This is a genomic window from Siminovitchia terrae (assembly GCF_003605405.2).
Classification (GTDB): Bacteria; Bacillota; Bacilli; order Bacillales; family Bacillaceae_C; genus Siminovitchia; species Siminovitchia terrae.
Window position 1 is genome coordinate 115,343 of sequence record NZ_QYTW02000007.1, and the last position, 43,663, is coordinate 159,005.

49 protein-coding genes and 8 pseudogenes are annotated in these 43,663 nt (G+C 36.5%); 48 read left to right on the top strand and 9 right to left on the bottom strand.

All coding sequences use genetic code 11. The features are described from left to right. Positions 1-475: 475 nt before the first annotated feature. Both D5F11_RS09750 and serA read left to right on the top strand, forming a co-directional pair. A complete protein-coding gene (locus D5F11_RS09750; protein ID WP_120118449.1) occupies positions 476-784 on the top strand; it encodes a MazG nucleotide pyrophosphohydrolase domain-containing protein in 309 nt (102 codons plus the stop codon). A 480-nt stretch (positions 785-1,264) separates the two neighbouring features. After that, entirely contained in the window at positions 1,265-2,857 is a 1,593-nt protein-coding gene (gene serA / locus D5F11_RS09755) for a phosphoglycerate dehydrogenase (protein WP_120118431.1), read from the top strand. A 745-nt stretch (positions 2,858-3,602) separates the two neighbouring features. Here serA and D5F11_RS27180 read toward each other — a convergent pair. Next, the gene (locus D5F11_RS27180) at positions 3,603-3,740 is read right to left on the bottom strand and encodes a histidine phosphatase family protein (protein ID WP_221768448.1); all 138 of its coding nucleotides are present in this window, start codon (positions 3,738-3,740) and stop codon (positions 3,603-3,605) included. Next, on the bottom strand, positions 3,737-4,843 hold the full coding sequence (gene hisC, locus D5F11_RS09760; RefSeq protein WP_120118430.1) for a histidinol-phosphate transaminase: 1,107 nt from the start codon (positions 4,841-4,843) through the stop codon (positions 3,737-3,739). The genes D5F11_RS27180 and hisC overlap by 4 nt, the downstream gene beginning before the upstream one ends. A gap of 226 nt (positions 4,844-5,069) precedes the next feature. On the opposite strand from hisC, the gene D5F11_RS27745 reads away from it, so the two are divergent. The 13 genes from D5F11_RS27745 (at position 5,070) to D5F11_RS09815 (ending at position 11,361) form a co-directional block, all read left to right on the top strand. Next, positions 5,070-5,204: a hypothetical protein gene (locus D5F11_RS27745; protein WP_281277083.1), complete on the top strand. Its 135-nt coding sequence runs from the start codon at positions 5,070-5,072 to the stop codon at positions 5,202-5,204. Positions 5,205-5,417: 213 nt separating this feature from the next. Further along, the gene (locus D5F11_RS09765) at positions 5,418-5,711 is read left to right on the top strand and encodes a CPCC family cysteine-rich protein (protein WP_120118429.1); all 294 of its coding nucleotides are present in this window, start codon (positions 5,418-5,420) and stop codon (positions 5,709-5,711) included. 5 nt (positions 5,712-5,716) lie between these two features. After that, on the top strand, positions 5,717-6,157 hold the full coding sequence (locus tag D5F11_RS09770; RefSeq protein ID WP_120118428.1) for a hypothetical protein: 441 nt from the start codon (positions 5,717-5,719) through the stop codon (positions 6,155-6,157). A gap of 38 nt (positions 6,158-6,195) precedes the next feature. After that, positions 6,196-6,486 (top strand): hypothetical protein, encoded by a 291-nt coding sequence (locus D5F11_RS26255; RefSeq protein ID WP_120118427.1) that lies wholly within the window; start codon positions 6,196-6,198, stop codon positions 6,484-6,486. Then, the gene (locus tag D5F11_RS28070; protein WP_120118426.1) at positions 6,452-6,637 is read left to right on the top strand and encodes a GNAT family N-acetyltransferase; all 186 of its coding nucleotides are present in this window, start codon (positions 6,452-6,454) and stop codon (positions 6,635-6,637) included. Before D5F11_RS26255 ends, D5F11_RS28070 begins: the two co-directional genes overlap by 35 nt. Before the next feature lie 48 nt (positions 6,638-6,685). Next, positions 6,686-6,943: a hypothetical protein gene (locus D5F11_RS09780; protein ID WP_244862039.1), complete on the top strand. Its 258-nt coding sequence runs from the start codon at positions 6,686-6,688 to the stop codon at positions 6,941-6,943. A 127-nt stretch (positions 6,944-7,070) separates the two neighbouring features. After that, positions 7,071-7,667, top strand: a complete 597-nt coding sequence (locus tag D5F11_RS09785; RefSeq protein ID WP_120118425.1) for a class I SAM-dependent methyltransferase — start codon at positions 7,071-7,073, stop codon at positions 7,665-7,667. 171 nt (positions 7,668-7,838) lie between these two features. Further along, a complete protein-coding gene (locus D5F11_RS09790) occupies positions 7,839-8,327 on the top strand; it encodes a sugar O-acetyltransferase (protein ID WP_120118424.1) in 489 nt (162 codons plus the stop codon). A gap of 562 nt (positions 8,328-8,889) precedes the next feature. Then, positions 8,890-9,042, top strand: a complete 153-nt coding sequence (locus D5F11_RS28075; RefSeq protein ID WP_425470779.1) for a GNAT family N-acetyltransferase — start codon at positions 8,890-8,892, stop codon at positions 9,040-9,042. 152 nt (positions 9,043-9,194) lie between these two features. Then, positions 9,195-9,731, top strand: a complete 537-nt coding sequence (locus D5F11_RS09800; protein WP_120118423.1) for a DUF1572 domain-containing protein — start codon at positions 9,195-9,197, stop codon at positions 9,729-9,731. A gap of 312 nt (positions 9,732-10,043) precedes the next feature. Next, a complete protein-coding gene (locus D5F11_RS09805; protein WP_306428803.1) occupies positions 10,044-10,508 on the top strand; it encodes a DUF4825 domain-containing protein in 465 nt (154 codons plus the stop codon). Positions 10,509-10,549: 41 nt separating this feature from the next. Beyond that, positions 10,550-10,735: a hypothetical protein gene (locus tag D5F11_RS09810; protein WP_120118421.1), complete on the top strand. Its 186-nt coding sequence runs from the start codon at positions 10,550-10,552 to the stop codon at positions 10,733-10,735. Positions 10,736-10,800: 65 nt separating this feature from the next. Further along, positions 10,801-11,361, top strand: coding sequence for a cysteine hydrolase family protein (locus D5F11_RS09815; RefSeq protein WP_120118420.1), 561 nt, complete (start codon positions 10,801-10,803; stop codon positions 11,359-11,361). A 488-nt stretch (positions 11,362-11,849) separates the two neighbouring features. Here D5F11_RS09815 and D5F11_RS28080 read toward each other — a convergent pair. From D5F11_RS28080 to D5F11_RS28090, 3 genes and pseudogenes are all read right to left on the bottom strand, one after another. Continuing rightward, positions 11,850-12,377, bottom strand: a pseudogene (locus tag D5F11_RS28080) (Tn3 family transposase). Positions 12,378-12,381: 4 nt separating this feature from the next. Beyond that, positions 12,382-12,797: pseudogene (locus D5F11_RS28085) on the bottom strand (Tn3 family transposase). Between the two features lie 137 nt (positions 12,798-12,934). Next, positions 12,935-13,219, bottom strand: a complete 285-nt coding sequence (locus tag D5F11_RS28090) for a hypothetical protein (protein WP_245998170.1) — start codon at positions 13,217-13,219, stop codon at positions 12,935-12,937. A gap of 34 nt (positions 13,220-13,253) precedes the next feature. On the opposite strand from D5F11_RS28090, the gene D5F11_RS09825 reads away from it, so the two are divergent. Further along, positions 13,254-13,451, top strand: a complete 198-nt coding sequence (locus D5F11_RS09825) for a hypothetical protein (protein ID WP_126646547.1) — start codon at positions 13,254-13,256, stop codon at positions 13,449-13,451. Here D5F11_RS09825 and D5F11_RS09830 read toward each other — a convergent pair. From D5F11_RS09830 to D5F11_RS09840, 3 genes and pseudogenes are all read right to left on the bottom strand, one after another. Next, a pseudogene (locus D5F11_RS09830) lies at positions 13,404-13,639 on the bottom strand (hypothetical protein); the annotation flags it as partial. The gene D5F11_RS09825 and the pseudogene D5F11_RS09830 overlap by 48 nt on opposite strands. 110 nt (positions 13,640-13,749) lie before the next feature. After that, positions 13,750-14,664, bottom strand: a complete 915-nt coding sequence (locus D5F11_RS09835; RefSeq protein WP_120118418.1) for an NADP-dependent oxidoreductase — start codon at positions 14,662-14,664, stop codon at positions 13,750-13,752. Between the two features lie 253 nt (positions 14,665-14,917). Further along, positions 14,918-15,256 (bottom strand): VOC family protein, encoded by a 339-nt coding sequence (locus tag D5F11_RS09840; protein ID WP_120118417.1) that lies wholly within the window; start codon positions 15,254-15,256, stop codon positions 14,918-14,920. Between the two features lie 205 nt (positions 15,257-15,461). Between D5F11_RS09840 and D5F11_RS09845 the strand changes: the two genes are divergently transcribed. Together D5F11_RS09845 and D5F11_RS26260 are read left to right on the top strand one after the other, a co-directional pair. Continuing rightward, complete coding sequence (locus tag D5F11_RS09845) at positions 15,462-16,346, top strand: LysR family transcriptional regulator (RefSeq protein WP_120118416.1); 885 nt, start codon at positions 15,462-15,464, stop codon at positions 16,344-16,346. A gap of 673 nt (positions 16,347-17,019) precedes the next feature. Further along, entirely contained in the window at positions 17,020-17,178 is a 159-nt protein-coding gene (locus D5F11_RS26260) for a hypothetical protein (protein WP_185830609.1), read from the top strand. Positions 17,179-17,543: 365 nt separating this feature from the next. Here the strand turns inward: D5F11_RS26260 and D5F11_RS09850 are convergent, their stop codons facing one another. Further along, positions 17,544-18,962, bottom strand: a complete 1,419-nt coding sequence (locus D5F11_RS09850; RefSeq protein ID WP_120118414.1) for an aminotransferase-like domain-containing protein — start codon at positions 18,960-18,962, stop codon at positions 17,544-17,546. Between the two features lie 113 nt (positions 18,963-19,075). On the opposite strand from D5F11_RS09850, the gene D5F11_RS09855 reads away from it, so the two are divergent. The 30 genes and pseudogenes from D5F11_RS09855 to D5F11_RS09970 all read left to right on the top strand — a co-directional run. Further along, the gene (locus tag D5F11_RS09855) at positions 19,076-19,999 is read left to right on the top strand and encodes a DMT family transporter (RefSeq protein WP_120118413.1); all 924 of its coding nucleotides are present in this window, start codon (positions 19,076-19,078) and stop codon (positions 19,997-19,999) included. A 78-nt stretch (positions 20,000-20,077) separates the two neighbouring features. Further along, positions 20,078-20,200 carry a hypothetical protein gene (locus D5F11_RS27755; protein WP_281277084.1) on the top strand — a complete coding sequence of 41 codons (123 nt, stop codon included), beginning with the start codon at positions 20,078-20,080 and terminating at the stop codon, positions 20,198-20,200. 368 nt (positions 20,201-20,568) lie between these two features. After that, on the top strand, positions 20,569-21,231 hold the full coding sequence (locus D5F11_RS09860; RefSeq protein WP_120118412.1) for an MBL fold metallo-hydrolase: 663 nt from the start codon (positions 20,569-20,571) through the stop codon (positions 21,229-21,231). A 104-nt stretch (positions 21,232-21,335) separates the two neighbouring features. Then, complete coding sequence (locus D5F11_RS09865) at positions 21,336-21,929, top strand: AAA family ATPase (protein ID WP_120118411.1); 594 nt, start codon at positions 21,336-21,338, stop codon at positions 21,927-21,929. 28 nt (positions 21,930-21,957) lie between these two features. Then, positions 21,958-22,041, top strand: coding sequence for an SOS response-associated peptidase family protein (locus D5F11_RS27760; protein WP_281277085.1), 84 nt, complete (start codon positions 21,958-21,960; stop codon positions 22,039-22,041). Between the two features lie 26 nt (positions 22,042-22,067). After that, a pseudogene (locus D5F11_RS09870) lies at positions 22,068-22,444 on the top strand (SOS response-associated peptidase). A gap of 334 nt (positions 22,445-22,778) precedes the next feature. Next, positions 22,779-23,260: pseudogene (locus tag D5F11_RS09875) on the top strand (IS110 family transposase); the annotation flags it as partial. A gap of 221 nt (positions 23,261-23,481) precedes the next feature. Continuing rightward, positions 23,482-23,979 (top strand): MarR family winged helix-turn-helix transcriptional regulator, encoded by a 498-nt coding sequence (locus D5F11_RS09880; RefSeq protein ID WP_120118409.1) that lies wholly within the window; start codon positions 23,482-23,484, stop codon positions 23,977-23,979. Further along, positions 23,960-25,315: a serine hydrolase domain-containing protein gene (locus D5F11_RS09885; protein ID WP_120118408.1), complete on the top strand. Its 1,356-nt coding sequence runs from the start codon at positions 23,960-23,962 to the stop codon at positions 25,313-25,315. The genes D5F11_RS09880 and D5F11_RS09885 overlap by 20 nt, the downstream gene beginning before the upstream one ends. A 28-nt stretch (positions 25,316-25,343) precedes the next feature. Beyond that, complete coding sequence (locus D5F11_RS09890) at positions 25,344-25,898, top strand: GNAT family N-acetyltransferase (protein WP_120118407.1); 555 nt, start codon at positions 25,344-25,346, stop codon at positions 25,896-25,898. A gap of 30 nt (positions 25,899-25,928) precedes the next feature. Further along, entirely contained in the window at positions 25,929-27,005 is a 1,077-nt protein-coding gene (locus D5F11_RS09895) for a hypothetical protein (RefSeq protein ID WP_120118406.1), read from the top strand. Between the two features lie 252 nt (positions 27,006-27,257). Further along, a pseudogene (locus tag D5F11_RS27390) lies at positions 27,258-27,664 on the top strand (transposase); the annotation flags it as partial. Positions 27,665-27,953: 289 nt separating this feature from the next. Beyond that, complete coding sequence (locus D5F11_RS26265) at positions 27,954-28,100, top strand: hypothetical protein (RefSeq protein WP_185830610.1); 147 nt, start codon at positions 27,954-27,956, stop codon at positions 28,098-28,100. Positions 28,101-28,178: 78 nt separating this feature from the next. Then, positions 28,179-30,521, top strand: a complete 2,343-nt coding sequence (gene helD, locus D5F11_RS09905) for an RNA polymerase recycling motor HelD (protein ID WP_120118447.1) — start codon at positions 28,179-28,181, stop codon at positions 30,519-30,521. Between the two features lie 615 nt (positions 30,522-31,136). Further along, positions 31,137-31,298, top strand: coding sequence for a hypothetical protein (locus D5F11_RS26270; RefSeq protein ID WP_185830612.1), 162 nt, complete (start codon positions 31,137-31,139; stop codon positions 31,296-31,298). A gap of 151 nt (positions 31,299-31,449) precedes the next feature. Further along, positions 31,450-32,505, top strand: a complete 1,056-nt coding sequence (locus D5F11_RS09910; protein WP_120118403.1) for a Cfr family 23S rRNA (adenine(2503)-C(8))-methyltransferase — start codon at positions 31,450-31,452, stop codon at positions 32,503-32,505. 86 nt (positions 32,506-32,591) lie between these two features. Further along, positions 32,592-33,209 carry a 50S ribosomal protein L3 gene (rplC, locus tag D5F11_RS09915; protein WP_120118402.1) on the top strand — a complete coding sequence of 206 codons (618 nt, stop codon included), beginning with the start codon at positions 32,592-32,594 and terminating at the stop codon, positions 33,207-33,209. Positions 33,210-33,424: 215 nt separating this feature from the next. Then, positions 33,425-33,586 (top strand): hypothetical protein, encoded by a 162-nt coding sequence (locus D5F11_RS26275; RefSeq protein WP_185830613.1) that lies wholly within the window; start codon positions 33,425-33,427, stop codon positions 33,584-33,586. A gap of 90 nt (positions 33,587-33,676) precedes the next feature. Continuing rightward, on the top strand, positions 33,677-34,030 hold the full coding sequence (locus tag D5F11_RS09920; protein ID WP_126646548.1) for a hypothetical protein: 354 nt from the start codon (positions 33,677-33,679) through the stop codon (positions 34,028-34,030). A gap of 444 nt (positions 34,031-34,474) precedes the next feature. Next, the gene (locus D5F11_RS09925) at positions 34,475-35,953 is read left to right on the top strand and encodes an Lsa family ABC-F type ribosomal protection protein (RefSeq protein ID WP_120118400.1); all 1,479 of its coding nucleotides are present in this window, start codon (positions 34,475-34,477) and stop codon (positions 35,951-35,953) included. Positions 35,954-36,480: 527 nt separating this feature from the next. Further along, the gene (locus tag D5F11_RS26280) at positions 36,481-36,633 is read left to right on the top strand and encodes a hypothetical protein (protein ID WP_185830614.1); all 153 of its coding nucleotides are present in this window, start codon (positions 36,481-36,483) and stop codon (positions 36,631-36,633) included. Between the two features lie 132 nt (positions 36,634-36,765). Next, positions 36,766-36,921: pseudogene (locus tag D5F11_RS09930) on the top strand (AraC family ligand binding domain-containing protein); the annotation flags it as partial. A 33-nt stretch (positions 36,922-36,954) separates the two neighbouring features. Beyond that, positions 36,955-37,458: pseudogene (locus D5F11_RS09935) on the top strand (Ldh family oxidoreductase); the annotation flags it as partial. 52 nt (positions 37,459-37,510) lie between these two features. Then, a complete protein-coding gene (locus D5F11_RS09940) occupies positions 37,511-38,146 on the top strand; it encodes a cysteine hydrolase family protein (RefSeq protein WP_120118399.1) in 636 nt (211 codons plus the stop codon). Between the two features lie 396 nt (positions 38,147-38,542). Further along, positions 38,543-39,286, top strand: a complete 744-nt coding sequence (locus D5F11_RS09945) for an amidohydrolase family protein (protein WP_120118398.1) — start codon at positions 38,543-38,545, stop codon at positions 39,284-39,286. A 487-nt stretch (positions 39,287-39,773) separates the two neighbouring features. Beyond that, a complete protein-coding gene (locus tag D5F11_RS09950; protein WP_244862041.1) occupies positions 39,774-40,346 on the top strand; it encodes a glycerol-3-phosphate acyltransferase in 573 nt (190 codons plus the stop codon). 47 nt (positions 40,347-40,393) lie between these two features. Then, positions 40,394-41,995 carry an aminotransferase class V-fold PLP-dependent enzyme gene (locus D5F11_RS09955; RefSeq protein ID WP_120118397.1) on the top strand — a complete coding sequence of 534 codons (1,602 nt, stop codon included), beginning with the start codon at positions 40,394-40,396 and terminating at the stop codon, positions 41,993-41,995. Positions 41,996-42,486: 491 nt separating this feature from the next. Then, the gene (locus tag D5F11_RS28095; RefSeq protein WP_120118395.1) at positions 42,487-42,636 is read left to right on the top strand and encodes a GNAT family N-acetyltransferase; all 150 of its coding nucleotides are present in this window, start codon (positions 42,487-42,489) and stop codon (positions 42,634-42,636) included. A 19-nt stretch (positions 42,637-42,655) separates the two neighbouring features. Further along, entirely contained in the window at positions 42,656-43,009 is a 354-nt protein-coding gene (locus D5F11_RS09965; RefSeq protein WP_126646549.1) for a hypothetical protein, read from the top strand. A 58-nt stretch (positions 43,010-43,067) separates the two neighbouring features. Continuing rightward, positions 43,068-43,663 (top strand): RNA-guided endonuclease TnpB family protein (locus D5F11_RS09970; RefSeq protein WP_143253758.1); only part of this gene is annotated, 596 nt, incomplete at its 3' end.

Genomic DNA, 43,663 nt, shown 5'->3' on the forward strand with positions numbered 1-43,663 from the left:
GCAGTCGAAAGAAGATATGATATTCAACCTTTTCATAGGGACAATAAAAATGTGGATGTTGAAGATGTAATCTGAGTGTTTAGAAATAGCGGGATTATACGACCAATTGATCAACCCGAACGGATCCAATTGATGTTGAACAATTCGGATATTCTGCTGACCGCCTGGCTTGGGGATAAAATGATTGGTGTGGCCCGAGCTCTAACAGATTGGAACTATTGTTGTTATCTGCCCGATCTATCTGTTGACGGAAAATTTCAAAAACGGAGTAGGGCGTGAACAAAAGAAATTGGGGAAGAAGTCGTACTGATTCTATTAGCCGCACCAAATGAGATGGCATACTACCCAAAAGTCGGATTTAAAAGATGGTTTCATGATCAAGCGTAGGAGTTAAGGAATTTGGTTTACGCACCGCGTTCATCTGAAGTCTAGTATGAAAGGTAGAGTTACTAAAAAAAAGATCGGGGACAAAGCAATGGATATTTCAAGTATGCAAAAATATGCCAAAAAGTTTAGTGAAGAAAAGGGGTTCGATGTCAATACTATCCAAACTCGAACGCTGTATTTAATGACTGAGGTTGGGGAATTGGCAAAAGAAATTTTGAGCATTTCTTTCTATCCAACAGAGGAAAAAGTGCGACTTGCAAAGGAAAATATAGGTTTGGAGATGTATGATATCTTCTACAATATTTTAGATCTTGCCAACCAACTAGATATAGAATTGGAAGAAGCATGTCACAAAAAGATGGAGATCAATAAAAACAGAATCTGGTGTGAAAGATAAGCCAAGTCGAACAAATACAAAGAGCCTCGGATCCTGATTATTGGGATAGTGGCTCTTTATGACTTGAAAATCTGGTATCTGGGTTCCATAGAGACATTCATAGACGATTTACTCCAAGTTATAAACTGCGCGTATCCAAACTACTTCTGAAACATTGGTTGTGATTGGGCGGACGTACTTTCCTGGTTTACAGACGCCACCCTTAATACGGTCGATGACTCGATTATGTCACATTGGCCTTCTGTCAGTACGATTTATTTTCATCAATTGATACTCTCCCCCTTTAAATGTTTGAATAAAATTGCTCATCCATATTGGATTGCTAAAAAAAGACTTTTATGGATGTTTATAAACAATCCATTTATCGATATACTGTCATGGTGTTCTCAATACATGCATTAGTTTTTAAACCTGGTATCCACTGCTATACAGGTCTCCAACTTAAATATCATACAAATCAGGTTTAGAGGAGGGAGAAAAATGTTTAAAGTTTTAGTGTCAGATCCCATTAGCGATTTTGGTTTGCAGCAACTGAGAAACGCAGAGGATATTAAGGTCACAAAATTGTCGGGGCTAAGCGAAGAAGAGCTTATTTCAATTATCAATGAATATGATGCATTGCTCGTCCGTTCTCAAACAAAAGTGACTCGGAATATCTTGAAGGCCGGCATCAATTTGAAGGTCGTTGGCTGCGCAGGAGTTGGCGTCGACAACATTGATTTAGACGGAGCAACGATCCTAGGGATTGTTGTGGTCAATGCGCCAGACGGAAATACGGTTTCGACGTGTGAGCATACTTTTGCAATGATGATGGCATTGGCTCGGCATGTACCGCAAGCCAATGCCAAAACAGTTTCCGGGGTGTGGGATCGTAAATCATTCCTTGGCGTTGAACTGCAAAATAAGACACTCGGTGTCCTTGGGCTTGGCCGTATCGGAATTGAAGTGGCTAAACGCGCGGCAGCGTTTGGTATGATAGTTATTGGCCACGATCCCTTTATGTCGGAGGAACGGGCGAGAAAATTGGGCATCAAGCTAACGACTGTAGATGAAATTCTGAGAACAGCTGATTTCATAACTCTTCATACTCCGCTAAAAAGAGAATCAAATTATATGATTGCCAAGCCACAATTCGATGTAATGAAACCGGGAATGCATATTATCAACTGCTACCAGGGTGGAATTATTGATGAGGGTGACCTCGTTAATGCGCTTGACGAAGGAATTTTGGCAGGGGCAGCTTTTGATGTATTTGAAAAGGAGCCGCCAACGCGAGATCACCCCTTTTTAAAACATCCAAAGATTATTGTTACACCGCATTTGAGTGCTTCCACTTTGGAAGCACAAGAGAATGTTGCCATTGATGTTTCCAAGCAAGTAATCAATATATTGCGAAATGAACCCTTTAAAAATGCAGTCAATATGCAGACGATTTCCAGCGATCACCTGAACAGATTACACCCCTACTTTACGTTGAGCGAACAACTTGGAAAATCGCTTGCTCAAATGACCGATGGTGCAGTACGTGATGTTACAGTGGGGTGTGCAGGTGATCTCGCTGAACTAGACACTTCACCACTTATACCCTATGTACTGAAGGGCATACTTTCTCACCATCTTGGGGCAGAACATGTCAATATTGTCAATGCTACTCATTTAGCGAAAGAACGTGACCTTAACTTTGTAACCCAAAAGTCACTATTATCCCAAAGTTCGTCAAATGAAATTATGATACGTATGAAGACGACTAAAGAGGAGAAATCGGTAAGAGGGTCTCTGCTTCCTGAACTAGGGGAACGCCTTGTTCAAATCGGTCCTTATCCGGTTGATATTCCTCCTTCAGGACAAGTTTTATTAATTTCACAGATGGACAGGCCGGGGATTATTGGACGGGTTGGAAGAGTGCTCGGTAGAAGCGGCATTAATATTGTCACGATGCAAGTGGGTCGCAACAAAATTGGTAATTCAGCGTTAATGATTTTAAAAATCGATAAAAAGGCACCCAAAAACGTGATTGAAGAATTATACATGATACCAGAAATCAGACGTGTACGAGAAATATCTTTTGACTGAAAATTCCTAACATAGAAAGCGTGCTAGTTTTGTTTATTAGTTGAGTTTTAAATGTTTAATAATCCAAACCACAATAAGTTTACAGTGTCCAAATAAACACGGACAATGAGCAGAAAGATGTGAAAACTGGGCCATTTTAGTCAGGGAGAATCTTGAATCTGTTTGGCAACTAGCATGAGCCAGGTAAAAAACCCCCATATGAATTATTTGAGAAGAGCTTTTTTCATGATGTATTTGCCGTGGATAGCATGCATCTAGGATAGAGCACCTTCTCTTTTTTTGAGACATTCACCTTATTTTCTGTGTGAAATATTTTACGGATATAGTCAGTAAAATGACCAGGTTTTGGCATTAAGCTGCAAGTCATCACCATTGACGAAAAATTGGCTAGTGATTTATCCTATAGGAATATGGTGAGAAAGCAAAAGGGAAGAAATGAAATAACATTGCCCAAAGTGTAGTCCTCCTCTGCTATACAAAGGTTTCGCAAACCAATGTCGGGCAGAGGAGGATTCCATATAAACCTCCCCATGAATGGACGATATAAATGTTGCTTAAAAAAATGCTCATATATAATTGAGAATTTTTTAAATATCCTCTATTAGTTAACCTTCTCTCTCCTATTTTAATTTCCCTGCAGTGAATCTGTTGTATTGATCTCTAACGGCTGATTATCTAAGAGAAATTGAGCTGTGTTTAGTGCTCTTGGGCTAGGATTGGAATAAATTTTCTTGAAATGAACATTCTATAATCGTTCTTTTAACCATTTGGCTTGTTGTATACCTATGTCTGTATGAGTAGGAGTAGATTTCATATGACCTTGTATTTCTTTCACAATCCATTTTGTTTGGCTGTGGCGTGTCAAATTTAAAGTTGTTTTCATGACTTCATGATTTCCCCTAACCCCTGGATAAAGACCTCGTTTTCAAATTTTGTTCCAACTGAAACGCGAATATGGCAAGGAAGATTCCAAGTGCCACCATATCGAACAATAATTCCTTTGTCCAACAGTTGCTCATATACTGATTTTGCATTTGGCCCGAGCTCTACTAGAACGAAATTGCTCATACTTTCAATGAACGGAAGACTAAGCTCTTTGAATGCACGGTAAAGTTGTTTCCGCCCTTTGATATTCGATTGAAGAGACAAGTGGACATGCTCATCATCGTGTATAGCTGCTGCAGCCGCAACCTGCGCCAGTGCATTAACATTAAATGGTTCCTTTACTTTTAGAATATGTTGGATAATGAACTCCGGGACTGCCCCAAAACCGACCCGTAATCCAGCTAGTCCATATACCTTAGAAAAAGTCTGAAGCACGACAATAGGGTAACCAGCACGAACAAATTCCAGTCCGTTTGTATAATCTTCAGCCACAGCGTATTGACTGTATGCCGTATCAAGCAAAACAAGAACATCTTTTGGCAGGGCCTCCAGAAGGTGTTGTAAGTTAGCTTTCGATAAGTAGGTTCCGGTAGGGTTGTTTGGTGAACAGATACAAATTATTTTGGTTCTCTCGGTAACCTTTTCTATCATCGTGTCTACATTAAAAGTGTAGTTTTCGCCAAGTGGTACTTTAATGATATTTGCCCCCATAAGATTCGCCCCGAATTCATACTCGCTAAAAGATGGGGAGGGTATGATAATCTCATCGCCGGGTTCGAGAAATGACTCAGATACGAGTGTAATCAGTTCATCTCCGCCATTCGTAATGATCAATTGTTCCGGTTTCACATCTAACTTTGAGGCAATCTCCTTCCTCAAAATCGATGTATTTGCATCCGGATAACGATGAATATCAGTTAATGAATGATTGAGGGCTTTCAATGCATAAGGTGAAGGTCCCAGCGGATTTTCGTTAGAAGCCAATTTAATGACTTGAGCTAAACCCCGCTCGCTTTGAAGCTCCCAAATCGGCTTTCCCGGCAAATAAGGCTGGATGTTCTGTATGGTTTCCCGTGCTCTAATCTCTATGTTTTCAGACATGACACATCTCCCCGCGACATATTTTCAAAACTTTTCTTACTATTATTGTAAGCCTTCCTTAATATGAAGTAACCATCCAATCATTTTCCTTTTAAACAGTCCATATTTAATGATATATTGTTGGTCTGAATATACCATTTAAAAAAATGATATATTTTAATTCGGTAATTTTGTATGTTAGTTTAACTTCATTCTGCAGAAGTCTCCCACTTCTGTAAGTGGTGAGATGAAAGCCTATTGGTATTCCATTCAGTGGGGGTTCAAACCCCGGCTGAATAAAGTAAAAGCCTCCGGCGGATGCCACAGATTTTCAGAGGAAATTTATCGAGCGAAGCTCGATAAAATCTGGGCGCAAATTTGATAATTGGAGGTAAAACCAACCAGTTATTTCAAGAAGGATAAGGATCGTATTGCTATCTATGAGGAACGTATATCAAAGAAAAATTGGAAATCGAATTAGGGTAAGAAAAAAGTTTGCATATTAAGACCCTACTAAATTAACGACAGCGATTCCAGAGTAAGACAAAAGCTGTTATTTCTTTATTACTGATTAATTTGTTAGGAAGGTGATTAGATGAAATTTACTTGTCCTTGTTGTGGTTATAAAACATTAGATGGTGAACCCCCCGGAACATATGATATTTGTGAGATTTGTTTTTGGGAAGATGACGAGGTTCAATTTAATGATCCCGATTATGAAAGTGGTGCAAACACACCTTCTTTAAGGAAAGCACAGAGAAATTACATTGAATTTGGGGCTTGTGAGGAAAGGTGTATTGAATTTGTAAGAAAACCAAACAAAAAAGATGAAAAAGATCAAAATTGGAAACCACCCCGTTCTAATTGTATAATATTAACAAAGGGGTGATTTTGTTGGACAACGTTCCAAAGGTAAGGAAAATAATGCTTGATGAGGAAATTGACGAGCAGGAGTTTGTAGGTATATTCAATAGCATTTACAAGCACGAATGCTATATTTATGCAATCATACCTGAATGGGAAGATGAACTTTTTAATAGTCTGTCAAACGATTTTATTATAGTAAACAAGATCTCGTTCCCTTTAGTAAGGATTTTCCCAAGAACCATAAGATTTTTAGGATATGTGATAGATAGTAAAAAACAATACGTCTTCGAGTTTTACTTACGGTCTACAACAATGGATTTCTTAGTATTTTCAGAGTCGGATATATCTCCCCATTTAAATAACATAAACAAGAAAAACATAGACTTTTATAAAATGTTTGAATCAAATCAAATCCCCCACATTACCATTGGTCCTGATGGTCAATGGCTAAATATAGTTGAATATTGAAGTAATTTCTTATTCAAGAATCGGGCGCATTACTAGTAATGGCGCTTTATTATATTAATCGGGCCATTTTACGGAATAATGCTTATAGTAAAAAAAGTAAACGGGGGAATGTGATTGAGGATGATCTTCCTATTTTTTTCAAGCATCAACAGGACCGTGAAGCAAACCATATGGCTGCCTTTACGAGTAAGGATCCTAATGATTGGGATAGCTTCACTACACACTGGAACAAAATTCTTACGGATAGGGATATTATTAAGCAAACGATCATTGTCGAAAATACCGTAGTTGGACATGTTCTACGTTTCGAGCAGTTCGGAGAACCTTAGGTTAGGAAAGGAATATTGGGGTAAAGGAATCGCAACCAACGCTTTACGGGAATTTCTAAAACATGTTACAATTCGTCCCCTTTACGCTCGTGCCGCGAAAGATAATGCTGGATCCCTCAAGGTTCTAAAGATAAGGTGTTTGTTACGTTAACGGGTGCTTTTGGAGAACAAAGTTATTGATATAAAGGGAGGTTTCCCCTTGAACAAGAAAGATATTTTAGGAGCTTTATCAATAATAACAGTGCTAATAAGTATAATTTTTTTCTTTATAGTAAGAGGGCCAAATGCAAATTTGACTTTAGGTATAAGCGTGTTTACGGTGCTTTCTGTACTTGGAATTATTTTTGCCATAACATCTAAAAAACTATGGTTTATTATAACGGGAATTATATTAAATGGCGCTGTATTAGTGTTTGCTTATTTGCTTCTGCTTGCAATGGGAATTAGTGAGACATAAAAATTGATCAAGGAATCGGGCGCTTTAGCCGAATAACTTATTCATTTATTGGGTGCCATATTGTGGAATAAATCAGATAAAATGGGGAACTTTGTAAAGAAATATATTTAAGCTAAAGGAGCGGAATATGGAAAATTACGTTTTTGAACACATGGCAAAAAAATATGATACAGAAGAACGAATTGAATTAGCCAAAGTTATAGTTAAGGAAGTAAGACCAGAGCTACAAAATAGTAAATCTAAATCTTTTATAGATTATGGGAGTGGTACTGGTTTAATTGGTTTGGAATTAACAGACTTGGTGGGTTCTGTTTTGTTAGTGGATTCATCAAAACAAATGTTGGAGGTTGCAAAAGAAAAAATTTCTCGCAAAGGAATTACAAACTCCAAGGTGGTTTGTTCAGATTTTACCGAAGAAACACCTAAACTTAAAGCAGACATAGTTTTAATGTCACTAGTTCTTCTTCATATTCCGGATACTAAAAAAATTCTACAAGAATTATTTAACGTTTTAAATAATGGTGGCAAATTAATTATTATTGATTTTGATAAAAACGATAAAGTAAATCATCCAAAGATTCATAATGGTTTTTCCCATAAAAACCTAAAAAAAATATTATCCGAAGTTGGATTCAAATCCATTAAAATTAAGACATTCTATCGCGGAGATTGTATTTTTATGAACCAAGATGCCGCAATGTTTATAGCCAGTAGTATAAAGTAACTTCTTAAAACAATCGGGCGATATCCTGGAACAAGGATAAGCCCTATTTTCACTTTAGGGCCAGATTGTGGAGGGGAAAATTTAGAAGAGATTGTGAAAGAGCGTTCTTAAAAGAAAGATGCGGGTTAGTGGAAAAGAATGGTTGTATTAATCGAGGGGAGGAAATCAGGTATGAATGATAAAGAGAAAATCTATTATATACGGGGTACTGAGGAACTAAGAATGAAAAATATTCGTGCCCATAAACTTGTTCGAGAGTTTAACAATAGCTGTATTGAAGATTTCACAAAAAGAGAGGAAATTATTAAGGAATTGTTTGGAAGTGCAGGATTAAGTCCTAGTATTGAGCACAATTTTCATTGTGATCTGGGCTACAATATTCACGTTGGCGATCATTTCTATGCTGGATATAATTGCACTATGTTAGATATGGCAGAAGTTAGGGTTGGTCATAACTGTATGATAGGTCCTAATGTAGGGATTTATACTGCTGGTCATTCAATCGAATCCAAGGATAGGAACAAGAGTGGTTATGCAATGCCAATTAATATAGGTAATGATGTATGGATTGGCGGTAGTTGTGTTATCCTGCCTGGAGTCACTATAGGTGATAACTCAATTGTAGCTGGAAACCCAGCTAAAACACTAAGAAATATTTAACCTACAATACGTAATGATTCAAACTAACGGGCGTATTTCCGGAGCAGGTTCGGAATATTGCAAATGAGGGCGCAATTCTGCTACAAAAATTGTCCTCTTTCTTAAGGTTAACGTTCTGTTGTTCAATTAACGGGCGCATTTCTGACATAAGGATTTGCGTCCTATTTTCATTATTGGGCCATTTAAATGAATAAAAAATTTATTGTAGCCATTGCACTTTGAGGGTTTATTGGAATTTCATGCTAAACTGGTAAAGGATGTTGAAAGGACTGGTTCAAATTGATGGATATTCGAAAACCGACTGATTTGGAACTTAAAAAGATTTTAGCACTTTCCCCTAAAGCAGTTTTTGATGGTACATAGGGCAAAGTAAAACCGACTGATGAAAAAATAGAACAACTAGTTAAGCCACTTCTAAGTAAAGGAAGCCATTACTTAATCGCAGTAGAAGGTGATAAGATAATGGGCTGGACCCTATTAGGGGAAAATAAAGACCAGTTTACTGATAAATTGTGGATTTATTTATGAACTATTTGTTATTAATGAAATTAGGGGCAATGGAATCTCTAAACAGTTAATGAAAACAGCTATTGACCATCTAAAGCAAAATGGACACACTGAAGTGCGTCTTAGTACTTTTTCTGGCAATAGAGCTATTAAATTGTACGAAAAAATGGGGTTTAATATTATGACAACCATGAGCCTGCAGTTATAAAGAATAACCTTAGCAATAATCTCCAGCTAAAGGGCGCGATCATTGGAATACAGCTGTGCGAGAATCGGGCCATTTAATGGAGTAAAAAAGGGTTTATTCGGTAGAAAACTGAAATTAAATAGGGGCTATATTTGTCTGGAAGGAGGATAACAATGAATTTCGGAAATGAGTATTTGAAAGTTGTACTAGACAGATTTAAGAGTGTCAAAGATCTTGGGGATAAGACAATAAATCAATTGTCGGAAGACGATATTCACTGGCATTTAAATGAGGCTTCAAACAGTGTTGCTGTTATAGCAAATCATTTAGGTGGAAATATGGTGTCTAGATGGTCTGACTTTTTAGTCTCGGATGGAGAAAAGTCCTACAGGAATCGTGACCAGGAATTTGAAGATGATATATCGTCAAAACAAGAAATGATAGCAGTTTGGGAAAAGGGGTGGAATACCCTTTTTGCAACATTAAATAGCTTGGAGGATCAGGATTTATTAAAAAGTGTATATATTCGTGGTGAAAGCCATACGGTGTTGGAAGCGATAGAAAGACAGATGGCTCACTATGCATATCATATAGGGCAAATCGTTTATATTGGTAAGCAAATAAAAGGTGAGAATTGGGAAAGCCTTAGTATCCCCAAAGGGAAATCGAAAGAATACTTACAACAAAAGCTAAAAAAACCTAGGTCTTAAAGGCGTTAGACCTTGTTCAATAAACGGGCGCTTTAATAAAATAGCTCGTTAAAATCTGGGCGCAAATACGCCAAAGCGCATTTGATTAATTCCCTATCATGGTAAAGGGGCTTTTACCCAATAAAAATTGGAATGTCTTCAACAAAAGGGCGCTTTTCCTTAATAAGGATTAGTGCCAATATCGCATATAAGGGCCATTTTGTAGAGCAATGGCTTTAAAGGAAATTGGATTTGTAGGTTTATTATTTAGTATGGTAAGTTAATTTAAACAGTTAATTTAAACAGTTAATAGGGGTGATACCAGTGAAACAAATGCTTAAATTCTTATCTCTTTCACTGTTGGTAATTTTATTTGTAAGTGGGTGTAATACAAATAACGGGAAAGAAGATATATTTAAATTTAAAGATTCGTTTGTTGGGGATAACAGTGCTGTAGGGAACATTGCAAATCACTTGCAAGGCGCTGAACACTTAAAAGGGTTTGAACTTGAAACAAAAGACAAGCCATATGGAATTATTTTAAATTATGATTGGTCAGAATCAGAACAAAACTATAAAAAAACAGCTATTTTTAATGCTACATTTTTATTTGCATTAGTTCAAAATACAGACTGGATAACGTTTAATTTTAATAATCAAGAATACAAAATAACAAAAGAAAATCTGCAAAATTGGTATGGAGAAGATTTTAGTGAATTTACAAATGAAGATGAACTAATAACACTCACACAAAGATATTTGGAAGATGAAGATAAAGTAAATCAGTTATTCCAGTAACGGGCGCATTTCAGGGGTAAGAGGTGCTAAGGGGAGTTTTTATGGGTGTAATTGCTAAAAATGCAAGAAAAATTTATATTATTGTAGTATTAATGATGTTGGTAAAAACTTTTCTTCCAATTAAGCAATTATATGATAATGCTTTAAATATACTATTCGTTTTAATAGCTATTCCTGTTGCAATTATTGAATATAAAGTTAACAAGAGGAGTAAAGGGAATACTTAAGTGTGATCTTCCATTTAGGGCGCTTTAATTTAATGTAATAGGAACATATATTAGGGGGGAATCTCATGGATGATAAGAAAAAGGCTTTAATTATGGTTGACGTACAAAAGGCTTTCGATGATAAAAAGTGGGGAGAGCGAAATAACCTAAATGCAGAGGAAAATATTAGCAAGATACTACAATTATGGAGGAAAAAGGGGTGGTTAGTAATATACATACAACACACTTCCGATAATCCTAATTCAGTATTTCATCCGATGAACAGGGGATTTGCTATTAAAGAAATAGTGAAACCTATTGATAAAGAAGTAATTATCACAAAGAAAGTAAATAGTAGCTTTATTGGTACTAATTTAGAAGAGTATTTAAAAGTAAATGAAATATCAACAGTTGTAATCACTGGTTTGACTACACCTCATTGTGTATCAACAACTACAAGAATGAGTGGTAATTTAGGTTTCGATACATACCTGATTTCAGATGCTACTGCAGCTTTTGGTTTGAAGGACCAAAGTGATAGACATTATGATGCAGAAACTATACACAATGTATCTCTTGCTACATTGCATGATGAATTTGCCACAATACTTACAACAGAGCAACTTATTAACGATTTTATAAAATAACCTATTCAACTATAGAGCGCTATTACTGGTAATGACGTTTGATTTTATAATCGGGCCATATTTTGGACCGAAAAAGCAGGGAGGTGTTGACTTGAATTATATTATAATTTTATTTTCTTTATTGATCTCAACAATAGTATCTGTTCTAATTTTAAAAAAGACAAACCATAAATTATTCAGCATGTTATCAGCCTTTTGCTTGAACATGCTGATTTTAATTCCAATAACGTGGATTTCATACAATATGAATGATGAAGCACGCATTTTTGGAATTGGTTATTCGGGTTTATACATCTTGGTATTTGCTATTCCAGTAATAACCTGGGCAAACTTCTTAATACTACAATTTGTGAAAAAGTAAAATCCTTACTTACTTTCTTCAGTTATCGGGCGCGATTGTTGTACAAATTTATGCCGGAATAGGGGGACCGTCAGGAAAATGCGGATTTACAACGCTAAGCCCATTTTCAAGACGATACCCCCATTTTTTAACAACGTTCAGAAAGTTTTAGCGGTCTTAAAGAATCTAATGAGATCACTTTCTTCGAATTAAAATGGTATTCTCCTAGTAAATTAATATGTTCCCAGCCTAAAGGTGACATATGGTGCAATAAATCTTCATTAAAACTACTTGTCCGTTTTTCATATTCAACTGCTTTTGTTAGGTGAAGAGTATTCCAGATACTAATGGCATTGATAATTATTTTTAAAGCGCTGGCCCTTTGAAGTTGATGTTGTATGGTTCGTTCCCTAAGCTCTCCTTGTTTTCCGAAGAAAATAGCTCTTGCCAGCCCATTCATGGCTTCACCTTTATTCAATCCTCTTTGTATTTTTCTTCTTAGCGATTCAGCTGAAATTTAATTAAGAATAAAGATTGTTTTTTCTATTCGCCCCATTTCGCGTAAGGCTGTAGCTAAGCTGTTCTGTCTTGCATAAGAACCTAATTTCCTCATAATAAGGGATGCTAAGACTGTTCCTTCTCTTATTGAATGGGCTAATCTGTAAAACATCCTCATAATTTTATTTATTTGTCCACGTAAAAATAGTTTCTAGTTTGGGATACTCACTTGCTTTATCTATCGTAAATAATTTTGAATCCGATAAATCTCCTATTCTTGGAGCAAATTTAAATCCTAATAAATGGGTCAATCCGAATATTTGGTCTGTGTAACCAGCAGTGTCTGTATAATGCTCTTCTATATTTAGATCCGTCTCATGATGTAATAAACCATCCGAAACATGAATTGCATCCCTTGAATTTGTTTGAATAACCTTTGTGTAGTAAGAAGAGAATGGTCACTCGTAAATCGATAGATAGTGGCTCCTTTTCCAGTTCCGTAATGTGGGTTTGCATCTGCATGTAGTGAGGAAACACCTAGCTGCATTCTCATACCATCTGACGAAGATGTTGTACTGTCGCCCCAATAGGAAGACATATGTAATTTGTGATGGAAATTTACTAATACGACTTGGCTTTATTCATTGCATCTTCATACATGCGCCATTGGGACACATTGGCTAATTGCTTATATGTAAGTCCGAGTGTTGCTTCAGCCATCTTGCTCAAACCAATTCATTCCATTCCTAAAAGGGCAGCCATAATAATAATCGTTTCTTCTCCATTCGGTTTCTGATTATTAGAAGCACGAGTGGATTGCTCATGAAATCCTGTTATATAAGCAACATCCATGAGTAAATCGGTTAATTTTATTCTTGGGAGCATCTGATACAGGCTTGCACTAAATTTTTTTGCTTCTTCCGGAACATCTTTTTCTAAGCGTGCAATTGATATTTTTCCTTTTTCAAGAGAAACTCCGTCCAACTTGTTGGAATTGGCAGCTAACCACTTTAACTTCATTCAGCAGAAGTCTCCCACTTCTGTAAGTGGTGAGATGAATGCGTATTGGTATTCCATTCAGTGGGGGTTCAAACCCCGGCTGAATAAAGTTAAGCCTCCGGCGGATGCCACAGATTTTCAGAGGAAATTTATCGAGCTTAAGCTCGATAAAATCTGGGCACAAATACGCCAAGGCGCATTTGATCCTTTCATTAAGACTGCTGGTTCTCTCCGTCATATAATCTTCGAATGATAAACTAACTGATAATCTCGTATTTCCTTCGTTTGATTCCATGTATCTTCTGAAAACAAATATTCCTCAAAATCTCTAAATTGTCTGCTACCAACAATGGATACATCTCCTACCCGAACACGCTCCCTAAGTTCTGTTAAAACGGCCATTTCATAGTAATGAAGATTAATTGTTGTACCATTATCCTCGATATTGGAATAACCAAAGAATTAAATTAAATAGTAATAAGAAGAGGCTGCCACCAAATAGTGGGGGAAGCCTCTTCGTAAATTCTCTAGATCCATTTCCGTAGTACGCTTTAGCCAATTGTAAGAACCACTTTTCCCCGGCCGTGGCCACCCTCGATCTCTCGATGGGCGTCCGCGGCTTGGTGTAGCGGAAATGCCTTCCTAATATGGATCTGCAATTTCCCTTGTGAGTATAGTTCTACTAGTTTAGCAAGCCGATCCACTGACCTCTGGCTACGTATAAGGCGAACACCGAGTTCCTCTGCAAGGTCAAACGCAACAATTGTGCCGATTCGGTCTTTGTTTTCCACAAGTTCCAAGGATGCACGTAGAGCATCTTCCCCAGCGGCATCGAAGGCTACGTTCACGCCATCCGGTGCAAGGACCCGGACTCTGTCGGCAAGATCGTCTCCATAGGTGATGGGGATCGCACCCAGTGATCGAAGGTAATCGTGGTTGCGTTCACTAGCGGTGCCGATGACAGTTGCTCCCAATGCCTGGGCCAGTTGTACTGCGAATGCACCAACTCCACCAGCTGCAGCGTGAATCAATATGGTGTCTCCCTTGTCAACGCCAAGTTCCTGTAACGCGGTGTGAGCGGTTTGACCAGAAGCTGTTATTGCACCAGCCTCCTCCCAAGGCATGCTCTGTGGCTTATGCACAATCTGGTCAACACTAACCACCACATATTCTGCATAGCAGGCCAGTAAAGCCCAGCCAAGCACTTCACTGCCGACAGTGAAGTCAGTGACTCCATCCCCTACTTGATCAACAATTCCTGCAAACTCGTTTCCGAGAATCTGTGGATACCGCACCTCCAAACCGGGTGGTGCCCAGTTACTACTACGCACCGCCAAGTCGAACGGCTGGATTCCAGCAGCCTTGACCCGGACCCGAACTTGCCCTACACCAGCATGAGGGTTATCAAATTCCATTATTTGCAAAACATTTGGAGGACCAGAAGTAGAAATTGCAGCGGCTTTCATGCTATATCCCTCCTGAAGGGGTAGGGGTTCCAGCTGATGATGGAACGGGATTGGGTATAAATTAGGTAATTGAACTTTTTACCATCCAGACGAGCAAAATTTAAAATCTCTTTTTTTTGTTCGATAAGGTTAAGCGATCGAATCGTCTGATCTTTATTCATAGATAATCGTCCCTTCATATTTATTTTAAAATGTAATCCTAGGATTACGAATTAACATGTTCTGCTATTGAACGATGATTTAATGTCTTCATTCAACTAAGAACCTCGATGGTAAATCCACCCGGGGCTTTAACATAAAATGTCCAGCGATGAGCCATTTTTGGCGGTTTTACATCAAATCCATCATTCTTCAAGTGTTGATAGATCTCGTTCACCCGTTCTTCGCTCTTCTGCGAAAAACCTATATGAAAGGACTTCGGGTAACTGACCTGAGTACCTTTCATCAAAGCGAGCAATAATCCATCTTCGTCTAACAGTACAGCGAATGAATCGCCATGCGTGCTCTTGGTTTGTAGGTCGAAATATTTCTCCAAGAACTCTCGAGCAGCGTTAACGTCAGTGACCGTTAGATTGATATGGTTTAGTTTCAAAGGTTACACTTCCTCTCTATAGTTATGATCTTTTACTTCCTATATTTTCTTTTTAAAAATGCTCCCAAAACAGTATAATCCTCTAAAATCTTTGCAAGGTTTTATTACTTACATGTTTTATTCTATAATTGATTATTAATAAATAAAAAGACATATTAATATATCTCTATATATACTCGAGTATATGAATGAAGGAGTGATGAGCATGGAACTGCTGCAACTACATTATTTTCTAAAAGTCGCTAAGTTGGAGCATATGACGAAGGCTGCGCAAGAGCTTCGCATCGCGCAGCCTGCTCTCAGCAAAACCATCGCTAGGTTGGAAGAGGATTTGGGTGTACCGTTATTTGATCGCAAAGGAAGGAACATTCGACTCAACTCATTCGGAAAAGTGTATCTGAAGAAAGTAGAAATGGCTCTTATGTTGCTTGAAGAGGGCCGAAGAGAAGTTGAAGATCTTGCGGGAATGGAAAAAGGGCGTGTATTTTTAGCAACAACAACTCATAAATGCTTTTCTGATGTAATAGGTTCTTTTATATCCTTGCACCCTGATGTCAAACTTCAAATCACTCAAGCTTCGGAGAGGGAAAAAGTGCAACAGCTCCGAAATGGAAATATCGATTTTTGTATCACTTTCCCTCCCATTGAGCAGACGGGGATAGAGGGGTTTTCCTTTCTCACTGAAAAAATCTTACTAGCTGTTCCTCATACACATCGATTTGCTAATCGGAGCAACATAGACTTGAGTGAAGTGGCTGATGATCCTTTTATTTGTATAAAGCAAGGGAATCCATTCCGAGAAATGACAGATGAATTTTGTCATAAAGCAGGATTTACTCCAAATATTATATGTGAAGTCGACGAACATTCTGCAGTAGGTCATTTCATCCGAATGGGAATTGGTATTGCTTTTATGCCGGAAACCTTAATTGAAAAAATAGAGACGTCATTTCATTTAGTGTACATCGATAATCCTATTTGTCAGCGTACCTACCAAATCGCATGGCTTGAAGGGCGGTATATGTCCGTGGCTGAACGTAAGTTTCGGGAGTATTTTGTCCAGAGCTTTACTGAATTACCGACGCAATAAACCTTTAATTTCGATTCGAACTTTATCAGCTTAAAGCTTTTAATATTTGGAACCGGAGGTAAAAGGTTGAACTTGGTCGTCTCCTTTCTTAACTTCCAGGCCAATAATGCTTTTAACTAACTGGGACTTTTTTGAAATAACATATGCAGACATATATCTCAGAAACATATTGAACCATCTTCCATTAAAGGGGGCTTTAATGGAGCAACATAAACAGAAAATAATCAAATTTTTTTATAAAAATTGAACGATATTTCACAAAGAAAGAATCCATTTTGATCATCTTTTTCAAAATGGATTCTTCTGATTACGGTAAGATGCGGGTTTGTATGGTGTTTTTGATCGAATTTTATTTTAAAGCTACACAGAGGACAGTATGCAAGTATGAAACGAATAAGGTGGTAATTCTTTGTATGAAACGAAAGATAGCTAATTACTTTATTTTCTTTTTGTTCCTGTTCATTTGCAATTTAATAGTTAATCATTTCCTAAAACATAATTTAAACATTTTGACTGCTTTTTCCACTACTTTTGGTGTCTCACTTGGAGTGTTTTTTGTTGAGCGATGGATCGTAAAAAAGTTAAGCTAAACAGAAATATTTGCTTGAAACGAATGAGAAATTCTTTCTTTAACTTCATTCAGCAGAAATCTCCCACTTCTGTAAGTAGTGAGATGAATGCATATAGGTATTCCATTCAGTGGGGGTTCAAACCCCGGCTGAATAAAGTTAAAGCCTCCGGCGGATGCAACAGATTTTCAGAGGAAATTTATCGAGCGGAGCTCGATAAAATCTGTGCGCAAATACGCCAAGGCGCATTTGATAGGAGATAAAAATGAGTCTGTCCTAAATATACGGACTCTTTCGATAAAAGACAGCTTAAAAAAACTATGATATGTCACAAGGGTTGAAGAAATTATCTGTTGAAGGTGAATTACCTACCTTTTAAACATGGATTATCTGGTTTTTTCCGAGACTGATGCATCAGAACAATTAAGAAAAATAACTAAGAATAACTTGCACATTTTCAAAATGTTTGAGGTAAATAGAATACCCGATCTAACCATTGGTCCCGACGGTCAACGGCTTAATGTAGTTGAGTTTTGATTCGAGAGCCTTCCTCAACTAACTGGGGGCGTTAGTGAAAATAAAGGGGTATTACATATTAGTCGTATATAAATATGTAATGCCCCTCCCCTCACTTAGAAAGAGATTGTGCCACTGCAACAAACCTTTTTACCCCTTCACTTAGTTGTTTTTCATTTGCGTAAGAATAGCTTAAACGTATCCAGGATGATAGTTGTTTTAATGGATCACAAACTTGACCTGGCACAAAGGATATAGATTGTTCGATACTTTTGGTTAATAATAACTCAGTTGGAAGTTTATCTGGGAGCTGCACCCATAAATTAAGACCGCCTTTTGGACTGGTCCATTTCCAATCTGTTACCGCTAGCTCTTCCTCCATGATTTCCTTTCGGATCTGTAGGGCGATCCGGATTTTCTCCAGGTGCTGCTGCAATCTTAGTGATGAAAAGTAATGGAGAAAAATTTTTTGATTGAGAAGTGGCGAGCCATTATCAGCTAACGATTTTACTGTTAGTAGTGAATTCATTAATGATGGTTGACAAATAACAGCCGCAATTCTCAAACCAGGTGAGATATATTTGCAAAAGCTTCGGATATAAATGACTGTCCCAGCAGTATCATATGTGTAAATTGGTGATGGCGGGGCATGATCAAAATATATGTCGTGATAGGCATCGTCCTCAATTAATAGACATCGATATTGTTCAGCTAATTCTACTAAATTTTTGCGCTGCTCAACTGAAATAGTATAACCAGTCGGGTTATGGAAAGTTGGGTTGAGATAAAATAGGAGTGGTTTATATTGTTTCATATATAATTCAACCTGCTTTAAATCGTACCCGTCTGGATGGATATCAACCGTTACAATCTGTGCTCCTTGTGCTCTAAAAATATCAATCGCAGCACTATAGCTTGGACGTTCAAATAAAACGACGTCTCTTGGCTTAATAAAAGTTTGAGCGATTAAGTGAATCGCTTGCTGTGAGCCAGAAGTGATTAACAAATCATCTGCATTGAGATGGGTTTTATACTGATTGATAAAATATTGAGTGAGTGTTTCACGTAGCTCTAAATCACCTTGCACAGTTGAGTAGGTTGCAAGTACTTTGGGGTAAAGGTCAAACACTTTCTTTACGTAATCTGAAAAATAATGATTAGGCAAAAGATTTGGATCAATTAACGCCTGAGAAAAATGATAGGAAACAGGTGATTGATGGATCTCAGATAAATGATTTTTTTGTACGTATGCAGAAACAATTGGATTGTCCAGATCTAGATATTCAAGATTTTTCGGCACATTTGATTGGACAAAATAGCCAGCTTTATCTTTTACATAAACTTTGTCATGCTGTTTCAGTAATTGATAGGCCTTTAATACAGTTAACCGATGAACATTCATTTCAGATGCTAATTGCCGGACGGAGGGAATCTTTTCATGTTCTTTCCATTCTTTACGTTCTATTCGGTGCAGTACATAATCATATACTTTCTTAAAAAGATAATCTCCATCTTGAATCACTTTGCTCACATCAATTCCTCCTATTCAAAACGATTGTACCACTATCCAGTCTAATCTGTTCTATCTTTTTCAATCTGTTCTATTGTCTTTCTTTTATGATAGAAAAAGAGGAGGAGTTTTATATGGTTATTATTAATTATTTCTTCATGTGTTTGATTTTTGGAACAACATTTTTAGCGATAAAAATTGGTGTTGATGCAGGAGTGCCTCCATTTTTATCAGCCGGACTTCGTTTTTTCATTGCTGGTTTGCTGCTATTTAGTTTTTTGGTTTGGAGAGAAAAAACGACAATATGGTTATTATTTCGGAAAGAGATGTTTTTTACAGGAGTAGGTTTAACCTTTGGGACGTTCGCCACATTATACTGGGCAGAACAGTATGTGACATCAGGGATTGCAGCTGTTTTATCTGCTACAGGTCCGATGATGATCATAGTTATTCAGACATTCATATTGAAGCAAAAAGGAAATCGAAAATCATTCATTGGTTGTGTCGTCGGAGTCATTGGTGTCACGCTCTTGATCTTACCTAGTTTTTCAATTGAGATTAGTCCTTTCTGGATGGTTGGTTGTTTCGCCATTATATTGGGTGAAGTTTTTTACGCATCTGGAACGATTTATTCGAAGCATGTCATCCAAAAATTTGAAACGACATCACCGATTGCTTTAAATGCAGCGCAAATGATGCATGGTGGGATTTTATTAATCATTTTGTCATTTTTTACCGAGAACATTCAGCTTGATTATCTTTTAAGCCCAGCTTCAATTGGCTCTCTTCTTTATTTAACTATTTTTGGTTCAATGATCGGCCATAGCATTTATTATTGGCTTGTCTCACGGACAAATCCTGTTTTTCCTTCTACATGGCTGTATATCTCACCATTAATTGCCGTTATGCTAGGTGTTATCTTCTATCATGAATATATTTCTTGGGTAACAGGCATAGGAACTTTGACGATTATTGCAGGAACGGTTTTAGTCAATTTCGAAACATTACGGAAGCTGCTTTGGAGGAAGGGGACTGTTCTTCAGGATGTTAAACATTAACCTGCTAGATTTTGTTCCCGTGAATTATATGACTTTAACTTCATTCAGCAGAAATCTCCCACTTCTATAAGTGGTGAGATGAATGCATATTGGCATTTCATTCAGTGGGGGTTCAAACCCCGGCTGAATAAAGTCAAAGCCTCCGGCGGATGCCTCAGATTTTCAGAGGAAATTTATCGAGCGGAGCTCGATAAAATCTAGGCGCAAATACGCCAAGGCGCATTTGATTAATAATTTTTTGTCAAACTCTATGATTCTAACTTCTTGAAATGAAATAAGGTAGCAAAAAATCTAGTAATTACATTATTCCGAAATCAAACTCGATTGTTGGACAAATTTTTGCCGGAATAGGGCCAGATTGTTGAAGAACAGCAGGAAATTGTATGAAGCAAGTCTAAATTAATAGCATGTTTTTGTTATTCAGTTAATTTACAGGTTAGTGTGGTAATGAGTAATTAGTGATACTGCGTAATATTACGTATAAAATTAGCTTTATTCTTTCGACCTTCTTATGTAACTAAACCCACTCTTTTACATCAATAAAATCTAATTATGAAGGAGCTAATGTTATGGAAATTTCTAAGGGAGTAGAGATGCTTCAGCTTGAATTTCATGGAAATATTATTCATCCAACTCTTTTATGGGATCAAGAAATGGCTGTTTTAATAGACACTGGGTTCCCTAGACAAATTGAAGATTTACGCGCGGCAATGGAAAAGGTAGGAGTGTCGTTCGACAAACTAAAAGTTATCATTTTGACGCATCAGGATATAGATCATATAGGCAGTCTTCCTGAGATATTACAGGAGTGTGGAAGGAATATTAAAGTTTATGCTCACGAACTAGATAAGCCTTATATCCAGGGGGATTTACCTCTTTTGAAAGACGGGCACATAGAGAATCCACCGAAGGGAAAAGTGAATGATACCTTGATTGACGGGCAAGAACTGTCGTATTGTGGCGGGATTCGTGTCATTCATACTCCGGGGCATACTTCTGGTCATATCAGCCTATATTTGAAACAAAGTAAAACATTGATTGCCGGGGATTCGATGTACAGTGTAAATGGTGTAATTGAGGGAATTCATGTCCCAACTGTATTGGATTTAAAAGAGGCTCAACTCTCTTTGAAGAAATATCTAGACCTCGACATTGAATCTGTGGTTTGTTACCACGGAGGATTAAGTAAGGTAAATATTAATGATCAGCTGCAAAAAATAATTTCATATTAAAATTCTAGAACTTTCTTCAGCTATCGGGCAGTAATTGAACATCTGTTACTTTTAAACGAGTGTAAAGAACCTTTTTGAGAGAAAAAGTTAAGGAGTATTCAATAATGGAAGATAGTAATTTTTTAAGGGATGACTTTATAATTATTACCGGCGGACCTGGCGCCGGTAAAACGACTTTATTGGATGAATTACAGAAAAATAATCATGAATATGTTCCTGAGGTTGCTAGGAAAATTATCCAAACACAGATTTCTTCCAATGGTGATGCGTTGCCTTGGGGAAATGTAACAAATTATCGTGATCTAATGTTGGATCAATCCATAGAAAGTTATCTTTCAGCATTTTCGAACCCTTCAAATCAACCTCTTTTTTTTGATCGGGGCATTCCAGATGCCCTTGCCTATTCATATTTGATAAATATTCCTACTTCGGAAAAACTTGAATCTGCCGTCAAAAGATACAGGTATAATAAAAGGGTATTTATTTTACCCCCTTGGAAGGACATATACAAAACTGATGCTGAGAGAAAACAGGACTTTGAAGAAGCCGTAGCAACTTATAAAGTCATGTTTAGAACTTACGAGAAACTTGAATATGAGCTAATTGAGGTACCCAAAATAGGTGTGAAGCAGAGAGTAAGCTTTATACTTAATAATACAATGTCGCTCATCCCAATCGGTATTTCCGGTTATCAATGATGGTACTAACAATCTTCGTTGGGGTTTAATCCCGCCTTGGGCAAAGGACCCCAAAATAGGATATAAAATGATCAATGCCCGTGCAGAAACCTTGTCCGAAAAGCCTAGTTAGCGAATGCTTACAAAAAGATCCGTTGCTTGATAATCGCTGACTCTTTTTATGAGTGGAAACGTAATGAAGATAAGACCAAAACCCCCATGTGTATCAAGCTAAAATCGATGATCTTTTTGCTATGGCTGGATTGTGGGAAACTTGGAAATCCCCCGACGGAGAGCCTGTCCACTCATGTACAGTTATCACCACAAAGCCTAACGAGCTTGTAAAAGACATTTACGATCGTATGCTTGTTATTCTAAATTCTGAGGATGAACCAGCTTGGATTGATAAATCGATCACAGATACTGATTTACTGAATGATCTATTAAAACCCTTGGACGAAAACTTGATGGAAGCATACGAAGTATCCGGCCTAGTAAATTCTAATTCAATCGATCTTATACAAAAAATAAACTAGTATAAAAACAAGCCCGGCGTTGACCGGACTTAGTTTTTAATGGTACACACTTTAATTCTCCGGGTTTCTCACAAACGCGTCCGTTCGTATTATAAGGTTAGCCAGAAAATATTTCTGGTTGACCATTTTTTATATCGATATATGCTAACGGTAGCAAGGGTAGAACGTCCGCGTCCTTGGGGCTAGGACCCCGTCCGCAAAACAGTTCGCCCCCTAATTATAGAGACATGTTTGAGGCTGGTTGGGACAATGATCTCGTATAACAAGCGAAGCTATGACACTATAAGGAGGATTTAGGGGTTAGCGGCATTTATATTTTGGAAGGGGGAATTTTATGAATCCAGTCGTTGGTCTGGATGTAGCAAAAGCTGAAAGTCAGGTTCAAGCATACTTGGAAAGAAAGAATCCCTACAAGAAAAGTTTCAAGTAAAAAATACTCTAGTTGGGTTAGGTAGTTTATTAGATTTTATTAAAGAGATAGAAGATATTTCAGGAGAACGTCCCCCTCTTCTGATGGAATCAACGGGGCATTATCACACCCCTGTTGTTCATTATTTTGAGGACAAGGGCTTTGTAGTCATTATCATAAATCTACTCATCTCTTATAAAGTAAAAAGTTCTAGTTTGCGAAAGGTAAAAACAGACATTGTTGATGCCAATCACCTCTGTGAGCTGTATTGTAAAGAGGATTTAAAGCCTTATAAAAAGCGTGGTATCCAACTTATGAACTTACGTCATCTAACAAGACAGCACGATAATATTACAGGCACGTTTGTACAAATCAAACTACAATTTCAAGCAGTTAACGAGGAAATTGTAATGAATTGATGTTCGTATTGTGAACACATAACTCTATAAAATAATCTTATGAATGAAGAAGGAATTGATAAGTACTTTGTATCAAGAACTATTATGGTCATTGGCTTTGGTGCTGGAACAACGAAAATAGATGAATTTATATAATTAGTTAATCTTGACTTATATTAAAGTTAACTTTATAGTTAAGTTAATTTGATAGTTAAGGGGGGTATTAGTATATGAAAAAAAATGATGGAGATAAATTATTTGAACTCGTTACTGAAATAAATGAGATGCATTATTCAATGAATAAAATCATCATAAAAGAATATCAATCTTTACTCGATGATGATCTTTCTAATAATCAAACAATTCTAATGGATATTGTTAAAGATCACGAAAAAATTTCTATAGGAGAAATTGCTCAACTAATAAAAATAACGTCGAGTGCTGTTGGACAGATTGTTAATAAGCTCGAAGATGAAAATTATTTAATGAGGACGATTAATCCCAAAAATAGACGCGAAATACTTGTGCAACTAGCAGATAAAGGAACCCAATATTTTGAAAAGGAAGAAAAAATAAATCGTGAAATTATTAATCGTTTTTACTCGCAAATGGAATGGAGTGAAATGGAAGAACTCAAAAGAATTCTCACAAAGCTAAGTAAGATTGTAGAAAAAAAATGTACAAAACAAGATCGGGAGGAAACTAATCATGACCAACACAAAGGCTAACTTAGAAAGTTTATTCAATGATATTAAGGAAAGAGAATTGTTAAATGGTACGGTTCTTGTCGCTAAAAAAGGCGAGATTTTATACGAAGGAGCTTTCGGTGATGCTGATCTGTCAACAAATCGCCCATTAACATCACGATCTGTTTTCAATCTTGCATCTGTTTCAAAGCCAATTACAGCAACCGCAATTTTACTACTTGTTCAAGAAGGTAAGCTAAGTCTTGATGATTATCTGAATAAATGGATACCAGATCTCCCTTATGAGGGCATTACGATTCGACATTTACTTAACCACACGAACGGACTCCCTGATTATTTAGATCTATTTGAGGTGTACTGGGATAAAGCGAAAATCGCTGACAATGACGACTTACTTAGGTATTTAATCAAATACAAACCTGAGCGTCTATTTGCACCAAATGAGCGTGTTGAATATAGCAATACTGGCTATATTTTACTCGCAATCATCGTTGAACGTATAACCGACATGGATTTTTCTGATTTTTTACAAGAGAATATTTTTAAACCACTTAAAATGACTCGCACTCAAGCTATTGGCGTTAGAAAAGAAAATATAGAAATTGACGATTATGCATACGGTTATGTCTACGACGTATATGCAGGTGAGTATATTTTAGCAGATGATTTTGAGGAGTCAAAAATGGTTACCTATTTAGATGGAATGCTTGGTGATGGTGGCATTCAATCAACTGTTAGGGATCTCTATCTTTATGAGCGTGCCCTAAGCTCAGGTAATTTAATCAATGATGAATTACTAAAAGAAGCTTATAAACCAGCGGTGACAGAAACTGAAACACCATTTAAATATGGTTTTGGTTGGATCTTGGAGGATGATAAGGAAAAAGGTCAAATAATTTGGCATAGTGGCGGTTGGCCAGGTTATGTTACACACCTTAAACGCTTCATCGATCATGATATTGTCGTTATTGTACTAAGAAATAAAGAACAAGATTTCGATTTTCACCAACAAGTCTTACATGCAATCGAGCAAGCTGCATTCGATGAGCCTTATGAACTTGCTGAGGAAAAACCTTCTTTAGAACGTGCCCAGATTATCCCAGAAGATGTTTTAAAACGTCTTGTCGGTGATTATGCACTAACAGAACATCCTGATTTAATCATTCACGTTTTTTTAGAAAACAACAGACTTTTTATCGAGATGCCTGGTTCAATGAAACTAGAATTATACGCTAAAACGGAGGAAAATTTCTTCTTAAGAGGATTATCAATAGATGTTGATTTTATAACAGTGGATGGTAAGGAATTAGTAAAGATTATTGATGGTACCGAAGTACAAACAGCAGAGCGTCAGTAGTTAACTTAGGATAAATGGGGTTTTAAACATGCAGATTACAACGGAACGACTACTTATTCGTCAGTTCAAGCAAGATGATTTTCCTTTCGTTTATGCGTATGTCTCAGATGAGGAAACGATGCACTATCTACCAGAGGATACCTTCACTGAGGGCGATACAATAAAGTTTATTGAAAAACATAGGCGTGACAATCCTGAAGCTTTTTCTGTCGTTCTCCTAGAAACAAATGAAGTCATCGGTCATATAATCTTCGAGATATACTTTGGCAAACATACCTATGAGATTGGCTGGGTTTTCAACAAAATGTTTCATGGCAATGGTTATGCCACAGAGGCTGCGAGAGCAATTATCGCTTATGCATTTGAAACATTAAACTTACACCGTGTTGTTGCTACCTGTCAGCCTGAAAACACAGCCTCTTATCGTGTCATGGAGAAGATAGGTATGCGACGTGAAGGATTCTTTAAACAATGTATTCCCTATAAAGATACGTGGTGGGATGAATACAGCTATGCGATTTTACAACCCGAATATAATGACACAAAAGTAAAAAAAGATGGTTGGATGCGCGTGCCGGTGTAACTCAAAATAATAAACTGAATGGGGATTTGCATGAAAGATATATATAGAAAAATCAATTTGGCGTTAGAAAACAGCGGTTATTCGCGGTTACAATCAAATACAGATTTCCGATTATTAGGGGAAGGAGCTTGGCATGAGGCTTATTTGGTAAAATTAAAGGGGAATCATTGGCTTGTGATTCGCTTTCCGAAGAAGCAGGCTTATGGAAAATCTGTCTCTTTCAATTGGCAGGAAATGTTCTCTGAATACAGTGGAAACGGTCTTTATTATCAACAAGCGAATGCGGTGATGCCTGGGATTTGCCCCGAAGAATATGAATTTTATGTTGATCCCGAACTCACCTATACGATTGAAAGCTACATGGGGAAGCCCATTGACCTATCAGCGACGGATACTTCCGTGGGTAGAGATTACGGTGTTCAACTTGGTGATTTTTTTCGGAAAATGGATGATGTGAAGCCGAATCTGACTGGTTTTGGCCATTTAATATGGGAAGATGGTAAATTAAAGGGTGAATATAACGTGGAACGGCAGAAATTCATGGCCGATGAAAAAGATGAATTTCTATTGGAGTGGGCGCAATTACGAGATACTAATCTTTCTTTTGACCGGTTGGCAATTCAAGAAAAATTGTTACAGTGTCTTGAAAATCGTTCGTTTTCCTTCGTGTCTTTAACGAATCAAGATACCTCACCGGAGAATCTTATTATTCATAATGGGCGTGTACACATAATTGATCCGCTTCCAGTTTTATACAGCGGATTTGTTTTTGCCGGAAATCACGTAAATAACTATCAAACTCTTTTTCTGACCTATTACAAATCTCCGCGGTACGTAAAGCATCAATTTCACAAACATAAAGAAGTTCTACATGCACTGGCTGCCGGATTTGAGGAAGGATATACAGAGAGACTGGTCGAAAGAAAAAGAGCCTTAAAAATTGAGCAATTTTTGCAGTTGTTTTCCCTATGTCATACGAATTATAGGGTTTTACAAAAAGAGATTAACAAAGAAACTTATATGCGAATGGGAGATAAGCAAGCTATAGAATCACGTTTGCCTATTTATTTGGAAGAGCTTGAAGCTTTTGAGTTAGAAAATTTATAAGTTGTATAAAAGGATGGAGAAAAAGATTAATCAAAATAGGGGGGAGGTTTTATATGAAACGTTGAGTTAACAATGTTTATAAGATTTTTTGATCAAACTTTATTTTAAAAAATGTCTACTGTAATCAAATACATAATCGGTTCTGACAATTTTTTTATAAAAGTACATTTCAAACGAATAAAACAACATCTTGATGTTTACTTAATTAATGATAAGCTTTAGCTAAACTAATTAGGTCTTTTTTAGTTCTTCCGTAATTCCATCAAATACGTACCAAGCAAGGATTATAAAGCATTTACGCAGGCATTAAGAAAGGTATATAGTGCTCTTGTCAAAATGTCTTTGAATTCTTCAAACAGCAATGGACAGCCTATCCAGGAGCCATTGACATATGGGAGGGAAACTTGAACATGTCGAGCTGCTCTTTGACTATGGTAGCGCTATTTGTAAAATCATGTATACGACTAACGCTGTGGAAAGCATTCATTCAATTTTAGAAAAGTGACCCAAAAAGGAGCATTCCCTAATGAGAATGTTTACGCATTAAAGAACTTGAAACAAAATGGGATGGCGGGTATATCCAAAACTGGGCCATGGTCAGGAACCAGTTGCTCCTTCATGAGGAGCTGGAAGATAAAGTTTTAATATACCTTGAGTAAAGTGTACTTACACACTTTATTTGACAAACCCAAATGCTTTAATACACAGCTCGATAACTCCAACTTGTTTAGACAATTCCTCCTGCGTAATCTACTTAGATTTTTCGCAAAATGGCCCCAATTATACCCCAACTCCCTAAGTGCGACAGATCTTTTGCAACGGTAATAATCTCGCTTCTTCTTTCTTCGGGTTTTTTTGAGGATTCTTTTCATGGAACTTCCTCCTTGAGATAAATCAATGCCTTTTAACTTCATTCAGCAGAAATCTCCCACTTCTATAAGTGGTGAGATGAATGCATATTGGTATTCCATTCAGTGGGGGGTCAAACCCCAGCTGAGTAAAGTCAAGCCTCCGGCGGATGCCACAGATTTTCAGAGGAAATTTATCGAGCAGAGCTCGATAAAATCTGGGCGAAAAAACGAAAGGCGCATTTGATAGATACATCATTGACCGTTGGTCGGTCAGAGATGTATTCTTTGTTTACTGACCATCTTTAGGGAGCGTGAAGAGTTGATGAATGGAAATCAAGAGCGTAAGCATGAAGATGAGCGCATTCTCTATGTATTAAGAGAAATTGAAAAAAAAGAGGTTAAATTGGATCGCCATTCTGGTGGATTGAAAAAAGATGTTATTCAACTAAGGAAAACCTTTTGGGATGATGTAAAAATAAATCTCGATAATCCTGAAGATGCTGGTGAAACTTTATCGAGCATTAGACAACAGACGGAGATGCTGTCCGAGAGGGAAAGAACGCACCGCCAGCTAGATAAGCAAAGGAAGACCTTATCTCGATTAAAAGATTCTCCATATTTCGCCCGAATTGATTTTCTCGAAAATGGGGAGGAGACAACAAATAACGTGTACCTTGGAGTTGCGAGTTTAATGGATGAAAATGAGGAAACATTTCTTATTTATGATTGGAGAGCCCCTATTTCCAGTATCTATTATGATTACCCTCCAGGACCAGCCCAGTACGAAACAGTAGAAGGAATAATTCAAGGAGAAATGGAGTTAAAGCGTCAGTTTATCACGAAAGACGGGCGAATCAAAACGATGTTTGATACGGGAGTAACCATTGGAGATGAACTTTTGAAAGAAGTACTTGGCAATAACTCGAGTACCAATATGAAAAGCATTGTTGCTACCATTCAGAAAGAGCAAAATCAGATTATTCGTAATGTGAAAAGCAAGTATTTAGTTGTACAAGGGGTTGCTGGAAGTGGGAAAACCTCTGCAGCCCTTCAAAGAGTTGCCTATTTGCTTTATCGCTACCAGAATGAGATCACGGCAGAAAATATTATGCTTTTTTCACCTAATTCTTTATTTAATCGCTACATTGCTTCCGTCCTCCCTGATTTAGGGGAGGACAATATGCAACAGCTCACATTCCCAGAATATGTAGAGAAGCGTCTTGGAAAACAGTTTGATGTTGAACATCCATTTACACAAATGGAATATATGCTTACATGTCAGGAACATAAAATGTATCCTGCTAGAAGAAAAGGAATACGGTATAAAGCGAGTAATGATTTTAAAACTTTGATTGATTCCTATGTTGTTGTTCTCTCGAGTGAATACCTTATCTTTAAAAATATTTCTTTCCGGGGAGAAGTGTTGATTGGAGCTAAACAAATCAAAAGCTATTTTTATTCACTGGATGCATATATTTCCATTCCAAATCGTATGCAGTTAGTAAAGGAGTGGCTTTTAAAAGAGTTAGTAAAGAAAGAAAAATTGGAGAGAACCAAAGATTGGGTAATAGAAGAGAGTGATCTGTTAGATCTTGAAGAGTATACAAAAGTTTATAGTGAGTTACTAAAGGAAGGAAGATTTTCTGAAAATACGTTCGACGATTTTGAACAGGAGCAAAAGAAAATAGCTAAAAAGATTGTCAAAAAACACTTTAAACCAATACGAACAGCTGTACAGAAGCTAAAGTTTATTAATGTAGCAGCGCTTTACAGCCAATTGTTTAAACAGAAAAATAACATAAACCAAAAGCTTAATGTTACATTACCTGAAAGTTGGGAAGAAATTTGTTCGTATACATTAAAAAAGCTACAGAGAAAAGAACTGACGTATGAAGATGCAGCGCCTTATTTGTATCTCCAAGATAAACTTGAGGGAAAAAGAATAAATACAAGAATACGCCATTTATTTATTGACGAGGCACAGGATTATTCACCCTTTCAGTTTTTTGTTCTTCAGCAACTTTTTCCTTATTGCCGAATGACGATTTTAGGTGATTTTAATCAGGCGATTTATGCCCATACTCTAAATGCACCAACCTTACTATCAAGCGAATTATATCAAAAGGAAAATTTTGAGAAAGTAGTGTTAACGAAAAGCTACCGTTCAACTCGTCAAATCGTTGACTTTACAAAAGGAATTATAGAAGAAGGAGAAACCATTGAAGCTTTTAACAGAAATGGTCTGAAGCCTACTATTACGAAAGTAGAGGATCTGGACACCCTCCAGTCTCGAATAATACAGAAGATTCGGCAACTGCAGTCAGCAAACTATGAAACGATTGCAGTGATATGTAAAACGGGAAAAGAAAGCAGAGAAGCCTATGACCGATTAAGTAAGCATATATATATCCAGTTGATGGAACATAGTTCGAGTACTTATCAAAAAGGTATCCTGATTTTGCCTGCTTATTTGGCAAAGGGAATCGAATTTGATGCTGTGATCATATACGATGCTTCTCATATAAAATATGGAAAAGAATTTGAAAGGAAACTTTTTTACACTGCATCTACGAGAGCTATGCATGAGCTTCATCTTTTCTCCGTAGGTGAGATGAGTCCGTTTATAAATAAGATTCCTGCAAATTCGTATGAGATTAGAGTGTAAGTAGAATTTCAATGAGGAATTGCTAAATAAATATCTTAAGTTTACCATCGATACATTTCCTAATTTATGAAAAATAAAGGCCGATGATTCCTTAACGTAGGGAAAACCGGCTTTTTCATTCAGAAATTGTCTTAGTGCATGTCCTCTGTGTTAAGCAACTGATGTAGATTTGAAATAAAGTAGTGATTTTTATAAAAAAGATGCGATAAAATATTAATGTAAAGCTGATATTACATGGGTACAGTCGTGTTTTGATCAAACTTTATATTAAAGCTACATCAAGCAATCTTATACAAAAAATAAACTAGTGTGGATTTGAAATAAAGTTCGGTACTGACTGAGCTCTAAAAAAAGAGGGCTTGTGATGCCCTCTTTTATGTGATCTTATTTTTGTACAGTCACACTTCATGTCTAAGTATTATTTTGTGTCGGCCGACACAGCGTGTTTAACGGATTCGCCTCCGGTATGGATTTCACGCAGCCCCTGCTCATTGACTCGTTATTCAACTAATGTAGCAGGTTAGTTTTAAAATAACTCTCGAAATTACACTTTACATATACTCAATTTTATGTTAGATTACTCAATAATAAAATTGACAAAGGGAGGTGCAAGCAATGTTAACTGTTTTTAGAATTCTGTTTGGTAAAAATGTAAAACTTGGTAATGGTTTAGCAGACAAAGGGAGGAGTCTGTCCTTTTTTATGCTATACAACCATACAAAAACAGTTATCGGAGCTTTGCCCCTATGCCAATTAAATTACAAGGCAATGACTTAGAGCCCTTATTTATTTGAGCATTTTTTTATTTTAAGTTTGGCACCGATAATTCTATTGGTGCTTTTTTTGTGTTTATTTTTAACTTAAGGGATAGACAACTCCTTTCTATTTACTCCTAAAAACTAGAGAGTCTTATGGAAGGATGAGAAAGATGCAATTAAAACAAAGCAATAAGTATATAAGAATAAAAGAATTCTTAAGGGAACATAATTACCCTAATTTTAGAATGAAACAAATATTGAATGCCATTTTTAAAGAAAGAATAAATAAATTCAACGCAATTAATGTACTTCCAAAATCGTTAAGAGAAATTTTAGTTAAGGAATTTGGAGAGTCTATTTTAGATATTGCTCCTTTGAAGGAACAATATTCTGAGCAAGTCACTAAAGTCTTATTTGAAATTTCAGGAAATGAAAAAATAGAAACGGTAAATATGAAATATAAAGCTGGGTGGGAATCATTTTGTATATCTTCTCAGTGCGGATGTAATTTCGGGTGTAAATTTTGTGCAACAGGTGACATTGGGCTAAAAAGAAATTTGACTTCTGATGAAATAACTGACCAAATCCTCCATTTTTACTTACAAGGTCATTCAATAGATAGTATTTCTTTTATGGGGATGGGAGAAGCGTTAGCCAATGTACAAGTTTTTGATGCCTTAGATGTACTCACTGATCCTACGCTGTTTGCTTTAAGCCCTCGCAGGTTATCTATTTCAACTATCGGTATTATACCAAGTATAAAAAAAATGACTCTGAATTATCCGCAAGTCAACCTTACGTTTTCATTACATTCTCCTTTTAATGAACAGCGAAGCAAGTTAATGCCAATTAATGAACGCTTCCCATTATTGGATGTAATGGACACATTAGATGAGCATATACGTGTGACCTCGAGAAAAGTTTATATTGCTTATATTATGTTGCCCGGAGTTAATGATTCTATTGACCATGCGAAAGAAGTAGTAAAGCTTTTAAGAGGTAGATATAAGCGAGGGAATTTGTTCCATGTAAACATCATTAGATATAACCCAACTATTAGTTCACCTATGAGGTTTGAAGAAGTAAATGAGAATCATGTTGTAAACTTCTATAAAGAATTAAAGTCAGCAGGAATTAACGTTACTATTAGAAGTCAATTTGGCATTGATATAGATGCTGCTTGCGGGCAATTGTATGGAAATTACCAAAAAAACAATAACCAATAAATAAAGGTGAGAGTAATGTATAGAACGTGGGAAGTACCCTAATAGCTTATTACTAACGATGAATTAAAATTATTTGGAGGATATTTATGATAAAAGGAATCTTAGGAAGAAAAATAGGCATGTCTCAAGTGTTTAGTGATAGTGGAAATCCCATAGTTGTGACCGTTGTTGAAGTGGAAGAGAATGTTGTGTTACAGAAGAAAACGTTAGAAAGTGACGGATACGATGCAATCCAAATTGGATTTTCTGATAAAAAAATTCCAAACAAATCGGAAATTGGAAGAAGTCAAAAGGCAAATACCAATCCTAAACGATATGTTAAAGAAATTCGTGGAGCATCATTAGATGTTGGAAAACGTATTAGTGCAGATATATTCCAAAAAGACGACTTAGTAGATGTTACTGGTATATCGAAAGGAAAAGGATTTCAAGGTGTCATTAAAAGACATGGACTTAGTGGAGGTCCTGCATCTCACGGTTCAAAATTCCATCGAGGTCCTGGTTCCATCGGTGTAATCGCCAAAAATGACGGCATGAAAGTGGCCAAAGGAAAAAAATTGCCCGGACGTTTGGGTGGAAAACAGACCACTATTCAAAATCTTACAATCATAAAGGTTGATAGCGAACGTAACTTGTTGTTAATTAAAGGAAATATCCCCGGAGCTAAAAAGTCGTTTGTAAAAATAGAAACTGCAATTAAATAATTGAATGAAAAATGGTGATGATTAGTGTTAAACAAAAAGAGTAATTTCAGCCAAAGTATTAGTAGAGATAATGCAGTCATTACGGATTTTTTGACGTTGACTGACAATGATAACATTCAACTACCGTCCATCGTGGCAAGAGTTAACGATTATGAAATAAATTTAAACGATTTAACTTCATTCAGCAGAAGTCTCCCACATCTGTAAGTGGTGAGATGAATGCATATTGGTATTCCATTCAGTGGGGGTTCAAACCCTGGCTGAATAAAGTCAAAGCCTCCGGCGGATGCCACAGATTTTCAGCGGAAATTTATCGAGCGGAGCTCGATAAAATCTGGGCGCAAATACGCCAAGGCGCATTTGATATATTGAGCTGATTAACGACATGAAGTTGGGTATCATACCTTCTGAAATGTCTTCATCAGACTTTGAGAGTTATTATTGTGCTCTTGAATCAGTCATTGAACATGAATGAGGATAGGAGCATTTCTGGATGGGAACCTGATAAAGAACAAATTACTGATTGTATGCAAGAATTATTTGACGAGTTTGGAATTAATGTATCAGAGGATTACTCTAAACAGGAGATTGAAAAATTAGTATTGCAAGAATTGCGTATGCAACGATTTATTGATAATCAGTTGGGAGACAATAGTGTATCCAAGGAAAAGATTGAACACGAGTACCAAAAATCACCTGAAAACGGGGCTATGCAAAAGGAATACATTCGTGTTATCCTTGAATATGAAAAGCGTGAAGAGAAATATAAAGCCTTTGTTCTCGGATTGAAAAAAGCAGCGTCAATTGAAACTTATTTATAATTTCGCTTTTCTAAAAGGCCGTTGGACATATTTTAATAAACAAAATTGAAAGGACTGAACTTACAATAATGATTCAATAATCCATAACCCATTTAAAATAAATATTTCAAACTTTTAGGGTATAGGATTAGTCTAATCATTTTTATAAGTCAGTTTGACACCTAATGTACCAAATCGTATTGGTATATTTGGGGCTTTTAAATATGAAATTTGATTAATCCTTCCAAATTTTTTGGAAGGATTTTTATTTTTTCTATAATAGAATATAAACTACATTCTAATGAAAAGGAGAGATAATATGTCTTTAGAATTGGATGTTACACATGAATTGCTCCGTATAAGTCGTTATACTCCATCAAACTTGTACGGAGAAATTTAGAATAGATGGGGATGCCGACTTTGTATAAAAAATAAAAAGTGTTGATATACAAAGGAGGAATTATTATGTCAATGATACAAGTTCAAGACTTAACTTTTTCTTATCCAGGTAGTTTTGACAATGTTTTTGAAGGTGTAAACTTTCATATAGATACAGATTGGAAACTTGGATTTATCGGGAGGAATGGACGAGGAAAAACTACATTTTTTAATCTATTATTAGGGAATTATGAGTATAGTGGGAAAATCATTTCTTCAGCAGAATTTAATTATTTCCCTTATCCAGTTTCAAATAATAACAAGTACACGTATGAAATCTTAGAAGAAATTTATCCGCAAGCAGAAGATTGGGAATTTCTCCGTGAAATATCCTATCTAAATGTTGATACTGAGATTATGTACCGACCGTTTAAAACATTATCAAATGGAGAACAAACAAAGGTGTTACTTGCTGCACTTTTTTTGAATGAGGATCAATTTCTATTGATTGATGAGCCAACTAATCATCTAGACACTGATGCCCGAAAGGTAGTTTCTAATTATCTAAGGAAGAAAAAAGGGTTTATTTTAATTTCACATGACAGAATCTTTTTAGATGGATGTGTTGACCATATCTTATCTATAAATAGAGCAAATATTGAAGTGCAAAGTGGTAACTATTCTTCTTGGAAGTTAAATTTTGATAGACAACAAGAACACGAAGAGGCAACAAATGAGCGTCTACAAAAAGACATCGGGAGATTAAAACAATCTTCAAAGCGATCAGCAGGTTGGTCTAGTCAAGTAGAAGCTTCCAAAAACGGGACAACAAATTCGGGTTCTAAGTTGGATAAGGGTTTTGTAGGACATAAAGCGGCAAAGATGATGAAGAGAGCAAAGAACCTTGAATCAAGGCAACAAAAAGCTATTGAGGAAAAGTCAAAACTGCTAAAAAATGTGGAAAAAAACGAGTCATTAAAATTAGAATCATTGGAATTTCAGTCAAATGAATTGATTGTTTTGGCTGATGTGTCTGTTAAGTACGATGACCGAATAGTGAATAAGCCGATTAGCTTTAGAGTAGAACAAGGTGACCGAATTGTACTTGATGGAAAGAATGGAAGCGGAAAAAGTAGTATCCTAAAACTAATTCTAGGAAATCCGATACAACATACTGGCTCAATGAATTTAGGTTCAGGCCTCATCATTTCCTATGTCCAACAAGATACTTCTCATTTAAAGGGACTGTTATCGGACTTTATTGAAGAGCATGAGATTGATGAAACGTTATTTAAATCCATCCTACGTAAGATGGATTTTGATCGAATTCAATTTGAGAAAGATATATCTCATTATTCTGGTGGACAAAAGAAAAAGCTGCTTATAGCCAAAAGTTTATGTGAAAAAGCTCATTTATATATTTGGGATGAACCCTTAAATTTTATTGATATTTATTCGCGCATGCAGATTGAAGATCTTATTCAAAAATTTAATCCCACAATGGTTATTGTTGAGCATGATCAGGCATTTCAACAAACAGTTGCAACAAAAACTATATCTATGTAGTTTAAAATTAAGAAATGATGATATTACCAGTAAATCCGGTTATTAAACTTTAGGGGGCGTTAATCGAAGAAGGATTAACGCTTTTTTTGTAAAGTTATTAAGCTCCCTCGATTAGATACGATTATCTAACGGGCCAGATTCTTGAAGAAGAATATCAAAAAATGCATGACTATTCTGACTGATGCAACGAGACCTAAAGGTGTTCTTTACTCGGAGTAAAGTTCAGAGTGTAGTGTCTTTACTAGTCATTGTTTAGCTCATTATGATCATAATTTAACAGTTTTATTTTGATTCCTTTTGTTATGTCTCCCGGACATCTCCTAAACCTTTATTCAACTAAAGATCCATTTTGTAGAATAAGGTAACTATTTTTTCTTGAAAGAAAAAATTTTTAGTTCTCCCAATAAAAGGTAGTATAAGGGAAAAACAGGATCAAAGGAATTTATGGGTGTCATCAAGGCACTTTTATAGTTGTAGATTTAACTTCATTCAGCAGAAGTCTCCCACTTCTGTAAGTGGTAAGATGAATGCCTATTGGTATTCAATTCAGGGGGGGGGTCAAACCCCGGCTGAATAAAGTTAAAGCCTCCGGCGGATGCCACAGGTTTTCAGAGAAAATTTATCGAGCGGAGCTCGATAAAATCTGGGCGCAAATTCGCCAAGGCGCATTTGATTATTAATAAAACGAATGATGCGGTAGTTTTTTAAACTGCCACGCGATTTTTTATTAGTCAATATCTTACAAGAGAGCTTTAACCAAATGTGTTACATTAACTATCAGAAATCAAAAGAATCAAAAGGAGGTTGTTCGTATGGGGAAAGAAGAAAGAACGGTACGTTTTGATCATGATTTACAAATAGAAGCTTATCGTTTTGAAGGAATCATGCAAAAGTTTCCGAACCACTTTCATGAATATTATGTGATTGGGTTTATAGAGAGTGGACAAAGACGATTATCTTGTAAATCTATATAATAAAGGGTATAAAGTGCCGAGGCTGTTTATGGCACCAATCCTCTCGCATTCGCTGCGCCAGTCGACAACAGGCTTCCCTTGGTGATCGATCAGGCTTCCAGCGCCACAGCGTTTGTCAACATACGGCTGGCGGCAGAACGGGGGGAGATGATCCCCGAAGGCTGGGCTATCGATGGGAAGGGACAAAAGACAATTGATTCACGTGAAGCGATTAAAGGAGCTTTACTTGCTTTCGGGGGTGTTCGCGGTGCCAATATCGCACTCATGGTTGAGATTCTCGCCGCAGGTACGACAGGCGCGAACTGGTCACTTGATGCTCCATCTTTCGAGGAAGGGAGTTATTCGCCTGGTGTAGGTCTGTTCATCATTTCTCTAAACCCCGAACTCCTTGATCAGAGTTTCTTGGATCGAATGGCGTCTCAGATTGAACGATTGTCCTCCAAAGGTATTTATGTCCCCGGGAGCAAGTGGAGTGAGGATGAAATTGATCTTCCGCCTTCACTTGTTGCGACCCTTGAGGAGTATTGTTAATATTAATAGTTTTAAAACCGTCGTACCATGAAACCAAATAAGGAGGGACAAAATGAATAAATACACAAAACCACATTGGGGAGACTCTATTCTTATTACCATTGACACACAAAACGATTTTACATTACCTAACGCCCCTGCTGAAATCAAAGGTACAACAGATATTGTACCAAGAATGAAAATGGTATTAGAAGCATATAGAGCAAAAGGATTACCTATCTTGCATGTGATTCGTTACTACAAGGAAGATGGTTCTAATGTTGATTTATGTCGCAAAGAAGCCATTGAAAATGGAGTTAGAATTGCTACTCCAAACACTGAAGGTGCAGAATTAGTTGAAGGTATTCGCCCATATGATTACAATCAACTTAACGCTAGTAAATTATTAAAAGGCAAGTTCCAATCCATAGGTGAGAAAGAATGGGTCATGTATAAATCTCGTTGGGGTTCATTTTATAAAACCGATTTAGAGCACTTTCTACATAATCAAAGCATTGATACATTAGTGTTTACTGGTTGTAATTTCCCAAATTGCCCACGTACATCCATGTACGAAGCAAGTGAGAGAGACTTTCGTGTAGTGATGATTTCTGATGCCATGTCTCAAGTGTATGATAAAGGAATTAAAGAGATGGAGAATATTGGTGCACATGTATGTAAAGTAAACGATGTTTTGGAATCTCTTTAAACTTTAGTTAAAGTATAATACCAAATCAAAGATCACTTCTAACGTCAAAAGAGTGGTCTTTTTGATTATCAATATTATTTTCCAAGGAGAGTCAACCATCCAACGACTTTGTTCTGTTTCTGAAGAGCAAGATGATCTGGGTCCAAATCGATACAATGGTGTCAAGAAAGTAGACACATAGAATAGAGAATATGTTACTTCAGAAACGGGCCATATTGTGGAACAACACCTTTTAAGAAAAATGTGGTATGTATCTATGTTAATATTTTTGAAGAAATGTACTTAATGTAACGGGCAGTTTAGTTCAATAAGGTAAACTTATGAATTTGTATAAATAACCTATAATTTTCTTTATGTACCAAGGTTGATATGTTAAAGAAAAAAAGGGGAATTATAGTGCGAATTTTTGATGCACATTTTCATATTATTGATTTTGATTTTCCAATTATTGAAAACCAAGGATATTTGCCGCCTAGTTATGTTGTAGAAGATTATCAAAATGACACTGCTGATTTAAATGTATTCGGTGGAGCTATTGTATCTGGGTCATTCCAAGGATTTGATCAAAAATATTTATTAAAGGCACTAAAACAACTGGGTTCAACATTTTGTGGCGTAACACAATTACCTTTTACAGTGACGGACGACGAAATACTAAATTTAAATGAACATGGGATAAAAGCATTACGCTTTAATATTAAAAGAGGTGGTTCAGAAGATTTATCGAAGCTGGATTACTTTGCTAGAAGAGTTCATGATTTAGTGGGATGGCATAGTGAGCTTTATATTGATGCAAAAGAGTTATCTGAAATTGCATCTATTATTGAAAAATTACCAGCTATATCAATCGACCATTTAGGGTTATCAGAAGAAGGACTACCACATTTATTAAAACTAGTTGATAAAGGGGTACATGTAAAAGCGACTGGTTTTGGTCGTGAAGATTTAGATGTTAAGAATGCATTGAAATCCATTTATGAAATTAATCCAGATGCACTTATGTTTGGAACAGATTTGCCATCTACAAGAGCAAAAAGACCTTTTCAGTATGCAGATGTTGAATTAATCCAACAGTTATTTGATGAACAAGCTACCGATAAAATCCTATATACGAATGCTTTCAAATGGTATTTCAAGTAATTTAACTTTTATTAGATTTGTAAAGTTTGTGAATGAGTACACTTAAAGTAACGGGTAGCGTTAGTGATTGTTGAATAATCTGCGTATAAAAAAAGACTCTCCTTGAACATAATAGAATCTAGATTAATGGATTTATAACATGGGAGAGTGAAAGAGTAATGTTATTATCAGAAGCATGGGAAAAGTATCAATTGGATAAAAAATCGAGGGATATTCACCTCTTACATTAAAAACATATTGTTTTCAATATAATCTCTTATTACAATTTTTCGGTGATATTGACAAGGGGTAGCTTACTACAGAGAAATTAAAAGGGTACCTAATACTGGCGGGAGAACACTTAAAGCCATCTTGTTTAGGACACAGGGTTCGTTGCATTAAATCACTATTTAAATGGACACATGATGAAGGCTTTATTTCTAAAAACCCTGCTGCTAAATTAACAGGATATTTATGTTAAAGTTATAGTTAAAGAAGGCATTCATAAATGATTCATTTGGGGGAATGTATCATACTAAAGATCATGTTGATCATTGTGCTTTCTTATTGCCTTGGAAGCATAACGGGAGCTTATTATATAACCAAATGGATGATTGGAAAAGATATTCGCCAGCTTGGGAGCGGGAATGCTGGAGCAAGAAATGCTGGGAGACAGCTAGGGAAGAAAGGGTTCATGTATACGCTTCTCATAGATATTGCAAAGGTTATGATTGCTCTTTATCTAACGACGGTTTTCTTTTCACAAAATGATATTATGCTGTTGATTAGTGCTTTTTTTCTGTTGATTGGCCATAATTGGCCGATGCATCTCGGCTTTAAAGGGGGAAAGGGAGTCGTCGTTTTTTTAGCTTCCACTTTGTTTCTCGTGCCGCTTGCTATGGCTGTTTTAGGAATATGCGTAGGATTCAGCTTCTTGTTTGTTCGAAACTTTACGATTGCTGGATTGATTTCAATGGCTTCCATTCCTATAACTGCTTGGATATTAGGAGAATATGATTTTGCCAAGGGGCTATTTATTTTAATGATCGTTGTGATAATCTCGCATATAAAAAGAAAATAGCAAAATGACACTACTCCATTTCATTTTACTCTAAAGGAGGCAAGAGAATGAAACAACATCCTTTAACATTTAAAATAGCATCAGAACCGGAAGAAATGGAACAAATCCATCAATTAAATTACGACACTTTTGTTGAGGAAATTCCGCAGCATCAGCAAAACAAAAGTCGCCGCTTAATCGATAAATTCGATAAAGAAAATATCTATATTATTGCCAAGGATAATGACGTTGTTATTGGAATGATTGCAGTGCGTGCTAACCGTCCGTTTTCCCTGGATCATAAGTTACATAACCTGGATGATTATTTACCGAAAGACGCAAACCCTTGTGAAGTCCGCTTGCTATCAGTGAAAAGAGAATATCGAAAAAGCCGGGTATTTTACCAATTGGTAAACCTGCTCGTTAGCTATTGTTTAAAAAAAGATTATAATATAGCGCTTATTTCAGGGACAGATCGGCAAATAATGCTGTATAAAAAAATCGGCTTTGAACCGTTCGCACATATGGTGGGAACAGAGAAGGCAAGGTTTCAACCGATGTACCTGACGAAAGAGAATTTTGAAACGACATCCAAAGCTTTTACGAAACTAATGACACAAAAAAAGAAGCAATCGAAGTTACTAAACTTTCTGCCAGGCCCTGTACTAGTAAGCAATGAAGTAGAACAGGCATTTAGAAAAACAACTATTTCTCATCGTTCTATCGATTTTATAAACGAAATGAAGGCCGTTCGAACAAAACTTTGCGAACTGGTCCATGCAAAAAATGCACAGTTAATAGTGGGGACTGGGACACTTGCGAATGATTTAGTAGCTGCTCAAATAAAGAAACTCCCGGGTAAGGGACTAATTATGGCAAATGGAGAGTTCGGATATCGGTTAATCGATCATGCAGAAAGGATGGGTTTAAAACACTATACATTAAAAAAAGAATGGCACGATGGTGTTTCTATAGAAGAAATTGAAGATTTTCTTAAAACGCATCGTGATGTAAGCTGGATTTGGACCGTCCATTGTGAGACATCTACGGGATACCTTTACGATTTGCATAGAATTATAGAATTAACAAAAAAGCATCAGATAAAATTATGTGTGGACGCCTGCAGTTCTGTGGGAATCGTACCCATTGATTTTAAGGATGTTTATTTAGCAAGTACGGTCAGCGGGAAAGGGTTAGGTTCTTATCCTGGATTAGCCATTGTTTTTCATAAAGAGCCAGTTGTACCTAATAATGAGATACCAAGGTATTTAGACTTAGGACAGTACGCTGTTGCTGATAGCATTCCGTATACGCATTCATCAAGCCTAGTTTCTGCATTACATGAAGCCGTAAATAAGGTGGATGTAGAAAATAGACACATTTTAGCGAATTCCGCTAGGAAAATGCTGACGAGTGCTGGCTATATGGTATTGGGAAATGAGGATTATTCACCAGGAATCCTTACGATTGCACTTCCAGATTTTCTTTCTTCACAAGACATAGGTGACAAGTTAAGAGAAAATGGGATTATCATTAGTTATGAAAGCCACTATTTAAGGGAGCGGAATTGGATCCAGTTTGCATTTATGGGGGAGCTGACAATGACGGAGTTTGAGAGCGCATTTTCAGTACTTCAACAAACATTAGAATGTAAAGGTAAGCAGGTTTAAAACAAAAATAAACGATTTAAAAATACAGCAGGCATGTTTTAAAATCGGGAATCTAACAAAGGTAGCATCAGAAATTCGTGTGCGTTTAATAGAGTTGGGTTCATTATTAATGTAAAGTAACATCTTCTGTTATATAAAATCATATGTTGCTATTTAGCCAAAATTCTTCTTGTACAATCTTTAATTAAAGGGCGCTTTAATTGAATAAAAGTGTACCTTAAGCGTGCCATGATTGTAGAAGTAAACAGTCTGTAATCCTTAATGGAAAGTAAAAGAAAGGTTGAAAAGGCGGAAATTAAAATCATGGACCGGATAAAAAACCCAAGTATAAAATTAAAAAGGCACTTGGAGTACCAAGAGTATGAAGATATAAAAAGCCTCCGGAAGTACTGTGTGGAACAGGATAATGTAGCACTGGAGCTAGAGCTTGATTATAAACTTAGTTAAACATCTAGATAAAAAGTGAAGATCTTGATAAGATCAATGAATTTATGTTCTATGATGAAGGTAAGCTTATTGGATATATAGGCATATGTCAATTTGGTAGAGAAACGATGGAAGTTAACGGTATGGTGCATCCTGAATATAGGAGGATGGGGATCTTTAGTAGGTTATTCTCATTAGTGAAAGATGAGTGGTAATAAAAGAAAATCACAGGATATGTATTTACTGAGTGATAATAAATTCCTACCCGGTCTTGAATTTATAAAGCGTACGGGCGCTTATTATGATAACTCGGAATATGATATGTTTTTAAAAGGTGATCTAAGAAGAGGCTTAGCTTTAAACGAATTGAGACTTAGGGAAGCGGTCAATAAAGATGCAAAAGAAATTGCAAGACAAAATGCTGTCTATTTTGATGTAGGCCCCAAGAAAGTGGGTTTAACGCTCCCGGAGGAAGAAGCAAACCGCGGGGTAGATATTTATCATTTCCTGACAGAAGACTCCCACTACAAGGAATATAAAGGGCGGAGCCCAATGAGTAAGTGGGAGATGAATGTCGGTTGGCGATAGCCCAAACTGGTATCATTATGATAAAATGGAAACAAACGTTCTTGTTGAGGTGAAATGAATGTTAGTCAACAAAGCGTACAAATTTCGTATATATCCAAACAAAAAACAAGAAATCCTCATTGCTAAAACAATGGGCTGTTCACGTTTCGTATTCAATCATTTTTTAGCAAAGTGGAAGGATGCCTACAAGGAAACGAGCAAAGGATTAACCTACAATTCTTGTTCTGCTGAATTACCACAACTAAAAAAGGAATTAGTATGGTTAAAAGAAGTTGACAGCACTGCGATTCAATCTTCACTTAAAAACCTTGCTGATTCGTATTCACGATTTTTCAAGAAACAAAACAGAGCACCTCGCTTCAAATCTAAAAAGGACAAAGTGCAATCTTACACAACAAAGCACACGAATGGTAATATCGCCATTTTAGGTAACAAAATGAAATTACCTAAACTTGGTCTTGTTCGTTTTGCAAAAAGTCGTGAAATAGAAGGTCGTATTCTTTCCAGACGCCAAGAATTAGCATTCAAACGAAAATGTAAATTAGATGAAGCAAAAAATCTTCAAAAACAAAAACGTAAAGTAGCACACCTCCATGAAAAGGTCACAAACGCAAGAACAGACTACTTACATAAAATCTCTACTGATATTGTCAA

Coding starts and splice junctions, on each gene's coding strand:
- D5F11_RS09750 (WP_120118449.1), top strand. CDS start 476: ATGGATATTTCAAGTATGCAAAAATATGCCAAAAAGTTTAGTGAAGAA.
- serA (WP_120118431.1), top strand. CDS start 1,265: ATGTTTAAAGTTTTAGTGTCAGATCCCATTAGCGATTTTGGTTTGCAG.
- D5F11_RS27180 (WP_221768448.1), bottom strand. CDS start 3,740: ATGAAAACAACTTTAAATTTGACACGCCACAGCCAAACAAAATGGATT.
- hisC (WP_120118430.1), bottom strand. CDS start 4,843: ATGTCTGAAAACATAGAGATTAGAGCACGGGAAACCATACAGAACATC.
- D5F11_RS27745 (WP_281277083.1), top strand. CDS start 5,070: ATGAAAGCCTATTGGTATTCCATTCAGTGGGGGTTCAAACCCCGGCTG.
- D5F11_RS09765 (WP_120118429.1), top strand. CDS start 5,418: ATGAAATTTACTTGTCCTTGTTGTGGTTATAAAACATTAGATGGTGAA.
- D5F11_RS26255 (WP_120118427.1), top strand. CDS start 6,196: ATGGCGCTTTATTATATTAATCGGGCCATTTTACGGAATAATGCTTAT.
- D5F11_RS28070 (WP_120118426.1), top strand. CDS start 6,452: ATGTTCTACGTTTCGAGCAGTTCGGAGAACCTTAGGTTAGGAAAGGAA.
- D5F11_RS09785 (WP_120118425.1), top strand. CDS start 7,071: ATGGAAAATTACGTTTTTGAACACATGGCAAAAAAATATGATACAGAA.
- D5F11_RS09790 (WP_120118424.1), top strand. CDS start 7,839: ATGAATGATAAAGAGAAAATCTATTATATACGGGGTACTGAGGAACTA.
- D5F11_RS09800 (WP_120118423.1), top strand. CDS start 9,195: ATGAATTTCGGAAATGAGTATTTGAAAGTTGTACTAGACAGATTTAAG.
- D5F11_RS09805 (WP_306428803.1), top strand. CDS start 10,044: ATGCTTAAATTCTTATCTCTTTCACTGTTGGTAATTTTATTTGTAAGT.
- D5F11_RS09810 (WP_120118421.1), top strand. CDS start 10,550: ATGGGTGTAATTGCTAAAAATGCAAGAAAAATTTATATTATTGTAGTA.
- D5F11_RS09815 (WP_120118420.1), top strand. CDS start 10,801: ATGGATGATAAGAAAAAGGCTTTAATTATGGTTGACGTACAAAAGGCT.
- D5F11_RS28090 (WP_245998170.1), bottom strand. CDS start 13,219: ATGAAGTTAAAGTGGTTAGCTGCCAATTCCAACAAGTTGGACGGAGTT.
- D5F11_RS09825 (WP_126646547.1), top strand. CDS start 13,254: ATGAATGCGTATTGGTATTCCATTCAGTGGGGGTTCAAACCCCGGCTG.
- D5F11_RS09835 (WP_120118418.1), bottom strand. CDS start 14,664: ATGAAAGCCGCTGCAATTTCTACTTCTGGTCCTCCAAATGTTTTGCAA.
- D5F11_RS09845 (WP_120118416.1), top strand. CDS start 15,462: ATGGAACTGCTGCAACTACATTATTTTCTAAAAGTCGCTAAGTTGGAG.
- D5F11_RS26260 (WP_185830609.1), top strand. CDS start 17,020: ATGAATGCATATAGGTATTCCATTCAGTGGGGGTTCAAACCCCGGCTG.
- D5F11_RS09855 (WP_120118413.1), top strand. CDS start 19,076: ATGGTTATTATTAATTATTTCTTCATGTGTTTGATTTTTGGAACAACA.
- D5F11_RS27755 (WP_281277084.1), top strand. CDS start 20,078: ATGAATGCATATTGGCATTTCATTCAGTGGGGGTTCAAACCCCGGCTG.
- D5F11_RS09860 (WP_120118412.1), top strand. CDS start 20,569: ATGGAAATTTCTAAGGGAGTAGAGATGCTTCAGCTTGAATTTCATGGA.
- D5F11_RS09865 (WP_120118411.1), top strand. CDS start 21,336: ATGGAAGATAGTAATTTTTTAAGGGATGACTTTATAATTATTACCGGC.
- D5F11_RS09880 (WP_120118409.1), top strand. CDS start 23,482: ATGAAAAAAAATGATGGAGATAAATTATTTGAACTCGTTACTGAAATA.
- D5F11_RS09885 (WP_120118408.1), top strand. CDS start 23,960: ATGACCAACACAAAGGCTAACTTAGAAAGTTTATTCAATGATATTAAG.
- D5F11_RS09890 (WP_120118407.1), top strand. CDS start 25,344: ATGCAGATTACAACGGAACGACTACTTATTCGTCAGTTCAAGCAAGAT.
- D5F11_RS09895 (WP_120118406.1), top strand. CDS start 25,929: ATGAAAGATATATATAGAAAAATCAATTTGGCGTTAGAAAACAGCGGT.
- D5F11_RS26265 (WP_185830610.1), top strand. CDS start 27,954: ATGAATGCATATTGGTATTCCATTCAGTGGGGGGTCAAACCCCAGCTG.
- helD (WP_120118447.1), top strand. CDS start 28,179: ATGAATGGAAATCAAGAGCGTAAGCATGAAGATGAGCGCATTCTCTAT.
- D5F11_RS26270 (WP_185830612.1), top strand. CDS start 31,137: ATGTTAACTGTTTTTAGAATTCTGTTTGGTAAAAATGTAAAACTTGGT.
- D5F11_RS09910 (WP_120118403.1), top strand. CDS start 31,450: ATGCAATTAAAACAAAGCAATAAGTATATAAGAATAAAAGAATTCTTA.
- rplC (WP_120118402.1), top strand. CDS start 32,592: ATGATAAAAGGAATCTTAGGAAGAAAAATAGGCATGTCTCAAGTGTTT.
- D5F11_RS26275 (WP_185830613.1), top strand. CDS start 33,425: ATGAATGCATATTGGTATTCCATTCAGTGGGGGTTCAAACCCTGGCTG.
- D5F11_RS09920 (WP_126646548.1), top strand. CDS start 33,677: ATGAATGAGGATAGGAGCATTTCTGGATGGGAACCTGATAAAGAACAA.
- D5F11_RS09925 (WP_120118400.1), top strand. CDS start 34,475: ATGTCAATGATACAAGTTCAAGACTTAACTTTTTCTTATCCAGGTAGT.
- D5F11_RS26280 (WP_185830614.1), top strand. CDS start 36,481: ATGCCTATTGGTATTCAATTCAGGGGGGGGGTCAAACCCCGGCTGAAT.
- D5F11_RS09940 (WP_120118399.1), top strand. CDS start 37,511: ATGAATAAATACACAAAACCACATTGGGGAGACTCTATTCTTATTACC.
- D5F11_RS09950 (WP_244862041.1), top strand. CDS start 39,774: ATGATTCATTTGGGGGAATGTATCATACTAAAGATCATGTTGATCATT.
- D5F11_RS09955 (WP_120118397.1), top strand. CDS start 40,394: ATGAAACAACATCCTTTAACATTTAAAATAGCATCAGAACCGGAAGAA.
- D5F11_RS28095 (WP_120118395.1), top strand. CDS start 42,487: ATGTTCTATGATGAAGGTAAGCTTATTGGATATATAGGCATATGTCAA.
- D5F11_RS09965 (WP_126646549.1), top strand. CDS start 42,656: ATGTATTTACTGAGTGATAATAAATTCCTACCCGGTCTTGAATTTATA.